Origin of the sequence: Micromonospora sp. NPDC005197 (genome assembly GCF_040608295.1) — a bacterium.
Lineage (GTDB): Bacteria > Actinomycetota > Actinomycetes > Mycobacteriales > Micromonosporaceae > Micromonospora.
On record NZ_JBEXHY010000040.1, the window covers coordinates 1 to 48,490 of the forward strand.

Sequence of the window (48,490 nt, forward strand, 5' to 3'; positions counted from 1 at the left end):
CCAGCGGCGCCGCGGTCCGCGCCGAGGCGGACAGCGCCGTCGTCGCCGAGCTGGTCCGTGAGGCCGAGCAGCGGGCCACCCGCGCCGAACACGACCGGGCGGTGGCCCGGGTCGAGGCCGAGAAGCTCCGCGACGAGCTGGCGCGGGTCCGCGAGGAGCTGGGCCAGCTCCGCGAGGAGTCCCGTCAACTGGCCCGTACCCTGCGCGAGACGCAGGCCCGTGAGCGCAAGGCCAGCGAACTCCTGGCCACCGAACGCGGCCGGGCCGCACGCGCCAGCGCCGACGTGGACGCCGAACTGCGCCGCGCCCGCGCCCGGCTCGCCGAGGCCGAGGCCGCCGCCGGGGTGGCCCGGGCCAGCGCCAAGGAGGCGCGTTCGGTCGACGACGCCCGCCTCTGGCTGCTGCTGGAGACCATCGGTCAGGCCGCCGTCGGGCTGCGCCGGGAGCTGGCGCTCGACCCGGTGGACAAGCTCCCCGCCGACTTCGTCGCCGACGCGTTCGCCGAGCAGCCGGGCACCGCCCCGGCCGGCCCGGCCGCCCGTGCCCGCGACACCGACGACCCGGCCCGACTGGACCAGCTGCTCGCCCTGCCCCGGGCGCACCTCGTGGTGGACGGCTACAACGTCACCAAGCGTGGCTTCGGCGAGATGTCGTTGGAGCAGCAGCGCAAGCGCCTCATCACCGGGCTGGGCGGGATCGCCGCGCAGACCGGCGACGAGGTCACCGTCGTGTTCGACGGCGCCGAACGGATGCACGGGCTGCCACCCGCGCCCCGCGGCGTCCGGGTGCTCTTCTCCCGCAAGGGCGAGACTGCCGACGAGCTGATCCGCCGCCTGGTCCGCGCCGAGCCGGCGGGCCGCCCGGTCGTCGTGATCTCGTCCGACCGCGAGGTCGCCGACGGCGTACGCCGGCACGGCGCGTACCCGCTGGGCGCCGACTCGCTGTTGCGCCGCCTCGCCCGCTCCTGACCACGCGCCCGGGCCGAGCTGTCGGGGCGGGCAAGAATACGGCGAGGTTCCTGCAGGTTCGGTCGGCGACGGTGTCCGCATCCGCCCGGCACCGTCGGGCACCGGACAAAGGCAGGCGAACGGTATGAGAAAAAGACTGCTGGGCACCATCCTCGGCACGGTTGTCACACTGGCGGCGCTCCTCGTCGCCCCGGGACCGGCCCTGGCGGCCTCGGGTGGCGGCTGCACCGGGGCCTACCCGATCAGCTCGTGCATCTCGTACCAGGGTTCCAACCAGACCGTGGTGGGTGACTTCTACATGAACGCCACACCGGACCAGTCCCGGTGCACGGCGTACCTGCAGTTGCGGACCACGAACAACGGCAACACCTCCTGGATCTACTACGACCTCAACCGGACCGGCCGATTCGGGCCGATCAGCCGCAACGTCAACGTGATGAACAACTTCAAGGGCTCCGCCGTGGCGGTGGTCGAGGTCTACACGTGCAGCGGAACGTTGCACGGCATCTTCACCAGCCCTCGGGTGTACTACCCGTGACGTACGGATCCGGCCGCTGGTGCGTCAGCGCCAGCGGCCGGATCGCGTGTCAGCCGCAGCGGGAGACGGCGGGGTTCGGGTCGTGGCCGGTGTACATGTAGTCACCGGCGAGCATGCCGTTCGCGTTGCCGTAGAACGCGTTGTACCAGACCGTGTCGCCGTTGACCGACGATCCGGTCGCCCAGCAGTTCAGGTAGACCGACTGGCCCTTGGGGATCGTGAGGATGACCGAGCACTGCGAGTTGTTCAGCCACTGGCAGTAGCGCAGGTTCAGGTCCGTCTTCGTCTGGAAGTAGCCACCGGCGAACGCCGGTGTGGCGACCAGGCCGACCGCTGCGGTCACCGTGACGGCGCACGCGGCCAGGAGACGTCGTGGATTCATGTCTTCAACCTCCGGCGAGCGGTCAGTAGGAGCAGTACGGGGAGTCCATGATGTCGAGGGCCACCGCGTAGCCGTACGGCTCGAGGTAGGCCAGCTCGCCCGGGGAGACGCACACCCAGTCGCCGTTGGAGTAGAAGATCTTCGCGCCGTCGTCGTTGCGGCTGTTGTAGACCCAGTCCGCGCCCCTGCTCCGGGACCCGAGGGTCTGGTAGTAGTTGTCCTGGAACGACGCGGTCGGCGGGGCGCCGTCGTACGGGTTCCCGGTCACCCAGAAGCAGACGCGGGGGTAGTTGCAGCCGAGCGCCGAGGTGGCCTGCGCCGGCGTGGCGACGAGCCCGCCCGCGGCCGTCGCGGTGGCCGCGAGGAGCGCGACGGCCGAGAGCCGGGAGCGTGTGGTCGAGGATGGTCCGCGCATTCGAATCCTCCGATGGATCAACGTGGACGGCCGGTTGCACCCGGCCCGGCAGGTGCGTCGGTGGACCCTCGTCGGGCGGTGGATCGGCCGTACCGCAACGATCGCAGCGGCCCCGGTCGAGGGAACAGGCGCTTGACCGGCAGTTGACCGGCGATTGGATCGACGACGATCGGGGGCCCGTGGGCTACCGCGCCACCTTGATCGACAAGAGGTCGGCGATGTCGTGGTGTCCGGCCGGCCGGGATACCCCGATTTCGCTGATCTGGAGTCGATCTAGCCCTCAACGGGGCGGTGCGGGCGGTTCTGTCGTACCCGGTGGATAGCGTCGATGTGACCGACGGTGCTCGGGCGACGACGACAGGGCGTCGACCGCGCATCGCCAGCGATCAGGAGGCGTGATGCTCATCGACTGCGACGGGTGCGCGAAACGGGCCGACGGCTGTTCCGGCTGCCCGCTGACCGCCCTGTTCGACGAGACGTCCCCGGCGGCCGGGCTGGTCGCCGCCGAGGTCGAGGCCATCGAGGTGCTCGCCCGGGCCGGCTTCGACGTCGAGGTGCTGGCCGCGCCCGCGCGGCCCGACGTCGCCGCACGCCGGGTCCGCCGGGTGGCCTGAGTTCCCGCACGGCCGTCCGCGTCGCCGGAGCGCGACACCGCGGGCGAAGCGGGCTTTTCGCGGGCCATAGGATGGGCGGTCACGGCGGGAGGAGCGGCGGGATGAACGGGGTACGACGCGAGCACGGCGGGCCCCGGTGACCCCGCGCGGTTGGGCGTTGCTGACGCTGGCCGGATTGACGGTGGCCCTGCTGGTGACCGCCGCGCTGTTCATTCCCTGGCACCGGCCACCGGCGCCCCGCGCCGACCAGCTCGCCGCGCTGCGCGATCTCCCGGTGGAGCAGGTGGCCAAGGGGCGTGCGTTCCGTGCCGCGCTGCGCCCCGGGAGCTACGCCGCGCTCGCCGTCGGGCTGCTGATCGCCGTCGCGCTCGGCCTCACCCCGCTGGGCAGCCGCCTGGTCGAGCTGGTGGGCCGGCCGTTCGGCGGGCACTGGATCGCGCGGGCGGTGCTCGGCGGTCTCGCCGTGGTGCTCGTCGCCGACCTGCTCACCCTCCCGTTCTCCGCGTGGCGCCAGAGCGTGCTGACCCGCTACGGGCTGAGCACCAACGGATGGAGTGGCTGGGCCGTCGACCTGCTCAAGTCGTACGCGGTCAGCGCCGTGATCGGCGCGGTGGCGCTGTTCGGCTTCTACGCGGTCATCCGGTTCGCGCCGCGCTGGTGGTGGGCGTTCGGCGCGGCGGGCGCGGCCCTGCTGGTGGTGCTGCTCTCGTTCGTGCTGCCGGTGCTGGTGGAGCCGGTGTTCAACAAGTTCACCCCCATGGAGCAGGGTCCGCTGCGCACCGAGCTGATGAGCATGGCCGCCCGCGACGGGGTGCCGGTGCGCGACGTGCTGGTCGCCGACGCCTCGCGGCGCACCAGGGCGGTCAACGCGTACGTCTCCGGCCTCGGGCCGACCCGCCGGGTGGTCGTCTACGACACGCTGCTGAGCGAGGCCACCCCCGCCGAGGTGACCGCCGTGGTGGCGCACGAGTTGGGGCACGCGAAGGACTCCGACGTGGCGGTGGGCACGCTGACCGGGGCGCTGGGCGCCGCTGCCGCCGTGGTGGCGCTCTACCTGCTCGGCTCGTGGGGGCTGCTGCTGCGGTTGGCCGGCGTCGACTCGGTGGCCGATCCACGCGCGTTCCCGCTGCTGATCGCCCTGGTCACGGTGGCCGGCCTGGTCGCCACCCCGGTGCAGGCGCTGATGTCGCGGCGGGTGGAGGCGCGAGCCGACGCGCACGCGCTCGCGCTCACCCGCGACCCGGTGGCCTTCGAGTCGATGCAGCGCCGCCTCGGCTCGGTCAACCTCGGCGACCCCGATCCGCCGCGCTGGGATTACCTCTACTCGGCCTCGCATCCGTCCACCGTGGAGCGGATGGCCGCCGCCCGCGCGTACGCCCGGGAGGCTGGCCGATGAGCCGCACGCTGCTGATCACCAACGACTTTCCGCCCCGTCCGGGCGGCATCCAGTCCTTCGTGCACAACCTCGCCGTGCGTCAGCCGGCCGGGTCGGTGGTCGTGTACGCGTCGAGCTGGCGCGGCGCCGCGAAGTTCGACGCCGACCAGCCGTTCGAGGTGATCCGCGAGCGCACCCGGGTGCTGCTGCCCACCCCGCTGATCGCCCGCCGGGCGGCCCGCCTCGCCCGCGCGTACGACTGCGACACGGTGTGGTTCGGCGCGGCGGCCCCGCTGGGGTTGCTCGCCGGCGGCCTGCGCCGCCGGGCGGGCGTACGCCGGGTGGTGGCGCAGACCCACGGCCACGAGGTCGGCTGGGCGGCGCTGGCGGCTGCCCGGCCGGCGCTGCGGCGCATCGGTCGGGGTGTCGACGTGACCACCTACCTCGGCGAGTACACCCGCGTCCGGCTGGCCCGTGTGCTGGACGGGGTGACCGACCTGCGCCGGCTGGCGCCCGGGGTGGACGTGGACACCTACCACCCGACGGTGGACGGTGAGCCGGTCCGGGCCCGGTTGGGGCTGACCGACCGGCCGGTGGTGGTGTGCGTGTCCCGACTGGTGCCGCGCAAGGGTCAGGACATGCTGATCCGGGCGCTGCCGGAGATCCGCCGCCGGGTGCCCGACGCGGCGCTGCTGATCGTCGGTGGCGGTCCGTACCGGGCGACCCTGGAGAAGCTGGCCCGGCAGATGGGCGTCGAGCGGGACGTGGTGTTCACCGGTTCGGTGCCGGCGGCCGCGCTGCCGGCGCACTACGCGGCCGGCGACGTCTACGCGATGCCCTGCCGCACCCGCAACCGCGGCCTGGACGTGGAGGGGCTGGGCATCGTCTACCTGGAGGCGTCCGCGACCGGTCTGCCGGTGGTGGCCGGGGACTCCGGCGGCGCCCCGGACGCCGTCCGTGAGGGCGAGACCGGGTACGTGGTCCGCGGTCGGGACGTCGCCCAGCTCGCCGACCGGGTCGCCCGGTTGCTCGCCGACCGGGATCTGGCCCGCCAGCTCGGCGCGGCCGGCCGGGCGTGGGTGGAGCGGGAGTGGCGCTGGGAGGCGCAGGCACAGCGGATGGCGGCTCTGCTCGCCGGCTGACCGCCGCCCGTGTTCAGGTGCGGGCCGGCCGGGGCGGGGCGTAGCGGGGCACGTACTCCTGGTCGGTGAGCCGTTGGATCGCGGCCATCACCTCGTCGGTGATCGTCCGGATGTCGCGGGGCCCGGTGATGCGCCCGGCGACCGGGATCGGCGGACCGAACCGCAGGGTGACCGGGTGCCGGCGGGGCAGCCGCGCGTCGACCGGCAGGACCTCGGCGGTGCCGAGCACACCGACCGGGATGATCGGCACCTCGGCGTCGCGGGCGAGCCGGGTCATGCCGACCCGACCCCGGTAGAGCCGCCCGTCCGGGGACCGGGTGCCCTCCGGGTAGATGGCGACGAGACCGCCGGCGCGCAGCACCGGCACGGCCGCGTCGAGGGCCGTGAGGGCGGCCCGGCCGCCGGCGCGCTCGACCCGGATGGCGCCCATGCCGGAGACGATCCGCCGGCTGAGCCAGCCGCTCGGGCCTCGGCCGGTGAAGTACTCGGCCTTGGCCCAGAAGGTGACGTGGCGCGGCGTCAGGCAGCCGAGGAACACCTCGTCGGCGACGGACAGGTGGTTGCCGGCGAGGATGGCGCCGCCGTGGCGGGGCAGATGCTCCAGCCCCTCCACGCGGGGCCGCCAGCCCAGCCGCAGGGTGGTGCCGACGGTCAGTTTGCCGATGTCGTACAGCAGGGGCACGTCTTCTCCCGGTTCAGTGCGGCGCGGGGCCGAGGTGGGCGTCGAGCGCGGCCCGCAGGAGGGTGTCGTCGTCGGTGACGCCGGTGGCCAGCGGCAGGCTGCCCCAGGCCCAGAGCTGAGCGATGCCGTGCAGGTTGGCCCAGAGCGCGCCGGCCAGCACCGGGGCGGGCGCGTCGGTCGGCTGGCGTGCCTGGGCGACCAGGTCGACCAGGAGGGTGAACAGCGGCAGGCTCGTCTCGCGCAGCCGCAGACGACCGCTGGCCAGCAGGTCGTGGCGGAACATCAGCTCGAACATGCCGTGGTGCGCCGCGGCGAAGTCCAGGTACGTCCGGGCCAGCGCGACCAGGCGGGTACGCGGGTCCGGGCCGGCCGCGCGCAGCGTCTCCTCGACGCGGGCGGTGAGGTCGGCGAAGCCCTCCCGGGCGATGGCGGAGAGCAGGTCGACGTGGGTGGGGAAGTAGCGGCGCGGCGCGCCGTGCGAGACGCCCGCCCGGCGGGCGATCTCCCGCAGTGACACCGCCGACTGGCCCTCGCGCAGCACGAGGTCCACCCCGGCGGCCACCAGTCGGGCCCGCAGGCCCGCCTCCCCCTCGCTCATAGACAGTGTCTACCAGGCGGGCGTAGACGCTGTCTACTGGTGGTGCGGGGGTTCAACGGATGCGGGCCAGGATGCGGTCGGCGGGGGCCGGCCGGCCGAAATGCCAGCCCTGGGCGGCGTCGCAGCCGATCGCCCGCAGCCGCTCGGCCTGCCCGGCGGTCTCCACCCCCTCGGCGGTCACCGTCAGGTCCAGCGCGTGTGCCAGCGACACCAGCGAGGCGAGGATCCGCTCGTCGGTACGCCCCACCGCCGGCGAGCGCAGGCCGGCCACGAACTCCCCGGCCACCTTCAGCTCGGTGACGGGCAGGTCCCGCAGGTACGCCAGGTTGCTGTAGCCGGTGCCGAAGTCGTCGATGGCGATGCGTACCCCGAGATCGGCCAGCACCCGCAGCGCGCGCACGGGCTCCTTGGCGCTGCTCATCATCGTGCTCTCGGTGATCTCCAACTGGAGTCGCTCGGGCGGCAGACCGGTCTGGCGCAGCAGCGCCCGGACCTCCTGCACCAGGCCGGGCCGGTGCACCTGCCGGACCGCCAGGTTGACGCTCACGAACGGCGCCTGGACGCCCTCCGCCGACCACGCCTCCGCCTCCCGGCACGCCTCGGCCAGCACCCACCCACCCAGTTGCACGATCAGGCCGGTCTCCTCGGCCAGCGCGATGAAGCTGTCCGGCCGCAGGACGCCCAGCTCCGGATGGCGCCAGCGGACCAGCGCCTCCACGCCGAGCAGCCGGCCGTCGCGCAGCGAGGTCAGGGGTTGGTAGTCGAGGTAGAACTCGCCCCGCTCCAGCGCGGCCGGGATGGCCGCCGAGAGGGCGTAGCGGGCCAGCTCACGGCGGTTGCGCTCGGCGTCGTAGAGCGCCCAGCGCGCCCCGCCGGCCGACTTCGCCCAGTGCAGGGTGCTGTCGGCCGCCCGCATCAGGTCGCTGGGGGTGGCCCCGGCCACCTGCCGCTCGACGATGCCGATGCTCGCCGTGACCTGGAGTTCGTGCCCGTCGACCACCGCCGGTGTGCGGACCGCGGCCAGGGCGCTCTCGGCCACCTCCACCACGGCGTCGGTGCCGCTGGCGCCCTCCACCAGGATGACGAACTCGTCGCCGCCGAGGCGGGCCACCAGGTGTTCACCGAGGGCCTGGCGCAGCCGCTCGGCCACCGTGGTCAGCAGCCGGTCGCCCACCTGGTGCCCCAGGCTGTCGTTGACGACCTTGAAGCGGTCCAGGTCGAGGAAGCACACCCCCATGCGCTGGGCGCCCCGGCCCGGCTCGTTGAGCGCGGCGGTGAGTCGTTCGGTGAACAGCGTCCGGTTGGGCAGGCCGGTGAGCGGGTCGTGGGTGGCCTGGTGGCGGAACCGGGCCTCGCTGGCCCGCAGCGCCCGCTCGGCCTGCGTCCGGGCCATCATGGCGGCCCGGCGGATCGACTCCTGCTCGTCGAGCGTCCGGTCGCGCAGCGCGCGGGCGTAGCCGGTCGCCACGGCGGCCAGCAACCGCGCCATCCGGTCCTCGACGTCCTCGGCCACCAGTCCCAGGTCCCGTACGAGCCGGAGCTGGATGACCTCGACCGTACGACCCAGCCCCTCCGCGGACGCGATGTGCGCGGCGACCAACTCGGCGCCGACCCGGTGCCCGGCCCGCAGGTCGAACGGCTCGGCGAGCAGCGCGCCGGCCAACTGCCCGGTGAGCCGGTGCAGCAGGGCCTCGAGCTGAGCCTGGGTCATCGGCAGGTAGCTCGTGCCGGAGACCGCCTTGGCCCACGCGCGGGCGAAGGTGCCCGGGCGGGTGGCCTTCCCGGGCGACTCAGTCACCGAGTCGTCCGACGCCGCCCATGAAGACCGCGCGCTCGGCGTCCTCCGCGCTCTCCGGGGTGTCCGGTCGCCACTGTGGCACCCAGACGACGCCCGGGTCGACCAGCTCGAACCCGTCGAAGAGCGCGGTCAGCTCGGCCCGGTTACGAATCCAGAGCGGGCTGTCGGTACGCCGGTAGACCCGCTCGGCCTCGGCGCGCTCGTCCTCGCTGCGCCCGTCGTCGCTGGCCTGCGACAGCACCAGGTAGCTGCCGGGCGCCAACGCGTCGCGCAGCGTCGCCAGCAGCTCTGCCGGACGGTCGTCGTCGGAGACGAAGTGCAGAACGGCCACGATCATCACGGCCACCGGTTGGCTCAGGTCGAGCAGCTTGCGGACGTCGGGGTGCGCCAGGATCCGCTCCGGGTGCCGCAGATCCTCCTGTACGACCACCGCGCGGTCGTTGCCAGCCAGGATCTCCCGGCTGTGCGCCACCGCGACCGGATCGACGTCCACATAGACCACCCGCGACTCCGGGTCGATGCGCTGGGCGATCTCGTGCACGTTGCCGACTGTGGGAATGCCCGAGCCGATGTCGAGGAACTGTCGGACGCCGGCCTCGGCGAGGTGGTGGACCGCTCGGCGCAGGAACGCCCGGTTGGCCTGCGCCATCAGCGGCGCCTCCGGGACGGCGGCCACCATCGCCTGCGCGGCGGCCCGGTCGGCGGCGAAGTTGTGCGATCCGCCGAGGTAGTAGTCGTACATCCGCGCGACGCTCGGGCGCTCGATGTCGATGGTGTCGGGTGCCCAGTCCGGCCGCTGCATGCGCTCAACCCCTTGAGTCCGCGACGCGGGCGTCGTCGCCCGCGCGGGTATTCTGCCCCCGACGTACCCGCCAGACCATAGCGTGCCGCCGAATTCCCGCCGACGTCGGTCGATACACGAAGGTCCGCGCCGGCGACGAGCCGGCACGGACCTTCGGTCGCGGTGTCCCGCTCGACGAGCGGGCGCGGGTCAGAACTTCGGGGCGTCCGGCGCTTCGAGCAGGCCGAGCCGCAGCGCGGTCATCAGCGCCTGTGCCCGGTTGGCGGCGCCGAGCTTCTCGTAGAGCTTCGAGATGTGCGTCTTGGCGGTGGACTCGCTCACGAACAGCTGCTTCGCGATGCCCGCCACGCTCATCCCGTCGGCGAGCAGCCGCAGCACCTGCCCCTCCCGGGGGGAGAGCTGCGGGCCGGACGGGGCGAGCCGACGCTTCATCGCCTCGGCCAGGTCGGCGGCGGTGAACGCGCTGGGCGAGGAGGCGGCGTGCCGCGCGGCGGCCACCACCTCGTCGGCCGGGGCGGTCTTCGGCACGAAGGCGCTCGCGCCGGCCTCCAGGGCGCCGAAGAGCTGGTCGTCGCCCGCGTACATGGTCAGCACCACGATGCCCATCGACGCGCTGGACTTGCGCAGCGCGCGGGTGGCCTCCAGGCCGCTGCCGTCGGGCAGCCGCAGATCCATGATCACCACGTCCGGCTGCAGGGCGCCGGCCTGGCGTACCCCCTCAGCCGCGGTCGCGGCCTCGCCGACGACCTCGAACTGACGGTCGCGCTCGAAGGCGTGCCGCAGGCCCTTGCGAATCAGGTCATGATCGTCGACAAGGAGAACCTTGGTGCGGGTGGCCGGTGTCGGACTTGTGGTCATCCTCGGGTTACTCCCCTTCTGGTGCTGCGCTGTCGCGCACGTTGTCGCGCCGGGACGAGGTGCCGAGAACCACCGCCACGGTCGTGCCGCTGGGTTGCCGCGGCCTGATCTCCAACCGGCCCCGGATACGTTCCGCCCTCTCGGCCATGATCGCAAGACCGTACCGTCCGTCGGGGCGCTGGTCAGCCATCCCCTGACCGTCATCCGACACTTCAATTTGAGCGTACGGGGGGTCCACCTCACACGTGACCCAGAGATTCGAGGCTCCGGCGTGCTTGCGGGCGTTGGTCACCGCCTCCTGCGCGATGCGCAGCAACTCGGCCTCGGTGGCCGCCGGCAGGCGCGCGGTGGACTCGTCCAGCGACAGGTGCACCCGCAAGCCGCCCGAGGCGCCCACCGTCCGGGCGTACTCGGCGATCGCCGCGGCCAGGCCGCCCTGCCGGTCCACCTCGCTGCGCAGCTCGAAGAGGCTCAGCCGCAGCTCGGTGATCACCCGGGTCACCTCGCCGCGCAGCGTACGCAGCGCCTCGGCGGTCTCGTCCGCGTCGTCGAAGACGGTGGCCAGGGCGTTGTCGATGCCGTAGCCGACCATCACCAGCTCCTGCGCCACCCCGTCGTGGATCTCCCGGGCCAGCCGCTGACGCTCCTCGTTGGTGGCCAGCGAACGGACCTCGTCGAACAGCAGAGCCGCCTCCAGCCGCAGCGCGGCGGGCTGGGTCAGCCCGGTGACCCGGGACACCACCGGCGGCGGGTACGCCTGCGCGACGTCCGCCTCCAGCACCACCAGCCCCACCGTGCGCACCCCGGCGACCAGCGGGACGATCAGCGCCGACACGTCCCCACCCCGGTGGGAGCGCGACTGCGAGCGGGCGGCCGTGGTGGCCTGCTGGCTGGCCCAGGCGTCGGCGATCGCCGAGTCCGCGTCCAGGGTCGTCTCCCAGTCCACCCGGTCCACCCCGGCCTGGGCGAGCACCACGAGCCGGCCTCCGCCGCTGGCCGACAGCACCGCGCCCCGGTCCGCCCGGGCCACCGTGCGCAGCTCCTCCAGCAGGTGCTCGGAGATGCCGCCCGGGTCCAGGGTCGCCCCCGGCAGTTGCCGGGCCACCGTCCGCAGCTGGGTCAACAGCCGGGTCGCCTCGGCGTACGGCTGGGGCTTGCCGTCGGCGCGGACGGCCATCACCCGGTGCAGGGTGCCGGCGGCGTAGAGCCCGAGCGCGGCGAGGATCAGCCACTGCGCGCAGACCGCGAGGTAGCCCACCTGGCCGAGCTGACGCCCGCCGTCGACCTGGGTCAACGCGCCGCTGACCAGCAGCGTGCCGGCGGTCACCGCGAGCAGCGCCGCGCCCTCGCGGAAGCGGCGGCGCAGGGCGGTGACGGTCACCGGCACCGCCAGGTAGGGAAGCACCGCGGAGGCGCCGAGCCCGTCGACCGTGCCCCCGATCGACGCGACAGCGGCGACCTGGCTCGCGGCCAGCCCCAGCACCACCACCTCGGCCACCCGGCTCAACGGCCCGATCAGCCGGTGCTGCGGGGCGAGCAGGGAGGGCGCTCCGGCGACCGCCAGCAGCGCGATCCACCACAGCTGGGTGACGTCGCGGGTGGCGAACAGGGTCAGGATCGCGACCAGCGCCAGCATCACCAGGCGGGCGGCCGCGGCGAGGGGATGCGGATGTGGTGGGGCGGATGCGGATGCGGGCACGTGACGGATGGTAGTCAGCTGCGGTAGATGTCGGCGATCTCCGCCGCGTACGTCTTGTGGACGACCTGTCGCTTGACCTTCAGCGACGGGGTCAGCTCACCGGTCGCCTCGGTGAAGTCGCGGGGCAGGATCCGGAAGACCTTGATCGCCTCGGCCTTCGACACGGACTGGTTCGCGGTGTCGATCGCGGACTGGACCTCGGCGCGCAGGCCCTCGTGCTCGCGCAGCTTCTCGACCGGGGTGTCCGGGGGCAGTCCGGCGCTCGCGAGGAACGTCGGCAACGCCTCCTCGTCGATGGTGACCAGCGCGCCGATGAACGGCTTCGCGTCCCCGACGACGACGCACTGGCTGATCAGCGGGTGGGCGCGGACCTGGTCCTCCAGCACCGCGGGGGCGACGTTCTTGCCGCCCGCGGTCACGATCAGCTCCTTCTTGCGGCCGGTGATGCTCAGGTAGCCGTCGGCGTCGAGCTGGCCCAGGTCGCCGGTGCGGAACCAGCCGTCGGCGCTGAGCGCCTCCGCGGTCGCCGCCTCGTTGTGCCAGTAGCCCTGGAAGACCAGGTCGCCGGAGATCAGGATCTCGCCGTCGTCCTCGATCCGGACGGTCACGCCGGGCAGCGGCCGGCCGACGGTGCCGATCCGGGTGCCGGTGGGCAGGTTCGCGGCGGCGGCGGGCGAGGTCTCGGTCAGCCCGTACCCCTCCAGGATCGTCACGCCGACGCCCCGGAAGAAGTGACCGAGCCGGGGGCCCAGCGGCGCGCCGCCGGAGATGGCGTCGCGGCACCGCCCGCCGAGCGCGGCGCGCAGCTTGCGGTAGACGAGCCGGTCGAAGACCGCGTGCTGGGCGCGCAGCGCCAGGCCGGGCCCGCGCGGGGTCTCCAGAGCCTCGCTGTACGCGATGGCGACCTGCTCGGCGCGGGCGAAGATGCCGCCCTTGCCGTCGGCCTCGGCCTTCTGCTTCGCCGCGTTGTAGACCTTCTCGAACACCCGTGGCACGGAGAGCACGAAGGTGGGGCGGAACTCCTGCAGCTCGCCGACCAGGTTCTTGGTGTCGGCGCAGTGCGCCAGGGTGGCCCGGGCCTGCACCACGCCGATCTGGATGAGCCGGGCGAACGCGTGCGCCAGCGGCAGGAAGAGCAGGGTGGCCGCGCCGGCGTTGAACAGGTTCGGCAGCACCGGCACCGCGTTGGCGATGTCGGCGTACATGTTGCGGTGGGTGAGCACGCAACCCTTGGGGCGGCCGGTGGTGCCACTGGTGTAGATGATCGTGGCCAGGTCGCTGGCCCGGACGGCCTTGCGGCGCTGCTCGACCTCGGCCAGCTCGACGGCGGCGCCGGCGGTGACCAGCTCGTCGACCCCGCCGCGGTCGATCTGCCAGAGGTGGACCAGCTCGGGCAGGCGGTCGCGGACGCCGGCGACCAGGTCGGCGTGCGCGTCGGTCTCCACCACGGCGGCGACCGCGCCGGAGTCGGCCAGGATCCAGGCGGCCTGCTCGGCGCTGGAGGTCTCGTAGATCGGCACGGTGACCGCGCCGACCGTCCAGATGGCGTAGTCGAGCAGCGTCCACTCGTAGCGGGTCCGGCTCATCAGCGCGACCCGGGCGCCCGGGGAGACGCCGGCGGCAATCAGGCCCCGGGCCACCGCCACCACCTCGTCGCGGAACGCCAGGCAGGTCACCTCGGCCCAGGTCGTGCCGCTGCCGTCGGCCGAGCGGGTGGCGCGGGCGAACTGGACCGTGTCCGGCGCGGCCTCGGCGTTGTCCCAGACCGGATCGGTGAGGTTGGCCGCGTCGCCAACGGTGACGATCGGCGGAACGGAGAACTCGCGCACCTGCACTCCTTCGTGCTCGCACTGGCCGGCCGCTGCCCATCCACGGTCTTCGGCTCTGTCGAAACCTACCCGGCGGGGGCGGCGCGGCGTGCGGGCGGTACCCGCCGGGTAGCCTCCCCCCATGGCGGACTCCTCCACCCAGTCGATCATCATCGGCGCGTCACCGGACCGGGTGGCGGCGGTCATCTGCGACTTTCCGAGCTACCCGGAGTGGACCGAGGCGGTGCGCCACGCCGAGGTGATCGAGGAGTACGAGGACGGCTACGCCAGCCAGGTGCGGTTCGCCATCGACGCCGGGGTGATGGCCGACGAGTACGTGCTCGCCTACGAGTACGCCGAGGACCTGTCCCGCGTCGAATGGCACCTGCTCGCCCCCTCGAAGATGCAGAAGAGCCAGCGCGGCTCGTACGACCTGGTGGCGAACCCGGACGGGAGCACCACTGTGACGTACACGCTGGAGGTCGAGCTGTCGGTGGGGATGCTCGGCATGTTTCGGCGCAAGGCCGAGAAGATGATCATGGACACCGCGTTGAAGCAGCTCAAGCGCCGGGTAGAAGCACCCGGTGCGGCGCAGTGACGCGTCCGGCGGCAGGGTAGAGGAGCCGAGGGTGGGCGGAACGGATCCGGGTTCGGCCCGGGAAGAGGCGGAGCGACTGGTCGCCACCCTGCTCGCGGGGGCACGACTGGCCTCCGGCGGGTCGGTGGGCGGCGCGTTCGGCCCGCTGGGCGGGATGCTGGCCGGTGTCCTCGGTCACAGTGCCGCTGCGGGCGGCGGCGCCCACGGCGGTGGTGGTTTCGCCACCGGTTCGGCCGAATGCTGTGTCTGCCCGGTCTGTCGTGGCATCGCCGCGTTGCGTGACCCGAGTCCGGAATTCGCCGAACGCCTGGCCACCGGTGCCGGAGACCTCGCGGCCGGCGTGGCCAGCCTGCTCCGCGCGTTCGCGCCGCCGGAGCCACCCCCGGCGACCGCACCGCAGCCGTCCGCGCCGGCGCAGCCGACGTCCGCCGCGAGCAGCGACGACGAGGCCGCACCCTTCGCCCCGGCCGAGCGGTCCGCCGAGACCGACGACGAGCACGTGTGGCGCGATGCCACCCGCACCGGGCATGATTCTCAGCCGGCGCCGGAGCGGGATGTCTGGTCGGTCGCCACCCGGACGGCGGACCCACCCGCCCCGGCCACCGCAGCACCCGTCGACGACGCCGGGTCGGTGGTCGCGCCGGCGCCGACCAGCCGACCCGTGGTGCCCGCGTCGCGGGCGTCCGACGACACCGGCGCGGACGCGCCGGGCGGCGGCGCCTGAGCGCGGGACATCGCGATCCGGACCGGCGCGTCATCGGCGCGCGCGGACCGGACAGCACAGCAGAGGGGAGCGGCAGCGGTGACGCTGACCATCGGAGTCGACGTCGGTGGCACGAAGGTGGCCGGCGGTGTCGTGGACGACACCGGCACGGTTCTCGTGCAGAGCCGACGGGACACTCCCGCCGATGACGTCGGCAAGACCCGCGACGTCATCATCGAGCTGGTCGGCGAGCTGGCTGCCGGGCGGACGATCGAGGCCGTCGGGATCGGCGCGGCCGGCTGGATCGACGCCACCCGCTCGACAGTGCTCTTCGCTCCGAACCTGGCCTGGCGTGACGAGCCGCTGCGCGAGTACGTCAGCAGCGCCGTCGGCCTGCCGGTGATCGTGGAGAACGACGCCAACGTGGCCGCCTGGGCCGAGTTCCGCTACGGCGCGGCCCGGGACGCCGACGACTCCATGATCATGTTCACCATCGGCACCGGCGTCGGCGGCGGCATCGTGCTCGGCGGCGAGCTGATGCGCGGCGCGCACGGCGTCGCCGCGGAGCTGGGCCACATGCTGGCCGTGCCGGACGGGCACCAGTGCGGCTGCGGGCGGCTGGGCTGCATCGAGCAGTACGCCAGCGGCAGCGCCCTGGTCCGCTTCGCCCGCGCGGGCGCCCGGCAGGAACCGCAGCGGGCCGCGGCCCTCCTGGACCTGGCCGGCGGCGAGGCCGAGGCGATCACCGGCCACATGGTGACCGCCGCCGCGCAGGGCGGCGACCCGGTCTCCGCCGAGGCGTTCGCGCAGATCGGCCGGTGGCTGGGCACCAGCCTCGCCGACATGGCGCAGATCCTCGACCCGCAGACCCTGGTCGTCGGCGGCGGCGTGATCGACGCCGGTGACCTGCTGCTCGGCCCGACGCGCCGCTCGTACCTCGACGCGCTCGCCCAGCGGGGGCGCCTGCCGGTGGCCGAGGTGCTCCCCGCCGAGCTGGGCAACAGCGCCGGGGTGATCGGCGCGGCCGACCTGGCCCGCCGGATCTGAGACGGTCAGTGATGGGTGAGGCTGCCGGCGTACCGCTGCGCGTGGTGTCGTACAACATCCACAGCCAGCGTGACGACACCCCCGCGCTGGCGGCGGTGGTCCGGGCCGCGAGGCCGGACGTGGTGATCGTGCAGGAGGGCCCGCGCCGGTTCCGGTGGCGGCAGAAGTCCGCCACCCTGGCCGAGTCGTTCGGCCTGGTGGTGGCCGCCGGGGGTCTGCCCGCCCTGGGCAACCTGCTGCTGACCAGCCTGCGGGTGCAGGTGCGCGGCACCCGTTGCCAGCGCTTTCCGCTGACCCCGGGCCGACACCTGCGCGGCGCCGCGTACGCCGACTGCCGGGTCGGCGACGCCCGGTTCACCCTCGCCGGATCGCACCTGTCCACCGACCCGACCGAGCGGCCCGCGCAGGCCGCCGAGTTCCGGCGCGGGCTGGACGCGGCGAGCAGCCCGGTGGTGGCCGGGGCCGACCTGAACGAGGGTCCGGACGGGCCGGCGTGGACCACGGTGGCGCGTGGCCTGACCGACGCGGCGATCGCGGCCGACCGGGCGGACCGGCTCACCTACTCGTGCGCCGACCCGCGCCGCCGCATCGACGCGCTGTTCGTCGATCCCCGGATCAGCGTGGTCGACTACGACGTGGTGGACACCCCGCAGACCCGCCGGGCCAGCGACCACTTCCCGGTCCTCGTCGACCTGCTGCTGCCCACCGCCGGCTGACCCCCACCGGCCGGTACCCGCCGATCGGTCCGCGCCAGGGCTGGACATCCGGCTCCGATGTGGAGAGGATTTCGCGGCGACCGGCACCCGTGCCGCACAAAAGGAGATGTCCCGGTGTCCACCTCCACCGACCACGGCCGGCCCGACCCGGATGCGACCCCGTCCGTGCAGAGCCCCGACGGCCGTCCGCTCTCCGACCGGGGCGACACGGTCTGCGTCATCGGGGCCGGGGCCAGCGGCCTGACGGCCATCAAGAACCTGCGCGAGCACGGGTTCGGGGTGGACTGCTACGAACGGGAGACCGGCGTCGGCGGCGCCTGGAACTGGCGACACGACCGCAGCCCGGTGTACGCGAGCACCCATCTGCTGTCGTCGAAGCCGTTCACCCAGTTCCCCGACTTCCCGATGCCGGACTCGTGGCCGGACTACCCGCACCACAGCCAGCTCCTGGCGTACTTCGAGCGGTACGCCGACCACTTCGACCTGCGGTCGCACGTCTGGTTCGGCACCGAGGTGATCCGGGTGGAGCCCGCCGAGGGGGACCGCTGGGACGTGACCACCCGCTCCACCGGCGGGTACGGGCCGGAGCGCACCTCCCGATACGCCGCCGTGGTGATCGCCAACGGGCACAACTGGTCGCCGAAACTGCCCCGCTACGAGGGGCTGGAGGAGTTCCGCGGCGAGATCATGCACGCGTCGTCCTACAAGGACCCGGCGCAGCTGCGCGGCAAGCGGGTGCTGGTGGTCGGCGCCGGCAACACCGGCTGTGACATCGCCGTCGAGGCCGCCCAGCAGGCGTCGCGGTGCTGGCACTCCACCCGGCGCGGCTACTGGTACGCCCCGAAGTACGTCCTCGGGCGCCCAGCCGACCAGGTCAACGACGCCCTGCTGGCGCTGCGGGTGCCGCTGCGGCTCCGCCAGTGGCTCTACCACTGGACGCTGCGCCTGACCGTCGGCGACCTGACCCGCTTCGGCCTGCCCAAGCCCGACCACCGGGTGTACGAGACGCACCCGATCGCCAACAGCCAGCTCGTCTACTACGTGGGCCACGGCGGGATCGGCCCGGTGCCCGACCTGGCCCGCTTCCGCCCGTACGCCGTGGAGCTGGCCGACGGCCGCGAGATCGACCCGGACCTGGTCATCTTCGCCACCGGTTACCTGCCGCGGTTCGAGTTCCTCGACGCGTCGGTGTTCGGCGACAGCGCCGGCACGGGCCGGCCCACGCTCTGGCTCAACGCCTTCACGCCGGGGCACCCCACGCTGGCGGTCGCCGGCCTCGTGCAACCGGACTCCGGGATGTTCACCCTGGCGCACTGGCAGACGGTGCTCTTCGCCCGGCTGTTGCGGGCCCGCCGGGACCGGCCCGAGCGGGCCGCGGCGTTCGCGCAGCGGGTGCGCGACCGGGCCGGGGAGCGCTACTCGGGGCAGGTCAAGGACAGCAGCCGGCACTGGTTCGAGGTTGGGCACGCCGACTACCTGCGCGCCGTCCAGCGCGCCCTGCACGACCTGGAGGCCAAGTGAGCGCGACGAGTGAGCTTGCGAGCCCCGCAGTCGCGAACGGAAGGCGAGTTCAGTGACCGAGCTGCGGATCATGCGGGGCCGGGAGTGGTCCCGGCCGGTCCGGCCGGCGCGACGCGAGGTGCTCAGCGCCGTTCCCGAGGTGGAAGAGGGGCGTCCTCCGCTGCTGTTCGTTCCCGGGTTCGGGCACGGCGCGTGGGCGTTCGCCGAGCACTGGCTGGGTCACGCCGCGTCGCGGGGCTTTCCGGCGTACGCGCTCAGCCTGCGGGGGCACGGCGGCAGCGAGCCGGCGCCGGAGGCGACGCTGCGCGCGTACGCCCACGATGTGGTCCAGGTGGCCGCGAGCCTGCCGCGCCAGGCGGTGCTGGTGGGGCACGGCGCCGGGGCGCTCGTGGTGGCGCACGCGTTGGCGCGCTACCCGGCGCGCGGCGCGGTGCTGGTGGCGCCGGTCTTCGGCGGCTGGGGGGTGCTCTCCGCGGCGGTGCGCCGCAACCCGGCCGGGACGCTGCCGGCGGTGTTCGGCGGGCCGCTGCGGCTCAGCCGCACGCAGTTGTTCAGCCGCGAGTTGCCCGACGAGGAGGCTCGGCGGTACGTGGCGCGGCTGGGTCGGGCCGGTCGGCGGGCGCAGTGGGCGCTGCTGGGCGAGCCGGAGGCCGAGCCGGCCGTCGGCACGCCGCCGGTCCTGGTGCTGGGCAGCCCGGACGACCGGGTGGTGCCGGCGTCGACGTTGACGCGGATCGCCCGCCGGTACGGTTCGGCTCCGCTGCTCTTTCCGGGCATGGGGCACGACCTGATGCTCGACGCGCGTTGGGCCGAGCCGATCGACGCGATTCTGGACTGGCTGGAGAAGGAGCCCGCCTCGCGGTGAGTGGTCGCGCCGGTCAGCCGCCGGCGTGCTGCGTCGCGGAGGTGGCCCGGGTCGCCGGGCGCGGCACCAGGGGGGCGCCGTCGGCGCTGGTGAGGCGGCCGACCAGGGCGCCGTGCTCGTCCAGCGCGCTCAGGTAGGAGCGCGCCCAGGCCCGGATGTCGTGCTGGTGCAGGTGGGCGCGCATGGCCCGCATGCGTTCGGTGACGTCGGCGGGGCTGGCCCGCAGCGCCGTTTGCAGCGCCTGCTTGAGCCCCTCCAGGTCGTGCGGGTTCACCAGGTACGCCTGGGACAGCTCGGCGGCCGTGCCGGCGAACTCGCTGAGCAGCAGCGCACCCGTGTCGTCCACCCGGGCGGCGACGTACTCCTTGGCGACCAGGTTCATCCCGTCGCGCAGCGGGGTCACCGCCATCACGTCGGCGACCCGGTAGAGCGCGGCCAGCTCGGCCCGGTCGAACGGCTGGGTGAGGTAGTGGATGGCGGGCTCACCGACCCGGCCGAACTCGCCGTTGATCCGGCCCACCTCGCGCTCGATCCGTTCGCGCAGGATCTGGTACTGCCCGACACGTTCCCGGCTCGGCATGGCGACCTGCACCAGCACCGTGTCGCGGACCTTGACGTCGCCGCTGGCGAGCAGCTCGCTGTACGCCTTGAGGCGCTGCTCGATGCCCTTGGTGTAGTCCATCCGGTCGACGCTGAGGATGACCTGGCGGGGGTCGCCGAGATCCTGGCGCAGGCGGCGGGCCCGCGCGGCAACGTCGGGGCGGGCGGCGAGGGCGGCCATCTCGGCCGTGTCGATGGACACCGGGAAGGCGCCGATGCGCACCACCCGGTCGTCGATCCCGATCCGGCGGTCGGTGGCCGGCAGCTCCAGCACCCGGGTGACCAGTTGGGCGAAGTTGTGCGCCGCCTGGGCGCGCTGGAAGCCGACCAGGTCGGCGCCGAGCATGCCGCGCAGCAGTTCGGCCCGACGGGGCAACTGCATGAACAGCTCCGGTGGCGGGAACGGCACGTGCAGGAAGAACCCGATGCGCAGGTCGGGGCGGAGCGCGCGCAGTTGCCCGGGGACCAGCTGCAGGTGGTAGTCCTGCACCCAGACCACGCCGCCCGGCTCGGCCACCTCGGCGGTCGCCTCGGCGAAGCGCTGGTTGACCCGCTGGTACGCCTCCCACCAGCGGCGGTGGTGCTCGGGTTGCTCGACGGCGTCGTGGTAGAGCGGCCAGAGGGTGGCGTTGGAGAAACCCTCGTAGTGGTCGCGCAGATCCTCCTGGCTGAGGGCGACGGTGTGCATGTGGACGCCGTCCACGTCCGGCAGGGCGGGCGCGGCCCCGGTGCCTCCGGCCCAGCCGACCCAGGTCGCCGGGGTGTGCCGGAGCAGGGGGTGCAGCGCGCTGACCAGCCCACCCGGGCTGCGGCGCCACTCGCAGGCGCCGTCGGGCGCTTGGCTGTCGTCGATGGGGAGGCGGTTGGCCACCACCACGAGGGAACTCTGTCGCATCTCGGGCATTCCGATCAGCAGAGGACTGACCGCCACGAGCAAGGAAAAACCGGTCAGTCAGCGGGGGAAGTGACGTACAGCGGTATTCCTACTGACAGTAAGTTACACCATTGTTACGCCCCGGACGGGGGCGTCCTCGTCCCGGAATGCGGTCGGCGGGCGCGGGAGTCAGACGACGGCGCCGTTGTCCGGGTCGTCGTCGTTCTCGTCGCCGGGGCGCAGGCGCCAGATCAGCGTGACGAAGCCGGCCAGGATGCCGGTGAACCCGAACAGGATGACCGCCGAGCGGTCCACCGGGAGCAGCGACGGGAAGAGGAAGAGCACGAAACCGACGACCACCGCGAGCGCGCCGACCACCGCGTACTTGGAGATCCGGGGCAGTGGCGGGGGTGGCGGCGGGTGGTAACCCTCGTCCTCGTCGTCGTCGGGCAGGTCGGCGCCGAAGGTGTCCAGACCGTCCAGCAGCGAGGGCTCGTCACCGCGGGTGCCCCGGCCGACCGAGATCCCGGAGAAGTCGGTGGCCGACGGCAGCCGGCGGACGTCGGTGGCGGTCGGCCCGGCCTCGTCGGCGCCGGAGCGGGCGAGCGGACCAGCCGTCGGCTCGTCCCGGGTTTCCCGGTCGTCGCGCTCGTCCACGTCCTCCGCTGCCGGCCACGGGCGCTCGTCGGCGGTCGAGGTGGCGTGGAAGCCGGCCACGATCCGGGCCCACTCGGCGTCGATGTCCGGCTCGTCGCGGGCCGGCGGCTGCTCCGGGGCGCTCTCGTCGGCGAGCTGGGTGAGGTAGTCGCGGGCCGTGGTCAGGTGCGAGCGGTCGACGTAGAGCCGGTCGACCGGGCGGGCCGGAACCGTGGTGGTGCGGGTGACGGGGTTGAGGTCGGCGGAGGGTTGCAGGTAGGCGGCGATCCCGCCGGCGGCCAGCACGTCGAGCAGGTGCTCGCCGACGCGCGGATCGACGTCGCCGACGACGGCGTACTCGCTCGCGTCGAGCCCGTTGTCCCGCCGTCCCCGGCGGGCCCCACCCGCTGACACCCGGACATCCTCCTCAACGCGCCTTCCGACGCGGCCACCCTGCCCCCTCGACGCCCGTACGCACGCCGTGCTCTGAATCGTGACACGTCGGAGGCCGGTTCCGGGAGTGCGTTGTGTCGCGTCTTCCAAAGTCACGGCTGCTGTCGCAGGTCGCGGCGGGCCACCTATGTCCGTTCTTGCGCGACACGTGCGATCTCGGTGATCGTTGACGGCGGCGACTCCACGCCGGGGACGGAGGGGGCATACGTGACCGCTGAGGAGTACGAGGAGCCGGACGTCCCGCCGAGGTTCCAGACGTTCGCCGACCGTCACCATCTCGAATACCGGCAGACACCGCCCGGGATCGCGCTCTACCTGGGTCTGGGCTCGACCCTGCTGGGGTTGCTGTTCAGCACGGCACCGAAGATCCCCGACGACCGGATCCTCGGCTACCTGATGCTGGGCGGCGGCGGCATGCTTCTCGTGGCCTCCCGGGTGCTGCACCGGCGCATGCGCAGGCGCGAAGAGGAGCTGTACCGCGAGTTCCTACGGTGGAAGAGCGAGCGGGGCGAATAGGGGTGGGTATGGATCCGGCGCTGGCGGTGACACGCTGGCTGGCCGGTCCCGTCGCGAAGTTCCTCGACGCCGACGGTAAGACGCCCGAGGAGCGCCGCGCCGAGGTGATCGAGGAAGCGGGCCTGGCGGGTGAGGAGATCGAGGACGTCGCCCTGCGGCACATCGCCCGGGGTGCGGCCTGGTCCATCCTGTTCGGGATGGTGTTCGCCGCCGGCGTGCTGGTCCTCGTCCCGGTGTCCGCGTTCGCCGGCGAGCGGACGAAGGATCTGGTCTTCGACATCGTCGGCTGGGTGATCTTCTTTCCGTTCTGGATGGCGGCGGTGCACGGGGTGCGGATGTTGGTGAGCTGTTACCTGCCGGAGCGCTGGTGGGATCCGGGCAACCGTCTGTGGCGGGTGGCGCTGCTGGCCCAGACACCGGAGTACATCCTCGGCGTGCTGGCGACCGCGGCCGGCGCGCGGTGGTGGTGAGCGTCCGTCCGTTGTGGTCCGAGCGCCCGCTTCGTAGGCTCGTCGGCGACGACGGCGCTCCCGGGTTCCGGCGCGGTCGCGGGCCCACCACGGAAAGGACACCGGTGCTCTACTGGCTGCTGAAGTACGTTCTCCTCGGTCCGCTGCTCAAGCTGATCTTCCGCCCGCAGGTGGAGGGCCTCGCTTCTGGCGCGATCGCACCCGCGACTGAGCGGTGAAGCCCTGGAACACGTTCTGCGGGGTGCTGGACAAGTGGACCAGAGGCATGTCGCGAACCTCATGCAGGCAGACGTCCTACAGGCGGAGCTGGCAATGGTGAACTCGGGCGACTCGGGGCGAAGTCTGTCGGTGTTGGGGCTCATGCTCCTTTTCACCGTGATCCTGTTGCCCGGCATCGTGAGCGAGGGAGGTTGGCGTGCCTGGATCGCGGTGCCCTCCAGCGTCGGACTCGTCGTTGTCTTCCTGCGTGAACTCGCTGCTGTGATCCAACGACGACGGCATCGTCCTAAACCGGAGCGGCCGGACGCCTGACGGCGGACCGTGCTCAGCGGATGTCGGATTTGGTCGTGAGGCCGGGCACGTGTCTGGCCTCAGGACTAGGTCCGTCGTTTGCGGTGGCCAGCGTGGCTTCGCCGGGGGCCTTCCCGCCCTGCGGAATCTGACTGCGTCACGAACCGGGCCTGTCGAGTCCGGCACGGGCGGACCTTGATCGAGGCCCCGAGCACCTGACGAGATCGAAGCGGTCGTTCGTCCGTTGTGGGTAGAGCTGAGGCTTCGTAGGCTCGTCAGCGACGGCGGCGCTCCCGGGCATGGTGTTGTCGCGGGCACACCACGGAAAGGACACCGGTGCTCTACTGGCTGTTGAAATACGTGCTCCTCGGTCCGCTGCTCAAGCTGATCTTCCGCCCGCAGGTGGAGGGCCTGCGCAATGTGCCGGCGACCGGCCCGGTGATCCTGGCGAGCAACCACCTCTCCTTCTTCGACTCGATCTTCATCCCGTTGATCGTTGCGCGGAGGGTCACCTTCGTGGCCAAGGCGGAGTACTTCACCGGCAAGGGGATCAAGGGCTGGTTCATGAAGATGTTCTTCGTCGGCACCGGGACCATCCCGGTGGACCGCTCCGGCGGTCAGGCCGCCCGCGCCGCCCTGGACACCCAGTTGCGGGTGCTGCGCGCTCAAGGAGTGGCCGGCATCTACCCGGAGGGCACCCGCTCCCCGGACGGGCGGCTCTACCGGGGCAAGACCGGTGTGGCGCGGCTGGCCCTGGAGAGCGGCGCGGTGGTGGTGCCGGTGGCGATGCTCAACGCCGACGAACTCCAGCCGCCCGGCAGGCTCCTCCCACGGGTCGGCCAGGTGCGGGTCCGCTTCGGCGCGCCCCTGAACTTCTCCCGCTACGCGGGGTTGGCCGGCGACCGGTTCGTCGAGCGCGCGGTCACCGACGAGGTCATGTACGAGTTGATGGAGCTCTCCGGCCGGGAGTACGTCGACATCTACGCGCAGAAACTCAAGACGCCAGTCGCCGCCTGAGTCGGGTCAGCGGCTGAGGCTCCCTAGCCGCCGAGCCGGGTGAGCCTGCTCAACACGCGACCGCCGGCCCGGTCGGGCTGATCGGCCGGCCGGCCAGCGCCAGCAGGCCCGGGGCGTCGTTGCGCAGCGCGAACGTGCGGACCTCGGCTCGCGGCTCCCGGGCGCCCGCCGGGTCGCCGGCGCGGGTCAGCTCCGCCGCCGCCAGCGCCAGCGCCAGCACCCGGTCGCTGACGTCCGGGATCCGCCCGTACGTCTCGGCGGCGGCCAGGTGCAGCTCGGCCGCCCGCCGGTGGTCGCCGTCGGCCGCCGCCACCGCCGCCGTCACCGTCCGCAGCGCCGCCTCCGACCACGGCGTGCGATGCCCGACCCGGTCCAGCATCGCCCGGACCCGCACGGCGGTGTCCCGCCCGGCCAGGGCGGCGGCGTACGCGGCGGCGGCGATCCACTCCCCGCTGGCCAGCGCCGGCACCGCCGACCAGGACCGGTCCAGCTCGTCGATCAGCTCCGCCGCCTCGGCGTCGCGGCCCTGCAGTGCCCGGCACAGCGCCGCCATGCTCAGCATCGTCCACCGCAGGCGGTGGAAGCCGCTGCGCCGCGCGGTGGTCAGCGCGTCGGCCAGGTCGGCCGGATCCTCGTCGTCGCGGAGCACCAGCAGACAGCAGCGCAACCCCCGTACCTGCATGTCCCAGCTGCCGGTCGGCGTGTCCACGAACGCCTCCGCCGCGGCGAGCAACCGGCCGAAGTCACCCTCGAACCAGGCCCGCATCGCCTCCGCCGAATAGCTGGTGGTCAGCGTCTGGCCGCTGGCCGTACGCGCCGGCGCGGCCGAGAGCAGGGCGTTCGAGCGCAGCCAGTCGCCCTCCTCGCGGATGGCCCAGGCCAGGTTCTGGGTGGCCCGGGGCAGCGCGAGCAGCTGACCGGCGCGGCCGAACTCGACGATCGCGTGCAGCTCGTCCAGGCCGACCCGGTCACCGGCCTGGTAGCGGGCGGTGGCCGCGGTGATCCGCGCGTTGGTGCGCGTCTCGGTCAGGCCCAGCCGCTCCGCGATCTCCGCCGCGGTGTCCGCCGCCGACACGGCCGGGTCGCGCTCGTAGTTGAGCATGTGCAGGCGGCCCAGCTCGGCGTACGCGTCGGCCTTCTGCGGGCTGTCCGGCAACGGCTCGAACAACTGGACCGCGCGATCCAGGCAGGCCAGGGCGTCGCCCCGGTCGGCGCGCAGCCAGGCCGCCTGACCGAGCAGCGTCCACGCCCGTGCGGCGCACGCGTCGTCGCCGTGCGCCGACAGCCGGTCCGCCAGCGCGTGCACCTGCTCCGGTCCGCCGCCGGAGAGGAACGCGTTGCCGTCGCGGTAGAACGAGATCTCCGTGCTGAGCAGCTCCAGTTGGAGCCGCCCCACCGGGTCGCTGTCGTCGGCCAGGCCCAGCGCCCGACCCGCGTGGCTCGCCGCCGCGTCCAGCCCGTGCAGGGCGTACGCCCGGCGGGCCGCCCGGTGCAGCGCCTGCCGCGCCGGCCCCGCGTACCGGCGGACCGGCATACCGAGCGAGCGGGCGATCTCGTGGGCCGCCCAGCGGTGGTGGGCGAGCACCTCCGCCAGGTCGGTGTCGCGGCTGTGCGACAGCGCGTCGAGCCAGTCCGCGGCCCGCTCGTGCCGGGCCACCCGCTCGGTGCGCGGCAGCCGCTGGTAGCAGACGTCGCGCACCAGCACGTGCCGGAACCGGAACTCCGCCTGCCCCGCCATCGTTGACGCGGCCTGCTCGTGCACGAAGTCGCGCTGCTCCAGCCGGCGCAGCGCACGCTCGACCGACTCGACCGGCTGCCCCAGCGCGGCGGCCACCGCGCCCGGCCAGAACTGCACCCCGACCACCGAGGCCGCCAGCAGCACCGAGCGGTCCTTGGCGTCCAGCAGGTCCACCCGGTTGGCGATCACCGCGTGCACGCTCTCCGGCATGGTCAGTTCGAGCTGCTTGTCCAGCGACCAGCCCCGCCCGGACTGGCGCAGCGCGCCCTGTTCGATGAGCATCCGGACGTACTCGTGCGCGTAGAGCGGGTTGCCGCCGGCCACCTCGATGAGCGGGGTCAGCATGTCGGCGGAGAACGCCGCCTGGCCGAACAGGTGCGCGTACAGGGCGGCGATGCCGGTGTCGCGCAGCGGCGGCAGGGTGATGGTTACCGAGCCGGTGATGGTCCCGGCCCAGCTCGGGTCCCGGTCGACCAGTTCCGGGCGGGCGGTGCAGAGCAGCAGCAGCGGCGCCTCGCGGGCCGCCGCCCCGAGCAGTTCCACGAAGCGCAGCATCGCGTCGTCGGCCCAGTGCAGGTCCTCGAAGACCAGCACGGTGGGGCGGCGGGCGGCCAACGCCAGCAGGAACCGTCGCCACGACGACTCGGCCTCCTCCGCCGGCAGCGGCGTGCCGGGCAGCCCGACCAGCGGGCGCAGGGCGTCCACCACCCGGTCCCGCTCGCCCGGACCGATCAGCTCGCTCACGGCGGCGGCCAGCCGCTGCGCCGCACTGGCGGCCGGGTCGGTGTCCAGGATGCCGGCCTCGGTCTTGACGATGTCGGCCAGCGCGGCGAACGTGACGTTCTCCCCGAACGGCGGGCAGCGCCCCGTCCGCCACGTCAGCGGCTCGTCGACCAGCCGGCCCGTGTGCCGGTACAGCTCGCGCAGCAGCCGGCTCTTGCCGATGCCGGCCCGGCCGAAGATCGTCACCACCTGCGGCAGCCGGTCGCGCAGCGACCGGTGCAGGGCGTTGACCAGCATGCCCAGCTCGTGCTCGCGGTCGACCAGCGGCGTGGTGTCCGGCTCCCGGTCGGTCGGCAGGCGGCGCAGCGGCGACAGCGCGAGCCACACCTCGGTCGGCGACGACCGGCCGCGCAAAGTGACCGGGGGCTGCTCCTCGTAGCGGATCGTGTCCCTGGTCAGCGCGTGCGTGGTGCCGCACACCAGCACCCCGCCCGGTGGTGCGACCGACTGCATCCGGGAGGCGGTGTTCACCACGTCGCCGGCCACGATCGCCTGCCCGCCGTCGCGGGCGGCCGCCACGTCGACAAGGGCCTCCCCGGTGGCCACCCCCACCCGGAACCGCATCTCGGTGCTGCCGGTCGGCGCGAACCGGGTGAGCACCCGTTGCAGCTCCAGCCCGGCCCGGACGCAGCGCAGCGCGTCGGTCTCGGTGGCGATCGGGGCGCCGAACAGTGCCATCACCGCGTCGCCGATGTACTTCTCCACCACCCCGCCGTACTGGCCGACGACCCGGCGGGCCGCGGAGAAGAAGCCGGTCTGCATGCCGCGGACCTGCTCCGGGTCGGCCCGCTCGACGTACGGGGTGAAGTCGATGAGGTCGACGAAGAGCACGCTCACCCGGCGGCGATCCTCCTGCGGCGCGACGGCGACCGGCCGGTCCGCGCCCGGCCGGGGCGACCCGCACGACGTGCAGAACGTGACGTCCGAGGCGAGGGGGCGCAGGCAGTGCGGGCAGACGGCACCGAGCTCGGCACCGCAGCCACCGCAGAAGCGGTCACCGTCGGCGGCCGTGCGTCCACAGCGCCCACACTGCGCGGCGATGACACACCCTCCATGGCGATCCGGGCCGACGCCCCCCGTCGTCCCGTCACAGGGAGTATCACCGCCCGCGCGGCTGTCAGGTACCGGCCTGTTGGCTTGTGGACAGTCCACCAAGGGTCCGACGGACTACATTCAGTCCGCCACATCTTCGATCAGCGACCAGAGGGGGACAGGTCAATGGTGTACGTCAAGCTGGAGAGCGACTGGACCGACGGCAACGGGGTCAACCACTCCGCGGGCGAGTCGGTGGACGTCGACGCCGCCACGCTCGCCACGCTCCAGGCCGAGGGCATCGTCAGCGAGCAGTCCCACGGCCCGGGCGGCGACGGCAAGGGCCCGGACAAGTGGGCCGGCCCGGGCAGCTCCGGAGTCTGAACCACGCGTCGGTGACGCGACGACACGGCCGGGCCGCCCACGGGTGACCCGGCCGTGTCGTGTCGAGGTGCGCGGCCCGTCGACGCGGCTCAGCGGTCGTTCAGGCCGGTGCGGCGGAGGTGCGGCTCAGCGGTCGTTCATGCCGGCACCGCGGCGGCGCACTCAGCGGTCGTTCATGCCGGCGCGGCGGCGCAGCGCGGCCACGTCGGTGACCACGATCCGGCGCCCCTCGGTCCGCAGCCAGCCCCGGCTGGCGAAGGAGCCGATGGCCTGGTTGACGCTCTGCCGGGAACCGCCGGCCATCTCGGCGAGCTGGCTCTGGTTGAGCTCGATCGTGATCATCGGGGCCTGGCTCTCGCCGGCCAGCCGGACCAGTGTCTTGGCGACCCGGCCGGGCAGGTCGAGGAAGACGTGGTCGGCGTTCTGCTCGGTGAGCCGACGGATCAGGCCGCCCAGCGAGCGCATCACCGCGTCCAGGATGCGCGGATTGGAGTGCACCAGTTCCATGAACGCGCCCCGGGAGAGCGCGAGCGCCGCGCAGTCCTCGATGGCCTCGGCCGACGCGGACCGGGTGGAGGCGTCGAGCAGGGAGACCTCGCCGAGCACGTCCGGCGGACGGATCACCGACAGCACCGCCCGCTCGCCGGTCGGCGCGGTGCGGAAGACGGCGACCGCGCCGCGGCGCAGCACGATCAGCGACTCGCCCGGGTCGTTCTCCACGAAGAGCAACTGACCCTTGCGGTAGGTGCGCGGGACGGCGGCCGCGATGACGCGCTGGCGCACCTCGGGCTCCAACCCGGCGAACATCTCGACACCCGTGAGCGCGTCACCCGGCTCCGGCAGGCGCATCTCCACGGCCCAACCCCTCCCGGTCATGGACCACACAATCGCTCACCGGGTGAACCTGATGGCCCTGACAAGGTGAACTGACACCGATTCGGCGTCCGGTAGCGGTACACATCAGATCATGACGGTCCGGTCGCTTGCTGTACACCCCTCGAAGCACTTCCGTGACCGTCGCGAGCTGCGGCGTACTCCCTGCGCCGGCTCCCGGTCGCAGGTCGGCGCTGGTCCGCGACGGACCGGCCGTGGGTCGCACCCGGGCCCCGCCGGGCGCCGCCGGCCGGCCGTGGGCGAGGATGGCCGGAATGGTCTACCGCTATTTCTACGACTGCGAGTTCATCGAGGACGGCCGGATCGTCGACCTCGTGTCGATCGGCGTCGTCGACGAGTACGGCCGCGAGTTCTACGCGGTCTCCACCGAGTTCGACGACTCCCGTGCCGTGCCCTGGGTCCGGCGCAACGTGCTGGACCGGCTGCCGTCTCCGGCGGACCGGGCCTGGCGTTCGCGGGAGCGCATCCGTGACGACCTGTACGACTTCCTCATGGAGCCGGTTCGGGACCGGCCGGGGGAGCAGCTGGAGCTGTGGGCCTGGTACGCGGCGTACGACCATGTGGTCCTCGCCCAGCTCTGGGGGGCGATGCCGGCGCTGCCCCGGGAGATCCCCCGGTTCACCAAGGACCTGCGGCAGCTCTGGGACGACCGGGGCCGGCCGACCCTGCCGGACGCGGACGCGGCCCGGCACGACGCCCTGGTCGACGCCCGGCACAACCTGGCCCGTTGGCGGGCGATGACGGCACGCTGACCGGTCGTCGTACCTTTGCAGGTTTGACCGGTTCTGTCCCGGGCAACGGTTCGACCAGTCGAGCCGAGGGAGACTGCCATGAGCAACGATCCGACCAGCGTCGCCGAGGCCCGGACGCGGGTCACCGAGCTGGTCCGCGCCGCACGGATCTGCATGCTCACCACGATCGCGCTGGACGGGCGGCAGGTGAGCCGGCCGATGGGGCTGCAGGAAGCCGAGTTCGACGGCGACCTGTGGTTCTTCGCCTACGCAGACTCCGCCAAGGTGCGCCAGATCCGGGTGAACCCGGAGGTCAACGTCGCCTTCTCGGACCAGAAGCACAACGCCTGGGTGTCGGTCTCGGGCACCGCCAATGAGGGCTTCGACGCCGAGCGCGCCCGGCGGCTGTGGAACCCGGTGCTCAGGACCTGGTTCCCGGACGGGCTGGACACGCCCGGCCTGACGCTGATCAAGGTGCACGCCAGCTCCGCCGAGTACTGGGACTCGCCGAGCAGCACCGTGGTCAATCTGCTCGGGTTCGCGAAGGCCGCCGTCACCGGCCACCCGCCGGCGACCGGCGAGAACCGCGAGGTGACCTACTGACCCGCCGCCCCCGGGGCGCGCTGTCGTCGCGCAGGTAGGCCGACTACAGTTCGCAGTGACGGCCCGCCCCGGGCCGGCAATGGCGCCGATGGTCTGACTTGACACATACCTGGGGCATATCGGGCTTTACCTGATGCTCCAGGAGGATGAGCGGATCATGCGTATCGGCGTGCTCACCGGCGGCGGCGACTGCCCAGGTCTCAACGCGGTCATCCGGGCGGTGGTCCGCAAGGGCGTCGCCACCTACGGTCACGAGTTCGTGGGCTTCCGGGACGGTTGGAAGGGCCCGCTGGAGGGTCTGTCCCGTCCCCTGGGCATCGCGGACGTCCGCGGCATCCTGCCCCGTGGCGGCACCATCCTCGGTTCGTCCCGGACCAACCCGTTCAAGATCGAGAACGGCGTCGAGCGGATCAAGGACAACCTCGCCAGCCAGGGCGTGGACGCGCTGATCGCGATCGGCGGCGAGGACACCCTCGGCGTGGCCACCAAGCTCTACGAGCTGGGCGTGCACGTCGTCGGCGTGCCGAAGACGATCGACAACGACCTCGGCGCCACCGACTACACCTTCGGCTTCGACACCGCGGTCAACATCGCGATGGAGGCCATCGATCGGCTGCACACCACCGCGGAGAGCCACCACCGCACCCTGGTCGTCGAGGTGATGGGCCGGCACGCCGGCTGGATCGCCCTGCACGCCGGCCTGGCCGGCGGCGCCAACGTGATCCTGCTGCCCGAGCGGCAGTTCGACGTCGACCAGGTCGCCGGCTACGTCGAGAAGCGCTTCCAGCACCAGTACGCCCCGATCGTCGTAGTCGCCGAGGGCGCCCAGCCGCTCGACGGTCAGATGGTGCTCGCCAACCAGGAGCTGGACTCGTTCGGCCACGTCCGCCTCGGCGGCATCGGCCAGTGGCTGGCCGAGCAGCTGGAGGCCAAGACCGGCAAGGAGGCCCGCACCGTGGTGCTGGGCCACATCCAGCGCGGTGGCACCCCGACCGCCTTCGACCGGGTGCTCGCCACCCGTCTGGGCCTGCAGGCCATCGACGCGGTCAACGACGGCGACTGGGGCAAGATGGTCGCGATGCAGAGCACCGACATCGTCCGGGTGCCCCTCGCGGAGGCCACCCGCGAGCTGAAGACCGTGCCGCTGGAGCGGTACGCCGAGGCCGAGGTCTTCTTCGGCAGCTGATCGACGGTAGGCGGCGCGGCGGGCCACGGGGCCGGCCGCGCCGCGACCCGACGTTCGGCGGCGTATCGGGCCCACCGCCCGCCACGCCGCGACCCGACGCGAGGGGGTACGGCCGAGATGTCAGCCGAGGTGCACACGGTCGCGGTGATCGGCGCGGGCAAGATCGGTGAGCTGATGCTCTCCGGGCTGCTGCGCTCCGGATGGCCGGTGGAGCGGCTGCTCGCCACCGCCCGCCGACCGGCCCGCGCCGAGGAGTTGACCGCCCGCTACGGCGTCCGGGTGGTCGACAACCTGGCCGCCGTCGACGAGGCGGCCGTGCTCGCGGTCTCGGTCAAGCCACAGGACGCCGCCGCGCTGCTGGACGAGATCGGCCCCAAGGTGCCCGCCGACAAGCTGGTCATCTCGCTCTGCGCCGGCCTGCCCACCAGCTTCTTCAACCGCCGACTGCCCGACGGCACCCCGGTGGTCCGCGTCATGACCAACACCCCGGCGCTGGTCGACCAGGCGATGACGGCCATCTCGGCGGGCGCGTACGCCACCGGGGAACACCTCGCCCTGGCCGAGGAGATGTTCAAGCCCCTCGGCCAGACGATCCGGGTGCCCGAGTCCCAGCAGGACGCGGTCACGGCGCTCTCCGGCTCCGGCCCGGCCTACTTCTACCTGCTGGTCGAAGCCATGATCGACGCCGGGATCCTGCTCGGACTGCCCCGGCAGGTGGCGCACGAGCTGATCGTGCAGACCGCGATCGGCTCCGCCGTGATGCTGCGCGACTCCGGCGAGCACCCGGTCAAGCTGCGCGAGGCGGTCACGTCGCCGGCCGGCACCACCATCTCCGCGATCCGCGAGCTGGAGAAGCACGGCGTACGCGCGGCGCTGCTCGCCGCGCTGGAGGCCGCCCGGGACCGCGCCCGCGAACTGGCCGCCCAGGCCGACTGACGATCGCCGAGCGGCCCGTACCGCCGACCGACATGTCGCGCGACTCGCGGGGGCATGCGCGACCCGGCATGTGCCGCATACTGGCGACGTGTTCACACTCGCCCAGGCCCGGCACCTGGTGGCCACCCTGCAGCCGCGTGTCGACGAGCTGATCCGGCTCCGCGCCGACCTCGCCGAGCTGCGCGTCGACCTGGCCGACCACGGCGTCAGCGCGCTCGGCGGGCTGGCCGAGGTGAAGGGGCTGGAGGCCCGGCTGCACGCCGTCGTCGAGGAGCTGCACCAGCACGAGATCCAGGTCAAGGGCATCGCGCCGGTGCTGCTCGACTTCCCCGGCGAGCGGGCCGGCCGTGCGGTGCTCTGGTGCTGGCTGGAGGGCGACTCCGACGTGCGCTGGTACCACCGCGCCGAGTGCGGCTTCGCCGGCCGCCGCCCGGTCTGACGCCGGCCCGCCCGGTCTGACGCCGGCCCCGCCAGGCGGTGATCGACTCGGGATCCGGGAATCCGGGGCATCGGGCCGAGCCGGACACCCCGACATCCCGCAAGCCGAGTTGATCAGCCGTCGGCGACCGCGAACACCACCACGTTGTCCCGGTAGTGCCCGCGCCGCCGGTCGAAGTCGCCCCCGCAGGTGACGAGACGCAGCTCCGCCCCGGGCGTCGGGCCGTAGACCACGGCCGTCGGGAACCGGTCCTTGCGGGTACGCAGCGACCCGGTCACCCGGAACGACAGCCACCGCCCGCCGCGCCACACCTGGACCCGGTCACCCGGACGCAGCTCATCGAGCCGGGCGAAGACCGCCGGGCCGCTGCGCGAGTCCAGATGCCCGGCGAGCACGGCCGGGCCGGTGTCGCCGGGTGCCGGGCCGCCGCCGTACCAGCCGGCCGTGTCGAACTCGGTCGGCGGAACGAGGACGCCGGCGCGGTCCAGGCCCAGCACCGTGAGCGCCGAGTCGACGTCGATGCGCGGCACGCGTACCCGCGTGGGTGGACCCTGTGGTCGCGGCGGCGCGGCCACGGACGGGCAGCCGTCGGCGCAGCCGGGGTGCCAGCTCGCGGCCGGCGGCGGCGGGCCGGTCGTCGCCAGCCCGACCCCGGTGCCGGCGGCCAGGCAGACCGCCGCGCCGGCCGCGACCAGCGCGGCCAGCGGCGCCCGGCGGTCGCGGTGGCGTCGGATCGCGGCGGCGGGCCCGATGCTCACCAGGTCGTGCGCCGCCGCCGGCGCCACAGGAGCAGGCTCGCCGCGCCGGCCGCCGCGGCCAACCCGCCGGCCACCAGGGGGTACGCGCCGAACCCTGCGTCGGACGTGCCGCCCGCGCCGGTGTCCACACCGCCGGCCGGTACGACAGTGCCGCCCTCGGCGTCGCGGCGCAGCTCGGCCGTGAGCCCGCCCTGCTTGTCGTCGAGCACCAGCAGCGAGTAGACCGCTCCGCCGGTGAGCCGCACCTCCGCGTCGGTGCTCGGGCCGCCCGCGCCGGTGAGTCGCAGCTTCCAGGTGCCCGGCTCGACCTGCTGGTAGTCCGTGGTGGTGGCGAACTGCACGCCGTCGGCGATCGTCGGCCCGTCGGCGGCGGCCACGTCGAGGACGGGCGTCCGCACCGACGCCTGCACGACGCGCACCTTGGCCCGGCCCTGCCTGGGAGCGCTCAGATCGTCGGTGAGCACCCGCAGCCCCAGGTCGGCGTGCCGACCGACACCGGCCACCGTGTACGCGCCACCACTGGTCACCGCTACCTCGGTGGTGAGCACCGGCGGCTCGCTGGCGGGCGTGCCGGCCTCGCGCATCGCCACCGCGTACCGGCCCGGAGGGAGCTGGAGGTAGTCGGAGACCACGCCGTAGCCGACGCCCGGGAACACTCGCGGCTTCGCGGCGTCGGGGGCGGCCAGGTAGACGTCGACGGCCGGGGTGTCGGGTGAGAGGTGGGCGAGCCGGACGTATCCGACGGTGTCCGCGCTGGCCGGGCCCGCAGCGGCGGCGGCGAGGGCGGTGCCGAGCAGGAGCGCGCCAGCGCCGGCCAGCAGTCGGCGGGACGTGGTACGGAGCGTGTGCATATCGCCTCCGGAAGGCACGTTCGGTGAGCGGGCGGCAACCCACGGACAGAGTCCCGTGTATGGGACTCCGGCGCAAGTTTTGCGTGCAATGTTTCTTCTGCCGCGTTGCCCGTGCCGCGTTGCCCGTGCCGCGTTGCCCGTGCCGCGTTGCCCGTGCCGCGCTGTCCGTGCCGCGCTGTCCGCGAGATCGCTGCCCGCGAGATCGTGCTCGATCCAGGATGTAGTGGTCTCGCGTCGGGAGGATGCCACTACATCCAGGTCAACACCGTTGCGTTTGGCGGAACGGCTGTTCGTCGACCGGCACTGCCTCGCCGATCATGGAGTTGTGGTGGGCCACAAAACGCCCGTACCCTGCCAAGGCAGGCACCACAATTCCATGATCGCCGGGGCTTGATCTACCAAGAGTCTTGTTATCCAGCACGGGTTGACCCCGCCGGCCACAGCCCTAACGCAACAGTGTTGACATCCAGGTTCGAGGGCGATCTTGCCGCTTCGCGAGGGAGATCCCGACTCTGGACGCGGGGTTGGTGCCGCTACCGCACCGCGAGGAAGCCGAACAGGTCCGGCACGCCTAGAGAGGTGGACTCGACGAACCGGACCGGTCGGAGGCCGGCGGCCACTGTCGCGTTGAGCAGGTCGGCGAGCGGCACGTGCCAGGCGCCGACCCGGACCCGGACGCCGTCGGTGTTCCAGCTGTCGAAGCTGCGTGACCGGTCCGCGTAGCGCTCGTCGACGACGACGCTCGGGCGCCGGCCCCAGTCGGCGAACGCGCCCACGAAGCACGGGTGCACGCCCACGTGCACGAACCGCCCGCCCGGGCGCAGCACCCGGCCGACCTCACGCAGCACGCCCGGGTAGTCGGGCACGTCGGTGCTGGACAGGACGCACATCGCGGCGGGCAGTGAGGCGTCGGCGATCGGCAGGGCGGTCGCGTCCCCCCGGGCCGCCGGCAGTCGCCCGCGCGCGTGCCGCAACTGCCCGCCGGACAGGTCCACACCCACCGGTGTCCAGCCCAGGTCGCCAGGCACGGACGCGTGCGCGCCGGTGCCGCAGCAGATGTCGAGGCAGGGCCCCGCACCCGTGCCGAGCAGGTCGGCCACGGTCGCGTGCACCCTCCGGAGATAGTCGCCACCGCCCGAGATGAAGCCCTCGTACCAGTCCGCGTGAGCGTCGTACGCCGGTGTGCCCGTCGCTTCCATCCACCGATGCTAGGGACGCACGCCTGGCGCGTGGTCCCCGTTCTTCCGAGGGCAGACGCGGTCGGACCCTCGCAGCCGACTACTCCGCTTCGGCGACGAAGACGCCCTGCCCCTGTTGGCCGTAGACCAGGTTTCGTTGGTGCAGTTCGCGTACGGCCCGGTAGGCGGTCGACCGTGCCACGTTGTAGATCTCGCCAATTTCCGAGACCGAGGGCAGTTGATGGCCGGGCGGGTACTCCCCGGAGTTGATTCTGCGCGCGATGTCGTCGGCGACGCGAAGGTAGTGCGGTGGCCTGGTAGGCATGATCGGCTCTCCTGGACTTCAGCGAAGATCATGCTTCCAGCCGGGACCTGGGCAGGACAAGTGACGACGCGACTCGACTGAGCACAGTGAGAACATGACTACAGTGAGACAGCGGTCGGACGCTTCTGGACTTCAGCACCCCGAGGTTTTCGATCCATCCACCCTGGAGGGCGCGACGCATGGCCTCCGCCCTCCAGGGCTGGCATCTCGTGACCTCGGGAAAGGTGCGGACGATGGCGATCGACGAGCCGGTGTCCAGGGCGACCGAACTCTTCATGGCGGAGCGGGTCCTCGACGCGCACTGGTCCCGAGCGCGTGATCGGCCCTGGCAGACAGGCGGCTGCCTGGAGTGTCAAGGTCATCACGATTGTCCGCAGTTGGACTGGGCTCTCGGAATCGTGGCGGACGTCGCGTCGGTGCTATTCCAGAAATAGCGCCTGTGCCAGACGGTCGAGGTCGTGCTCGTCGGCGTTGGACTGCGCGGCCAACGGTCGACGGGACCTTCGCTCGGCCTTGCGTTCGCCTATTCTCGGGCGATGCGGGATCGCCGGGTGGCGCTGGCGTGGGCGGCGTTCGGCGTCGTCGCGCTGGTGTCCTGTGTGCTCGTGCTCAGGCGCGGCGACCGGCTCAGCGACCTGCACATCTACTACGGCGCACTGTCCGATCTGCACGCCGGCCGGCCGCTGTACGAGTACCGCGCCCGAAACGGCGGGCCGTTCACCTATCCGCCGTTCGCAGCCCTGGTGCTGGGCCCGATCACCGCCGTCAGCGAGGGCGTACTCCAGGGCGTCTGGCTGGTGGCGACGTGCGCGGCGGTCGTCGCCATCGCCGGCCTGGTCGGCGTCGCGCTGAGCACCGATCGGTCGCACCGCCCGCTGCTCGTCGCGGTGGCCGCCACGGTGCTGATGCTCTCGGCGCCGGTGCAGAGCAACCTGCGTTTCGGGCAGGTCAGCATTTTCATCGTGTTGCTGGCATTGCTGGACGGGATGGGCGTCGTCCCACCCCGGCTGCGCGGGGTGCTCGTCGGGGTGGCCGCGGCGATCAAGCTGACCCCGCTGCTGTTCGTCGCGTACTTCCTCGCGACCGGGCGCTACCGCGACGCCGGCCGCGCGGTGGCGACGCGCGGAGCCTGTGCCGGGCTGGTGGCGGTCGTGCTGCCCGGCGAGAGCTGGACTTACTGGACCCAGGCGGTCCGGCAGACCTCGCGGATCGGCAACCTGGCCTCGCTGGGCAACCAGTCGGTGCACGGGATGCTGTTGCGCCTCGGGGTCGACGAGGGGGCGCTGCCCGTGCTCTGGGCCGGGCTGGTGGCGGTGATCTGCGGGGCGGCGCTCCTGCGCGCCCGGCAGTTGGCCGGGCAGGGCCGCCCCGGGCACGCGGCGGTCCTCGTCGGCTGCGCCACGGTGGCCGCGTCCCCGGTGTCCTGGACCCACCATCAGGTGTGGCCGGTGCTCGCCGCGATGCTGCTGGTCGGCGCGTCCGGCATCACCCAGCGGGTGGCCGGTGCCGCGTTGCTCGCCGCCATGGTCGTCTCGCTGGGCGCGGTCCTCGGCCCGGTGTCGACGCGGCCGGGCGTGCAGTTCCTGTTCGAGAACGCCCGTGCCGTCGGCGTGTGCCTGCTGTGCCTGGCCGGCTTCGGTGGTGTCGCGGTCGCGACCGCCCGGAGCAACCGGCGATCCGCCGCCGGCCGGGCCTGGCTGCGGGTGGGCGTCTCGGCCGCGGTGGCACTCGCCTTCTTCGCCGTGCAACCGCTGCCCGCAGGAGCGGACCCGACGTTCAAGGCGTACGCCCTCGGCGACGTCGTCAATCCGCGGTATTTCTTCGTCTGTCGAAGCCCGGCCGAGTGCGCCGCCTATGCCACCGACGCGCCGGTCACCTTCGGCACCCGGGCGGAGAAGACGAAGGTCCGGGTCAACGGTGTGGTCTCCGCGCAGGTGGCCCGGCTGGCGTACTACTCCGCCCCGGGGGGGAGCGCCCCGGGACATTCCCCTGCTGGCGGCCTACCCCGGTACGCGGACGTTCTCGTTCCGGTCGGCGAGCATGGCGCAGGGCCGACTCGTCGCGTACGCCGTGGACGGCCAGCCCATCGCCAGCTACGACGACGAACTCGCCGCCGCCCTGGAAACGGCCACCCGGTAGGCGGTCGTCCCAGGACGGCGGCGGTGCTCAGCGGGTGGCGGCGGCCAGCGCGGCGCGCAGCTTCTCGGCGTCAGCCGGTGCGGGGCGCTGCCAGTCGGTCGGCGTGGCGGAGTAGGGCAAGCCGTACGCCGGGGTGTCCGGCTGGTAACGCCACCCCTCGGCGAGCGGGCCGACATCGACCGCGTCATAACCGATCCGGTCCAGGAAGGCGGTCACCTCGGCCTTCGCGGCGGCGTCGTCACCGGCGATCGCGAGCGCGCTGCGGTCGGCCGCCCCGGACGGCCGGGGGAGCTCGGCGAGGGCCTTGAAGTAGATGTTGTTGAAGACCTTGACGACCCGCGAGTCCGGTAGGTGCCGCTGGAGGAGTTCGCTGCTGGTGATCTTGCCGGCGTCCAACTCCGGGAAGGCGCCGTCACGCTCCGGGTAGTAGTTGTTGGTGTCGATGACGACCTTGCCGGCCAGCGGCTGCGCGGGCACCGCCCGGTACGCCTTGAGTGGCACGCTGACCACCACCAGGTCGCCGACCTGCGCCGCGTCCTGCGCCGTGGCGGCGCTGGCCCGCTCGCCCAGCTCGTCGACCAGGTCGGTGAGCGTCTCCGGCCCGCGCGAGTTGCTCAGTACCACGTCGTAGCCGGCGGCCACCGCCAGCCGGGCCACCGTGCCGCCGATGTGGCCGCTGCCGATCAGTCCCACAGTTGTCATGCTTCTTCCCAACTTCGTCCACCCACGACGCATTCCCGACCGGCACGGTGGGTTATTCCGGTTGACCGACGCCGAGCGGCTGCGCGGCCGGCCGGCGTGTGCCGGCGCGGACGCCTGGCTGCGCCGCGAGCCGGTTCTGCACAACGTACTGCGCACGCCCGTCGCTGACCGGCCCCGCGGAAATGTGCCACCCGACGGTGGTCGGTCCGTGCGACGCCGCCGACCCCCCGCACCTGGTGATCAAGAGGTTTGCGTCAGGTGGAGGCTCCCCGCTGACGCAAACCTCTTGATCACCGCGGGCGGGTCAGGGGGGTGGGAGGTGGGTGGGGTCAGGCGGGGGTGGGGAGGGTTTTTTCGATCGCCGCGCGGAGGTCTTCGGAGTCGGGTTCGACCGTGGGGGCGAAGCGGGCGGCGACCGTGCCGTCCGGGGTCACCAGGAACTTCTCGAAGTTCCAGCGGACGTCCCCGGTGTGTCCGTCGGCGTCCGGAGTGTCCACCAGCGCGGCGTAGAGCGGGTGCCGGTCGGGCCCGTTCACGTCGACCTTCTCGGTCAGCGGAAAAGTCACCCCGTAGTTGACCTGGCAGAAGTCGCTGATCTCGGCGGCGGTGCCCGGCTCCTGCCCGGCGAACTGGTTGCACGGCACGCCCAGCACCACCAGGCCACGCTCGGCGTAGGTGTCGGCGAGGGTCTGGAGGCCGGCGTACTGCGGGGTGAGGCCGCACCGGGAGGCGACGTTGACCACCAGCAGCGCCCGGCCCCGGTACTGGGCGAGGTCGGCGGGCCCGCCGCTGAGGGCGTCGATCGGGATGTCGAAGACGGTCATGGGCCCGAGGCTACGCGCCGGCCCGCGACCCCCGACCGCTGACCGGCGGCTCGGTGCGGGCGCAGTCCACGCACCAGAAGAAATCGAAACATGGACATCTTGACGAACTGATGACGGCGTGAGTACCGTCTCACCATCTCTTTTGGAAAGTTTCCTAACAGTTCGGGAGACGCCTTATGAAAAGATCGCTCCGCCGGGCCCTCTGGGCCGGTGCCGTGGTCGCCGTGACCGTCGCGGCGGTGCCGATGACGACCGCGTTCGGTGCCGGCTCGGTCACCACCACGTTCGCCAAGGCGCAGGACTGGGGGACCGGTCACGAGACGAAGGTGACCGTGACCAACGGCTCCAGCGCCACGGTCGCCACCTGGCGCATCGAGTTCGACCTGCCGTCAGGCACCACCATCAGCAGCGCGTGGGACGCCGACGTCACGAGCAGCGGCAACCACTACGTCGCCGTCAAGAAGAGCTGGGCCGGCAGCCTCGCGCCCGGCGCCTCGTTCAGCTGGGGCTACAACGGCACCGGCGCCTACAAGGCGCCGCTGAACTGCACCGTCAACGGCGCACCGTGCGGCGGTGGCACCCCGACCACCCCGCCGACCACCACCGCGCCGCCCACCACGGCCCCACCCACCACGGCGCCGCCCACCACCGCTCCGCCCACCACGGCGCCCCCGACCACCACCCCGCCGAACACGGGCGGCAAGAAGGTCGTCGGCTACTTCGCCGAGTGGGGCGTCTACGGCCGCAACTACCACGTCAAGAACATCCAGACCAGCGGCTCGGCCGCCAAGCTGACCCACATCCTGTACGCCTTCGGCAACACCACGGGCGGTCGCTGCACCATCGGTGACAGCTACGCCGACTACGACAAGGCGTACACGGCGGCGGAGAGCGTGGACGGCGTCGCCGACACCTGGGACCAGCCGCTGCGCGGCAGCTTCAACCAGCTGCGCAAGCTCAAGCAGCTGAACCCGCACCTCAAGGTGATCTGGTCGTTCGGCGGCTGGACCTGGTCCGGCGGCTTCACCCAGGCCGCCCAGAACCCGGCCGCGTTCGCCGAGAGCTGCTACAACCTGGTCGAGGACCCGCGCTGGGCGGACGTCTTCGACGGCATCGACGTCGACTGGGAGTACCCGAACGCCTGCGGCCTGACCTGTGACACCAGCGGCCCCAACGCGTTCAAGAACGTGATCGGCGCCCTGCGGTCGAAGTTCGGGTCCAGCGCCCTGGTCACCGCCGCGATCACCGCGGACGGCAGCAACGGCGGCAAGATCGACGCCACCGACTACGCCGGTGCCATCGGCAACCTCAACTGGCTCATGCCGATGACGTACGACTACTTCGGCGCCTTCAACGCCCAGGGCCCGACGGCGCCGCACTCGCCGCTCACCTCGTACACCGGCATTCCGCAGCAGGGCTTCAACTCCGACGCGGCGATCCAGAAGCTCAAGAGCAAGGGCATCCCGGCCAACAAGCTGCTGCTCGGCATCGGCTTCTACGGTCGGGGCTGGACGGGCGTCACGCAGGCCGCGCCGGGCGGCAGCGCCACCGGCGCGGCGCCGGGCACCTACGAGGCGGGCATCGAGGACTACAAGGTCCTCAAGAACACCTGCCCGGCCACCGGCACGATCGCCGGCACCGCGTACGCCAAGTGCGGCAGCAACTGGTGGAGCTACGACACCCCGTCGACCATCAACGGCAAGATGACGTACGCGAACAACCAGGGCCTCGGTGGCGCGTTCTTCTGGGAGCTCTCCGGCGACACCAGCAACGGCGAGCTCATCGGCGCCATCAAGGGCGGCCTCGGCTGAGCCGACGGTCGACGCACCACCCACACGGCGGGGAGGGGCCCGCACCGCCTCTCCCCGCCCGTGCCGTACCGGCCCGGTCGACGCCCAGCGTCGGCCGGGCCGCCGGCGTGGGGCGGGTCGGCCGGGCCGTCGGCCTTAGGCGGGTCGGCCGGGCCGCCGGCCTTGGGCAGGTCGGGCCCGATGTGGCAGACTCGCGGCTCGGCACGTCTCGATTCCCCGTCGACGGAGGTGGTCATGCGCCCGATCCACCGCAGGCTGGCGGCGGCCGCCACCGGGCTGGTGCTGCTCCCGGCCGCCCTGGTCGGCTGCGGGATCGGCGGCGGTGACGAGGGCGAGTCGACCGCCAAGCCCGAGCGTGCCCCCGCCGAGGAGGCCGGCACCCGGTCCCGCGAGCGCGTGCAGGCGTACCTCGACGCGATGACCGCCAAGGACGTCGCCGCCGGCCGCAGCCAGCTCTGCGAGCTGCTGCACGAAGGGTTCGACCTGGCCGCCACCGGCCCGAACGGCGACTTCGCCGACCACTTCGAGGTGCCCGAGGCGGCCATCACCGACGTCCGGTCCGGCCCGCGCGGCCAGGAGGTCAGCGTCTCGGTCTCGGTCACCGCCGGAAAGAGCAAGGTCACCCGCCCGCTGGTGTTCACCGTCACCCGCGACGGCGGCGACTGGTGCATCGCCGGGGAGGCGCCGGGCGGTAACCCCGCCGCCAGCCCGTCGCCGAACGGGGTCGGCGCCTCACCGGTGTCCTGACTGACCGACATCGGTGGGATTGATCTCCCATCTGCCGGAACCGTCCCCCTCGCCGCTCGGGTACGCCCACGGTCGCCGTACGCTTTCTCTCATGCGCCATGAGTGGCATCAGCTGAGCCATCCCGCGGTAGGCAGCCCGGGCCTGCAGACCAGCCGTCCGACAGTCGACTCCGCCGAGGACGCCGCCCTCGGTCTGGACCGCTGGCGGGAGCTGCCCCGCGAGCAGACCCCACCGTGGTCCGATCCGGCCGCCGTCGCCGAGGTCTGCAAGGTGCTCGACACCGTGCCGTCGGTCGTCGCGCCCTACGAGGTGGACCAGCTCCGGCAGAAGCTGGCCCTGGTCTGCGAGGGCAAGGCGTTCCTGCTCCAGGGCGGTGACTGCGCCGAGACCTTCGTCGACAACACAGAGAGCCACCTGCTGGCCAACGCCCGCACCCTGCTCCAGATGGCGATCGTGCTCACCTACGGCGCGTCGCTGCCGGTGGTCAAGGTCGCCCGGGTCGCCGGCCAGTACACCAAGCCCCGCTCGCTGCCCACCGACGCGCGTGGCCTGCCCGCCTACCGCGGCGACATGATCAACTCGCTGGAGGCCGACCCGGCCGCCCGCGTCGCCGACCCGCAGCGCATGATCCGGGCGTACGCCAACTCGGCCGCCGCGATGAACATGCTGCGGGCGTACCTCGCCGGTGGGCTCGCCGACCTGCACGCGGTGCACGACTGGAACAAGGGCTTCGTGAAGACCTCCCCGGCGGGGGAGCGCTACGAGGCGATCGCCCGGGAGATCGACCGGGCGCTGGCCTTCATCCGGGCCTGCGGGATGACCGACGACGAGGCGCTGCGGACCGTCACCCTCTACTGCTCCCACGAGGCCCTCGCCCTGGAGTACGACCGGGCGCTCACCCGGGTCTCCGACCGCCGGGCGTACGGGCTGTCCGGGCACTTCCTCTGGGTCGGCGAGCGCACCCGGCAGATCACCGGCGCGCACATCGACTTCATCTCCCGGATCGCCAACCCGATCGGCGTCAAGCTCGGCCCGACCACGTCCCCGGACGAGGCGATCGAGCTGTGCGAGAAGCTCAACCCGGACAACATCCCCGGCCGGCTCACCCTGATCAGCCGGATGGGCAACCACCGGGTCCGCGACGCCCTGCCGCCGATCGTGGCCAAGGTCACGGCCTCCGGCGCCAAGGTGGTCTGGCAGTGCGACCCGATGCACGGCAACACCCACGAGTCGTCCAACGGCTACAAGACCCGGCACTTCGACCGGATCGTCGACGAGGTGCTCGGCTACTTCGAGGTGCACCGTGGCCTGGACACCCACCCCGGCGGCCTGCACGTCGAGTTGACCGGTGAGGACGTCACCGAGTGTCTCGGCGGCGCCCAGGGCATCGAGGACCTCGACCTGCCCGACCGGTACGAGACCGCCTGCGATCCTCGGCTGAACACCCAGCAGTCGCTGGAGCTGGCCTTCCTCGTGGCGGAGATGCTGCGTGGCTGACGCGGGCCCCGCAGTCGACGGACGAAGGGATGATCATGGCTGACGCGTTCGTGGACCTGCGTTCCGACACGGTGACCCGGCCGACCGCCGGGATGCGGGAGGCGATGGCCGCCGCCGAGGTCGGTGACGACGTCTACGGCGAGGATCCCACCGTGAACGCGCTGGAGGCGGAGGTCGCCGCGCTGTTCGGGCACGAGGCGGCGCTCTTCGCCCCGAGTGGGTCGATGGCCAACCAGATCGCCCTGCAACTGCTGGTGTCGCCCGGCGACGAGCTGCTCTGCGACGCCGACGCGCACCTCGTCACGTACGAGATCGGCGCCGCGGCCGCGTACGGCGGGATCTCCTCGCGGACCTGGCCCGCTGTCGGCGCGGACATCGACCCGGAGCTGGTCGCCCGGATGATCCGTCTGGACGGCTACTTCGCCGTGCCCACCCGCGCGATCGCCGTCGAGCAGACCCACAACCGGGGCGGTGGCGGGGTTATCCCGCTGGCCACCCTGCGGGAGCTGCGCGGTGTCGCCGACGACGCGGGGGTGGCGCTGCACTGCGACGGCGCCCGGATCTGGCACGCGCACGTCGCCGACGGGGTGCCCCTGACCGAGTACGGCCGGCTCTTCGACACGCTGTCCGTCTGCCTCTCCAAGGGGCTCGGCGCGCCGGTCGGCTCGCTGGTGGTGGGCAGCGCGGAGAAGATCGAACGGGCCCGGCTGATCCGCAAGCGGATGGGCGGCGGCATGCGCCAGGCCGGCATCCTCGCCGCCGCCGGCCGGTACGCCCTCGCGCACCACGTCGACCGGCTGGCCGAGGACCACGCGAGGGCGGCCCGGCTCGCCGAGGCGGTCGCGCCGTTCGGGGTGCTCGCCACAGCGGTCCGCACCAACCTCGTCCCGCTGGACCTGACCAAGCACGCGCTGGACGCCCGCGCTCTGGCCGCCGCCGCACGCGCGGAGGGCGTACTGGTCTCGGTGCTCGGCCCCCGTACCGCCCGCCTGGTCACCCACCTGGGCGTCGACGACACCGCGATCGACCGAGCGGCCACCGCCCTGACCAAGATCCTGGCCGCCTGACCCACCCCTTGTTGATCAAGAGCTTTGCGTCATCCGGAGACCGGATTCTGACGCAAAGCTCTTGATCACCCCGGAGGGCCCGGGGCCGGGTGGGGTGCGGGTGGGGGGTTAGGGGTTCAGGCGGTTGAGGGTTGCTATGTCGGCGGTGTGGCCGAGCTGCTTCTCGCTGGGGGTTTCCACCACCACGGGGACACCGGCGGTGGCCGGATGGGCCATCAGCTCCGCAAAGGCCGGCTCGCCGATGGTGCCCTTGCCGATGTTCTCGTGCCGGTCCCGGGTCGAGCCGCACAGATCCTTCGAGTCGTTGGCGTGCACCAGCCGCAACCGGTCGGGCCCCACGGTGGCCACCAGCGTGTCCAGGGTCGCGGTCATCCCGCCCTCGGCGGCCAGGTCGTGACCGGCGGCCCAGGCGTGGCAGGTGTCGAAGCAGACCCCGAGCATGGGATGCCGGTCCACCGTGTCGAGGTAGGGCCCGAGCTGCTCCACGCGGGAGGCGAGCGAGCGGCCGCCACCGGCGCTCGGCTCGACCAGCAGCATCGGCCCACCGGCCTCGGCGGCCCAGTCGAGCAGGGGCAACAGCTCCCGACGGACCTGCCGCATCGCCGCCTCGGCGTACCCCTCGTCGACCGCGCTGCCGGCGTGGAACACCACCGCCCGCGCGCCGATCGCCACACCCCGGCGCAGCGCGTGCGCCAGCGTCTGCGCCGACTTCTCGACCGTGGCCGGCGTGGGTGAGCCCAGGTTGACCAGCAGCGAGGCGTGGATGAACGCGGGGATGCCCCGCTCGGCGCAGCCCTCGCGGAACAGCGCGTCCTGCGCCGGGTCACCCGGAGGTAGCGCCCAGCCTCGCGAGTTGGAGACGTACACCTGCACGGCCTCGGCGCCGGTCGCGTCGACGTACGGCAGGGCGGCCTTCGCCAACCCCCCGGAGGTCGGAGTGTGCGCGCCCACCGGCCGCGAACGAAGCGTCGGCATCAGAAACACGTGATGGTGACCGGGGTGCCCGGGGGCACCTGTGAATTCTCGCCCGGGGCCTGGATCCGGACCGTGGCGTTCGGGTTGAACGCGACGGTCACCGGGTAGCCCTGGCTCTCCAGCAACTGCTTGGCCTGCGGGCAGGGCAGGTCGATCACCCGGGGCACGACGACCAGCGGCGGACCCTTGCTGATCTCCAGCTTGACCTGGGTGCCCTTCTCCACGCCCGCGCCGTCGGCCGGACTCTGGCTGAGAATCTCGTCCTTGGGTTTGTCGGAGTCCTTGAAGGTCTCCACCGGCACCAGGCCAAGCCCGCTCAGGGTGGCCCGCGCATCGGTGAGGCTCTTGCCGACCAGGTTCGGCACCGACACCGGCGCCCGGCCTCGGCTCAGGATGAGGGTGATCTTCGTGCCCGGCTTGACCTCGGCCCCCACCTTCGGGGAGCTGTCCAGGACGACGCCGGCCGGCAGGGTGTCGTCGTAACGGGGGGTGCCCTTGGCCACCACCAGTTTGACGTTGACCAGATCGGCCTCGGCCAGCTCGTACTCCTTGCCGATCACGTCCGGTACCGGGAAGCGCTCCGGACCCAGCGAGAGGGTCAGGGTGATCGTGCCACCCTTGACGATCTTGCTGGCCGAGGCCGGGTCCTGCCCGAGCACGCTGTCCTTCGGAGCCTTCTCGTCGTAGCGCGGCTCCCCGTACGCCAGGGTCAGGCCGGCGCGTTCGGCCTGGGCCTGCGCGTCGGTCTTGCTCAGGCTGACCAGCTGCGGGGCGGACGTGTAGCGGCCGACACCGAACCACCAGCCGCCCAGCGCGGCCACCAGGCCCAGCGTCACCACCACGGCGGCGACGGCCAGCCGGCCCTGCGGATTGCCCAGCACCGTGGTGCGCAGCGCCGCGAGCCGGGCTCCCAGACCCTCCGACGGCTCCGGTGCGGCCCGCCGCCGGCCCGGCCCCTGACTGGCGCCCTCCGGCAGCCGGGCCCAGGTCGGCCGTTCGGCCGGGCGGACCGTGGCGACCATCATGGTCGGCTGGGAGACCGGCGGCTCGTCCGTCACCCGACGCAGCACGGCGGTGCTGGTGCTGTTGACGTCACCCAGGCGGTCCCGGGCGACCTGAACCTCGGCCAGCAGCGCGCCGGCGTCGGCGGGCCGGGCGGCGGGATCACGCCGGGTGGCCCGCTGGACCAGAGCGTCGAGGGCCGACGGCAGGCCGGGCACCAGCGTCGAGGGCGCGGGCACATCCCGGTCGACGTGCTGCCAGGCCACGTCCACCGGACGGTCCCCGTCGTACGGCACCCGGCCGGTGAGCATCTCGAACAGCACGATGCCGGCGGAGTAGACGTCGGTGCGCGGGTCGGCCCGACCCTCGGTGACCAACTCCGGGGCGACGTACGCCACGGTGGCCATCAGTTGGTTGCCCTGCTCCTCGTCGGCGCTGGCCTCGACCGCGCGGGCCAACCCGAAGTCGGCCACCTTGACGACGCTGTCCACCAGGTTGGCGACGCCGCCGGTGGGTGCCTCGGCGACCAGCACGTTCTCCGGTTTGACATCGCGGTGCACGAGGCCGGCCCGGTGCGCGGCGGCGATCGCGGCGAGCATCTGCTCGGCGATGGCCAGCACCTCGTCCGGGTTGAGCCGGCGTCGCTCAGCCAGCACGTCGCGCAGCGTACGGCCGCGGACGTACTCCATCACCAGATACGGCAGACCGGCGTGGGTGCCCTGGTCGTAGACCGCGACGACGTTCGGGTGGGTCAGCCGGGCGATGGTCTTCGCCTCGTCGGTGAACCGGGCCACGAAGTTGGCGATCCGGGCCCGAGCCTCGGGCGCCTGGGTCGGGTGGATGATCTTGACTGCGACGGTGCGCTCGAGGCGTTCGTCGGTGGCGGTGTACACGGTCGCCATGCCGCCACGGGCCACGCGACCGCGAATGCGGTAGCGCCCGTCGATCAGCGAGCCCAGCAACGTGTCGGCGACCTGTGTGTCCATCGGCAGGGAGTCTATGTGTCCAGGGGGTGGGAGTTGAACAGGATGCTACAGCCCGGAGTCGTCCCTGGTCCGTCCCGTCGTGATCGCCACCTCGGTGGTGGCCCTGATCCGCTGCTCACCGACGGTGCCCGTCGGCGGGCGCGGACTGGCCGTGCGGGGTGCCGGTGGCCCTCGCCGGCCGCGGCGTGGCAGGGTGATCGGGTGACCGAATCCGTACCCGACCAGGCCGTACCCGGCCCCGAGCTCGCCGGCCCCACCGACCCGGCGGGCTGGCTCGCCCTGCCCGACGTCGCCGAGCGGCTCGACGTGTCGATCAGCAAGGTGCACCAGATGATCCGCGACCGGGAGCTGTTGGCGGTCCGCCGCGACGGCATCCGCCGGATACCCGCGGAGCTGGTGGCCAACGAGACAGTTCTCAAGCACCTGCCCGGCGTGCTCAACCTGCTCGCCGACAACGGCTACGACGACGAGGCGGCGCTGCGCTGGCTCTACGAGCCGGACGACACGCTTCCCGGCAACACCCCGGCCGCGGCCCTCTCCGGCGACCAGGCCCGCGAGGTCAAGCGCCGAGCCCAGGCCCTGGGCTTCTAGACGACTCCCGGGCCTCCAGATCCACCGTCGATCATGAAGTTGTTTTGGCGCAAGGCCCCCGGCGGGTGGGCGCGGAGTTTTTTGGTTTCGCGGGGGGGGTCGGGG

The 48,490-nt window shown here is 72.8% G+C and carries 47 protein-coding genes and 2 pseudogenes; 28 read left to right on the forward strand and 21 right to left on the reverse strand.

The annotated features are described in order from the left end of the window. Positions 1 to 968: NYN domain-containing protein (locus ABZU46_RS15745; protein WP_354858177.1), on the forward strand; the 968-nt coding region annotated here is incomplete at its 5' end. Between the two features lie 124 nt (positions 969 to 1,092). Continuing rightward, positions 1,093 to 1,506 carry a hypothetical protein gene (locus ABZU46_RS15750; RefSeq protein ID WP_354858179.1) on the forward strand — a complete coding sequence of 138 codons (414 nt, stop codon included), beginning with the start codon at positions 1,093 to 1,095 and terminating at the stop codon, positions 1,504 to 1,506. Positions 1,507 to 1,555: 49 nt separating this feature from the next. Here the strand turns inward: ABZU46_RS15750 and ABZU46_RS15755 are convergent, their stop codons facing one another. Together ABZU46_RS15755 and ABZU46_RS15760 are read right to left on the reverse strand one after the other, a co-directional pair. Then, positions 1,556 to 1,888 (reverse strand): hypothetical protein, encoded by a 333-nt coding sequence (locus ABZU46_RS15755; protein WP_354858181.1) that lies wholly within the window; start codon positions 1,886 to 1,888, stop codon positions 1,556 to 1,558. Between the two features lie 22 nt (positions 1,889 to 1,910). Beyond that, positions 1,911 to 2,303, reverse strand: a complete 393-nt coding sequence (locus ABZU46_RS15760) for a hypothetical protein (RefSeq protein WP_354858182.1) — start codon at positions 2,301 to 2,303, stop codon at positions 1,911 to 1,913. A gap of 398 nt (positions 2,304 to 2,701) precedes the next feature. On the opposite strand from ABZU46_RS15760, the gene ABZU46_RS15765 reads away from it, so the two are divergent. From ABZU46_RS15765 to ABZU46_RS15775, 3 genes are all read left to right on the forward strand, one after another. After that, a complete protein-coding gene (locus tag ABZU46_RS15765; protein WP_354858183.1) occupies positions 2,702 to 2,917 on the forward strand; it encodes a hypothetical protein in 216 nt (71 codons plus the stop codon). A 136-nt stretch (positions 2,918 to 3,053) separates the two neighbouring features. Beyond that, positions 3,054 to 4,313: a M48 family metallopeptidase gene (locus tag ABZU46_RS15770; RefSeq protein WP_354858185.1), complete on the forward strand. Its 1,260-nt coding sequence runs from the start codon at positions 3,054 to 3,056 to the stop codon at positions 4,311 to 4,313. Continuing rightward, positions 4,310 to 5,434, forward strand: a complete 1,125-nt coding sequence (locus ABZU46_RS15775) for a glycosyltransferase family 4 protein (RefSeq protein WP_354858187.1) — start codon at positions 4,310 to 4,312, stop codon at positions 5,432 to 5,434. The genes ABZU46_RS15770 and ABZU46_RS15775 overlap by 4 nt, the downstream gene beginning before the upstream one ends. A gap of 13 nt (positions 5,435 to 5,447) precedes the next feature. Here ABZU46_RS15775 and ABZU46_RS15780 read toward each other — a convergent pair whose 3' ends face one another. From ABZU46_RS15780 to ABZU46_RS15810, 7 genes are all read right to left on the reverse strand, one after another. After that, complete coding sequence (locus ABZU46_RS15780; protein ID WP_354858189.1) at positions 5,448 to 6,116, reverse strand: lysophospholipid acyltransferase family protein; 669 nt, start codon at positions 6,114 to 6,116, stop codon at positions 5,448 to 5,450. A 13-nt stretch (positions 6,117 to 6,129) separates the two neighbouring features. Continuing rightward, on the reverse strand, positions 6,130 to 6,714 hold the full coding sequence (locus tag ABZU46_RS15785; RefSeq protein WP_354858191.1) for a TetR/AcrR family transcriptional regulator: 585 nt from the start codon (positions 6,712 to 6,714) through the stop codon (positions 6,130 to 6,132). 52 nt (positions 6,715 to 6,766) lie between these two features. Continuing rightward, entirely contained in the window at positions 6,767 to 8,425 is a 1,659-nt protein-coding gene (locus ABZU46_RS15790) for an EAL domain-containing protein (protein ID WP_354858261.1), read from the reverse strand. 79 nt (positions 8,426 to 8,504) lie between these two features. Beyond that, positions 8,505 to 9,314 (reverse strand): SAM-dependent methyltransferase, encoded by an 810-nt coding sequence (locus tag ABZU46_RS15795; protein ID WP_354858194.1) that lies wholly within the window; start codon positions 9,312 to 9,314, stop codon positions 8,505 to 8,507. Between the two features lie 189 nt (positions 9,315 to 9,503). Next, complete coding sequence (locus ABZU46_RS15800; protein WP_007072219.1) at positions 9,504 to 10,172, reverse strand: response regulator transcription factor; 669 nt, start codon at positions 10,170 to 10,172, stop codon at positions 9,504 to 9,506. Between the two features lie 7 nt (positions 10,173 to 10,179). Then, entirely contained in the window at positions 10,180 to 11,871 is a 1,692-nt protein-coding gene (locus ABZU46_RS15805) for a GAF domain-containing sensor histidine kinase (RefSeq protein WP_354858196.1), read from the reverse strand. A 14-nt stretch (positions 11,872 to 11,885) separates the two neighbouring features. Beyond that, positions 11,886 to 13,700: a long-chain fatty acid--CoA ligase gene (locus ABZU46_RS15810; protein WP_354858198.1), complete on the reverse strand. Its 1,815-nt coding sequence runs from the start codon at positions 13,698 to 13,700 to the stop codon at positions 11,886 to 11,888. A 121-nt stretch (positions 13,701 to 13,821) separates the two neighbouring features. On the opposite strand from ABZU46_RS15810, the gene ABZU46_RS15815 reads away from it, so the two are divergent. From ABZU46_RS15815 to ABZU46_RS15840, 6 genes are all read left to right on the forward strand, one after another. Continuing rightward, positions 13,822 to 14,277 carry an SRPBCC family protein gene (locus tag ABZU46_RS15815; RefSeq protein WP_354858200.1) on the forward strand — a complete coding sequence of 152 codons (456 nt, stop codon included), beginning with the start codon at positions 13,822 to 13,824 and terminating at the stop codon, positions 14,275 to 14,277. 31 nt (positions 14,278 to 14,308) lie between these two features. Continuing rightward, positions 14,309 to 15,001 carry a hypothetical protein gene (locus tag ABZU46_RS15820; RefSeq protein WP_354858202.1) on the forward strand — a complete coding sequence of 231 codons (693 nt, stop codon included), beginning with the start codon at positions 14,309 to 14,311 and terminating at the stop codon, positions 14,999 to 15,001. A gap of 78 nt (positions 15,002 to 15,079) precedes the next feature. Beyond that, on the forward strand, positions 15,080 to 16,027 hold the full coding sequence (locus ABZU46_RS15825) for an ROK family glucokinase (protein WP_354858204.1): 948 nt from the start codon (positions 15,080 to 15,082) through the stop codon (positions 16,025 to 16,027). Positions 16,028 to 16,038: 11 nt separating this feature from the next. Then, entirely contained in the window at positions 16,039 to 16,743 is a 705-nt protein-coding gene (locus ABZU46_RS15830) for an endonuclease/exonuclease/phosphatase family protein (RefSeq protein WP_354858205.1), read from the forward strand. A 114-nt stretch (positions 16,744 to 16,857) separates the two neighbouring features. After that, positions 16,858 to 18,264, forward strand: a complete 1,407-nt coding sequence (locus ABZU46_RS15835) for an NAD(P)-binding domain-containing protein (protein ID WP_354858208.1) — start codon at positions 16,858 to 16,860, stop codon at positions 18,262 to 18,264. Positions 18,265 to 18,334: 70 nt separating this feature from the next. Then, complete coding sequence (locus ABZU46_RS15840) at positions 18,335 to 19,129, forward strand: alpha/beta fold hydrolase (protein ID WP_354858263.1); 795 nt, start codon at positions 18,335 to 18,337, stop codon at positions 19,127 to 19,129. A 13-nt stretch (positions 19,130 to 19,142) separates the two neighbouring features. Here ABZU46_RS15840 and ABZU46_RS15845 read toward each other — a convergent pair whose 3' ends face one another. Then, positions 19,143 to 20,624: a trehalose-6-phosphate synthase gene (locus tag ABZU46_RS15845; protein WP_354858210.1), complete on the reverse strand. Its 1,482-nt coding sequence runs from the start codon at positions 20,622 to 20,624 to the stop codon at positions 19,143 to 19,145. A 168-nt stretch (positions 20,625 to 20,792) separates the two neighbouring features. After that, positions 20,793 to 21,653 carry a DUF308 domain-containing protein gene (locus tag ABZU46_RS15850; protein ID WP_354858213.1) on the reverse strand — a complete coding sequence of 287 codons (861 nt, stop codon included), beginning with the start codon at positions 21,651 to 21,653 and terminating at the stop codon, positions 20,793 to 20,795. 246 nt (positions 21,654 to 21,899) lie between these two features. Between ABZU46_RS15850 and ABZU46_RS15855 the strand changes: the two genes are divergently transcribed. From ABZU46_RS15855 to ABZU46_RS15870, 4 genes are all read left to right on the forward strand, one after another. Next, positions 21,900 to 22,208 carry a hypothetical protein gene (locus ABZU46_RS15855; protein WP_354858215.1) on the forward strand — a complete coding sequence of 103 codons (309 nt, stop codon included), beginning with the start codon at positions 21,900 to 21,902 and terminating at the stop codon, positions 22,206 to 22,208. Positions 22,209 to 22,216: 8 nt separating this feature from the next. Further along, a complete protein-coding gene (locus ABZU46_RS15860) occupies positions 22,217 to 22,678 on the forward strand; it encodes a hypothetical protein (RefSeq protein WP_354858217.1) in 462 nt (153 codons plus the stop codon). A 252-nt stretch (positions 22,679 to 22,930) separates the two neighbouring features. Next, positions 22,931 to 23,209, forward strand: coding sequence for a hypothetical protein (locus ABZU46_RS15865; RefSeq protein ID WP_354858218.1), 279 nt, complete (start codon positions 22,931 to 22,933; stop codon positions 23,207 to 23,209). Between the two features lie 315 nt (positions 23,210 to 23,524). Further along, on the forward strand, positions 23,525 to 24,205 hold the full coding sequence (locus ABZU46_RS15870) for a lysophospholipid acyltransferase family protein (protein WP_354858220.1): 681 nt from the start codon (positions 23,525 to 23,527) through the stop codon (positions 24,203 to 24,205). A gap of 49 nt (positions 24,206 to 24,254) precedes the next feature. On the opposite strand, the gene ABZU46_RS15875 is transcribed toward ABZU46_RS15870, so the two are convergent. Further along, on the reverse strand, positions 24,255 to 27,878 hold the full coding sequence (locus ABZU46_RS15875) for an adenylate/guanylate cyclase domain-containing protein (RefSeq protein WP_354858222.1): 3,624 nt from the start codon (positions 27,876 to 27,878) through the stop codon (positions 24,255 to 24,257). A 66-nt stretch (positions 27,879 to 27,944) separates the two neighbouring features. Here ABZU46_RS15875 and ABZU46_RS15880 point away from each other — a divergent pair, with 66 nt between their 5' ends. Further along, complete coding sequence (locus ABZU46_RS15880) at positions 27,945 to 28,142, forward strand: hypothetical protein (RefSeq protein ID WP_354858223.1); 198 nt, start codon at positions 27,945 to 27,947, stop codon at positions 28,140 to 28,142. Positions 28,143 to 28,304: 162 nt separating this feature from the next. Here the strand turns inward: ABZU46_RS15880 and ABZU46_RS15885 are convergent, their stop codons facing one another. Continuing rightward, a complete protein-coding gene (locus ABZU46_RS15885) occupies positions 28,305 to 28,997 on the reverse strand; it encodes a Crp/Fnr family transcriptional regulator (RefSeq protein WP_007463121.1) in 693 nt (230 codons plus the stop codon). A gap of 293 nt (positions 28,998 to 29,290) precedes the next feature. On the opposite strand from ABZU46_RS15885, the pseudogene ABZU46_RS15890 reads away from it, so the two are divergent. The 5 genes and pseudogenes from ABZU46_RS15890 to ABZU46_RS15910 form a co-directional block, all read left to right on the forward strand. Further along, positions 29,291 to 29,812 (forward strand): annotated as a pseudogene (locus ABZU46_RS15890) (polyadenylate-specific 3'-exoribonuclease AS); the annotation flags it as partial. 54 nt (positions 29,813 to 29,866) lie between these two features. After that, a complete protein-coding gene (locus ABZU46_RS15895) occupies positions 29,867 to 30,370 on the forward strand; it encodes a pyridoxamine 5'-phosphate oxidase family protein (protein ID WP_354858226.1) in 504 nt (167 codons plus the stop codon). 157 nt (positions 30,371 to 30,527) lie between these two features. Then, entirely contained in the window at positions 30,528 to 31,556 is a 1,029-nt protein-coding gene (locus ABZU46_RS15900) for a 6-phosphofructokinase (protein WP_354858266.1), read from the forward strand. Between the two features lie 117 nt (positions 31,557 to 31,673). After that, entirely contained in the window at positions 31,674 to 32,492 is an 819-nt protein-coding gene (gene proC, locus ABZU46_RS15905) for a pyrroline-5-carboxylate reductase (RefSeq protein WP_354858227.1), read from the forward strand. An 88-nt stretch (positions 32,493 to 32,580) separates the two neighbouring features. Then, entirely contained in the window at positions 32,581 to 32,931 is a 351-nt protein-coding gene (locus ABZU46_RS15910) for a DUF2203 domain-containing protein (RefSeq protein WP_234586913.1), read from the forward strand. Between the two features lie 113 nt (positions 32,932 to 33,044). Here the strand turns inward: ABZU46_RS15910 and ABZU46_RS15915 are convergent, their stop codons facing one another. From ABZU46_RS15915 to ABZU46_RS15930, 4 genes are all read right to left on the reverse strand, one after another. Further along, positions 33,045 to 33,716: a class F sortase gene (locus ABZU46_RS15915; protein WP_354858228.1), complete on the reverse strand. Its 672-nt coding sequence runs from the start codon at positions 33,714 to 33,716 to the stop codon at positions 33,045 to 33,047. Continuing rightward, positions 33,686 to 34,540 (reverse strand): DUF4397 domain-containing protein, encoded by an 855-nt coding sequence (locus tag ABZU46_RS15920; RefSeq protein ID WP_354858231.1) that lies wholly within the window; start codon positions 34,538 to 34,540, stop codon positions 33,686 to 33,688. Before ABZU46_RS15920 ends, ABZU46_RS15915 begins: the two co-directional genes overlap by 31 nt. Positions 34,541 to 35,073: 533 nt before the next feature. Then, a complete protein-coding gene (locus tag ABZU46_RS15925) occupies positions 35,074 to 35,739 on the reverse strand; it encodes a methyltransferase domain-containing protein (RefSeq protein WP_354858233.1) in 666 nt (221 codons plus the stop codon). Positions 35,740 to 35,818: 79 nt separating this feature from the next. Further along, entirely contained in the window at positions 35,819 to 36,043 is a 225-nt protein-coding gene (locus ABZU46_RS15930) for a GntR family transcriptional regulator (RefSeq protein WP_354858235.1), read from the reverse strand. Between the two features lie 233 nt (positions 36,044 to 36,276). Between ABZU46_RS15930 and ABZU46_RS15935 the strand changes: the two genes are divergently transcribed. Both ABZU46_RS15935 and ABZU46_RS15940 read left to right on the forward strand, forming a co-directional pair. Further along, a complete protein-coding gene (locus tag ABZU46_RS15935) occupies positions 36,277 to 36,477 on the forward strand; it encodes a hypothetical protein (protein WP_354858238.1) in 201 nt (66 codons plus the stop codon). 102 nt (positions 36,478 to 36,579) lie between these two features. Next, positions 36,580 to 37,449 (forward strand): annotated as a pseudogene (locus tag ABZU46_RS15940) (glycosyltransferase 87 family protein); the annotation flags it as partial. A 760-nt stretch (positions 37,450 to 38,209) separates the two neighbouring features. Here the strand turns inward: ABZU46_RS15940 and ABZU46_RS15945 are convergent. Together ABZU46_RS15945 and ABZU46_RS15950 are read right to left on the reverse strand one after the other, a co-directional pair. Next, complete coding sequence (locus ABZU46_RS15945) at positions 38,210 to 38,884, reverse strand: NAD(P)-binding domain-containing protein (RefSeq protein WP_354858240.1); 675 nt, start codon at positions 38,882 to 38,884, stop codon at positions 38,210 to 38,212. 329 nt (positions 38,885 to 39,213) lie between these two features. Continuing rightward, positions 39,214 to 39,708 (reverse strand): glutathione peroxidase, encoded by a 495-nt coding sequence (locus tag ABZU46_RS15950; protein WP_354858242.1) that lies wholly within the window; start codon positions 39,706 to 39,708, stop codon positions 39,214 to 39,216. A gap of 176 nt (positions 39,709 to 39,884) precedes the next feature. On the opposite strand from ABZU46_RS15950, the gene ABZU46_RS15955 reads away from it, so the two are divergent. The 4 genes from ABZU46_RS15955 to ABZU46_RS15970 all read left to right on the forward strand — a co-directional run bounded on the left by ABZU46_RS15955 (position 39,885) and on the right by ABZU46_RS15970 (position 44,831). Next, complete coding sequence (locus ABZU46_RS15955) at positions 39,885 to 41,519, forward strand: glycosyl hydrolase family 18 protein (protein ID WP_354858245.1); 1,635 nt, start codon at positions 39,885 to 39,887, stop codon at positions 41,517 to 41,519. Positions 41,520 to 41,753: 234 nt separating this feature from the next. After that, on the forward strand, positions 41,754 to 42,266 hold the full coding sequence (locus ABZU46_RS15960) for a nuclear transport factor 2 family protein (protein WP_354858247.1): 513 nt from the start codon (positions 41,754 to 41,756) through the stop codon (positions 42,264 to 42,266). A 91-nt stretch (positions 42,267 to 42,357) separates the two neighbouring features. Continuing rightward, entirely contained in the window at positions 42,358 to 43,764 is a 1,407-nt protein-coding gene (locus ABZU46_RS15965; protein WP_354858250.1) for a class II 3-deoxy-7-phosphoheptulonate synthase, read from the forward strand. A 35-nt stretch (positions 43,765 to 43,799) separates the two neighbouring features. Beyond that, the gene (locus ABZU46_RS15970) at positions 43,800 to 44,831 is read left to right on the forward strand and encodes a GntG family PLP-dependent aldolase (RefSeq protein WP_354858251.1); all 1,032 of its coding nucleotides are present in this window, start codon (positions 43,800 to 43,802) and stop codon (positions 44,829 to 44,831) included. A 108-nt stretch (positions 44,832 to 44,939) separates the two neighbouring features. On the opposite strand, the gene ABZU46_RS15975 is transcribed toward ABZU46_RS15970, so the two are convergent. Continuing rightward, entirely contained in the window at positions 44,940 to 45,806 is an 867-nt protein-coding gene (locus ABZU46_RS15975) for a deoxyribonuclease IV (protein WP_354858253.1), read from the reverse strand. Next, the gene (gene pknB, locus ABZU46_RS15980) at positions 45,806 to 47,794 is read right to left on the reverse strand and encodes a Stk1 family PASTA domain-containing Ser/Thr kinase (RefSeq protein ID WP_354858255.1); all 1,989 of its coding nucleotides are present in this window, start codon (positions 47,792 to 47,794) and stop codon (positions 45,806 to 45,808) included. The genes ABZU46_RS15975 and pknB overlap by 1 nt, the downstream gene beginning before the upstream one ends. Positions 47,795 to 47,995: 201 nt before the next feature. On the opposite strand from pknB, the gene ABZU46_RS15985 reads away from it, so the two are divergent. Continuing rightward, positions 47,996 to 48,385: an Rv2175c family DNA-binding protein gene (locus tag ABZU46_RS15985; RefSeq protein WP_354858258.1), complete on the forward strand. Its 390-nt coding sequence runs from the start codon at positions 47,996 to 47,998 to the stop codon at positions 48,383 to 48,385. Positions 48,386 to 48,490: the final 105 nt, after the last annotated feature.

Bases quoted from the DNA above. Each gene is read 5' to 3' on its own strand.
- ABZU46_RS15750 (WP_354858179.1), top strand. From the start codon at position 1,093: ATGAGAAAAAGACTGCTGGGCACCATCCTCGGCACGGTTGTCACACTG.
- ABZU46_RS15755 (WP_354858181.1), bottom strand. From the start codon at position 1,888: ATGAATCCACGACGTCTCCTGGCCGCGTGCGCCGTCACGGTGACCGCA.
- ABZU46_RS15760 (WP_354858182.1), bottom strand. From the start codon at position 2,303: ATGCGCGGACCATCCTCGACCACACGCTCCCGGCTCTCGGCCGTCGCG.
- ABZU46_RS15765 (WP_354858183.1), top strand. From the start codon at position 2,702: ATGCTCATCGACTGCGACGGGTGCGCGAAACGGGCCGACGGCTGTTCC.
- ABZU46_RS15775 (WP_354858187.1), top strand. From the start codon at position 4,310: ATGAGCCGCACGCTGCTGATCACCAACGACTTTCCGCCCCGTCCGGGC.
- ABZU46_RS15785 (WP_354858191.1), bottom strand. From the start codon at position 6,714: ATGAGCGAGGGGGAGGCGGGCCTGCGGGCCCGACTGGTGGCCGCCGGG.
- ABZU46_RS15790 (WP_354858261.1), bottom strand. From the start codon at position 8,425: ATGACCCAGGCTCAGCTCGAGGCCCTGCTGCACCGGCTCACCGGGCAG.
- ABZU46_RS15795 (WP_354858194.1), bottom strand. From the start codon at position 9,314: ATGCAGCGGCCGGACTGGGCACCCGACACCATCGACATCGAGCGCCCG.
- ABZU46_RS15800 (WP_007072219.1), bottom strand. From the start codon at position 10,172: ATGACCACAAGTCCGACACCGGCCACCCGCACCAAGGTTCTCCTTGTC.
- ABZU46_RS15815 (WP_354858200.1), top strand. From the start codon at position 13,822: ATGGCGGACTCCTCCACCCAGTCGATCATCATCGGCGCGTCACCGGAC.
- ABZU46_RS15830 (WP_354858205.1), top strand. From the start codon at position 16,039: ATGGGTGAGGCTGCCGGCGTACCGCTGCGCGTGGTGTCGTACAACATC.
- ABZU46_RS15840 (WP_354858263.1), top strand. From the start codon at position 18,335: ATGCGGGGCCGGGAGTGGTCCCGGCCGGTCCGGCCGGCGCGACGCGAG.
- ABZU46_RS15845 (WP_354858210.1), bottom strand. From the start codon at position 20,624: ATGCGACAGAGTTCCCTCGTGGTGGTGGCCAACCGCCTCCCCATCGAC.
- ABZU46_RS15860 (WP_354858217.1), top strand. From the start codon at position 22,217: ATGGATCCGGCGCTGGCGGTGACACGCTGGCTGGCCGGTCCCGTCGCG.
- ABZU46_RS15880 (WP_354858223.1), top strand. From the start codon at position 27,945: ATGGTGTACGTCAAGCTGGAGAGCGACTGGACCGACGGCAACGGGGTC.
- ABZU46_RS15895 (WP_354858226.1), top strand. From the start codon at position 29,867: ATGAGCAACGATCCGACCAGCGTCGCCGAGGCCCGGACGCGGGTCACC.
- ABZU46_RS15900 (WP_354858266.1), top strand. From the start codon at position 30,528: ATGCGTATCGGCGTGCTCACCGGCGGCGGCGACTGCCCAGGTCTCAAC.
- proC (WP_354858227.1), top strand. From the start codon at position 31,674: ATGTCAGCCGAGGTGCACACGGTCGCGGTGATCGGCGCGGGCAAGATC.
- ABZU46_RS15920 (WP_354858231.1), bottom strand. From the start codon at position 34,540: ATGCACACGCTCCGTACCACGTCCCGCCGACTGCTGGCCGGCGCTGGC.
- ABZU46_RS15925 (WP_354858233.1), bottom strand. From the start codon at position 35,739: ATGGAAGCGACGGGCACACCGGCGTACGACGCTCACGCGGACTGGTAC.
- ABZU46_RS15930 (WP_354858235.1), bottom strand. From the start codon at position 36,043: ATGCCTACCAGGCCACCGCACTACCTTCGCGTCGCCGACGACATCGCG.
- ABZU46_RS15935 (WP_354858238.1), top strand. From the start codon at position 36,277: ATGGCGATCGACGAGCCGGTGTCCAGGGCGACCGAACTCTTCATGGCG.
- ABZU46_RS15945 (WP_354858240.1), bottom strand. From the start codon at position 38,884: ATGACAACTGTGGGACTGATCGGCAGCGGCCACATCGGCGGCACGGTG.
- ABZU46_RS15950 (WP_354858242.1), bottom strand. From the start codon at position 39,708: ATGACCGTCTTCGACATCCCGATCGACGCCCTCAGCGGCGGGCCCGCC.
- ABZU46_RS15955 (WP_354858245.1), top strand. From the start codon at position 39,885: ATGAAAAGATCGCTCCGCCGGGCCCTCTGGGCCGGTGCCGTGGTCGCC.
- ABZU46_RS15960 (WP_354858247.1), top strand. From the start codon at position 41,754: ATGCGCCCGATCCACCGCAGGCTGGCGGCGGCCGCCACCGGGCTGGTG.
- ABZU46_RS15965 (WP_354858250.1), top strand. From the start codon at position 42,358: ATGCGCCATGAGTGGCATCAGCTGAGCCATCCCGCGGTAGGCAGCCCG.
- ABZU46_RS15970 (WP_354858251.1), top strand. From the start codon at position 43,800: ATGGCTGACGCGTTCGTGGACCTGCGTTCCGACACGGTGACCCGGCCG.
- ABZU46_RS15975 (WP_354858253.1), bottom strand. From the start codon at position 45,806: ATGCCGACGCTTCGTTCGCGGCCGGTGGGCGCGCACACTCCGACCTCC.
- pknB (WP_354858255.1), bottom strand. From the start codon at position 47,794: ATGGACACACAGGTCGCCGACACGTTGCTGGGCTCGCTGATCGACGGG.